Source organism: Tsukamurella soli, from assembly GCF_039541155.1.
GTDB lineage: Bacteria > Actinomycetota > Actinomycetes > Mycobacteriales > Mycobacteriaceae > Tsukamurella > Tsukamurella soli.
In genome coordinates this window covers 1-50,267 of the sequence record NZ_BAABFR010000034.1, presented here as the reverse complement: position 1 = coordinate 50,267, position 50,267 = coordinate 1, and the positions used below count along the sequence as shown (strand labels likewise).

The following is a 50,267-nucleotide window of genomic DNA, read 5'->3' as shown; positions in this document are numbered from 1 at the left end:
CGTCGACGGTGGCGCCTGCGGCCCGGGACGCCGGTCCGCGGGCGCTTGGGGACCCGACTGCCCGGGCGCCGGCTGATACCCGCCGGGCTGAGAGCCGCCCGGCTGAAACCCGCCTGTGCCCGCTCGCAGACCGGTCGGGCCCGGCTCGGGCGGGGTTCCCGCGGAGGCGGGGGCAGCTGCGAGGTGGAGAGGTACGCCTGTGCGGGGGTCGCCCAGGTAGACGGTGACCGGCCCCGTCACCAACACGGTCGGCTGCCGGGTACCGGCGACGAAGACCCCGTTGGTGCTGCGGTCGGTCAGCAACCAACCGGCGGGGGTGCATTCGAGCACCGCGTGCCGCCGGGAGACCAGCGGGTGGTTCACAGTGAGGTCGTTGTCCTGCGTGCGCCCGATGGTGACGGTCTTACCCGGCACCGCCGTCATCGTCTGCGCACCCGCCGACAGCGTCAGCGGCACTCCGGGAGTAGTCATCGCCGTAACTATAGGAAGCGGGACTTGACCCGCGCTTGTTCGGCGCTTAAGTCGAGCCCCGCGTCCCGTGGCTACAGATACTGGCCGGTGCTGGTCTCGGTGTCGATGGCGCGCGACGCGGACGAGTTCTTGCCCGTCACCAGCGTGCGGATGTACACGATCCGCTCGCCCTTCTTGCCGGAGATCCGTGCCCAGTCGTCCGGGTTGGTGGTGTTGGGCAGGTCCTCGTTCTCGGCGAACTCGTCGACGATCGACTCGAACAGGTGCGTGATCCGCAGACCCGACTGTCCGGTCTCGAGGTACGCCTTGATGGCGGCCTTCTTCGACCGGTCGACGACGTTCTGAATCATCGCGCCCGAGTTGAAGTCCTTGAAGTACATGACCTCCTTGTCGCCGTTGGCGTAGGTCACCTCCAGGAACCGGTTGTCCTCCGACTCCGCGTACATGCGGTCGACGACCCGCTCGATCATCGCCTTGACGCAGGCGTCGCGGTCGCCGCCGAACTCGGCCAGGTCATCGGGGTGGATCGGCAGGCCGGTCGTCAGGTATTTGCTGAAGATGTCCTGCGCCGACTCCGCGTCGGGCCGCTCGATCTTGATCTTCACATCGAGGCGGCCGGGTCGCAGGATCGCGGGGTCGATCATGTCCTCGCGGTTGGAAGCACCGATCACGATGACGTTCTCGAGGCCCTCGACACCGTCGATCTCCGACAGCAGCTGCGGCACCACGGTGGTCTCGACGTCGGAGCTCACGCCCGAACCGCGGGTGCGGAAGATCGAGTCCATCTCGTCGAAGAACACGATCACCGGGGTGCCCTCGGACGCCTTCTCGCGCGCCCGCTGGAAGATCAGGCGGATGTGCCGCTCGGTCTCGCCGACGAACTTGTTGAGCAGCTCGGGTCCCTTGATGTTGAGGAAGTACGACTTGGCCTCACGGGCGTCGTCGCCGCGGGCCTCGGCGATCTTCTTCGCGAGGGAGTTGGCGACGGCCTTGGCGATGAGCGTCTTGCCGCAACCGGGAGGGCCGTACAGCAGCACGCCCTTGGGCGGCCGCAGCGCGTAGTCGCGGAACAGGTCCTTGTGCAGGAACGGTAGCTCGACGGCGTCACGGATCTGCTCGATCTGCCGGCCCAGTCCGCCGATGTCCTCGTATCCGACGTCGGGGACCTCCTCGAGCACGAGGTCCTCCACCTCCGCCTTGGGAACCCGCTCGAATGCGTAGCCGGCCTTGGTGTCGACCAGCAGCGAGTCGCCGACGCGCAGCCTGCGGCGCGGGCTGTCCCCGTCGATGCCTTCGCGCTCGATCTCGATCAGCGGCGCGGCGAGCCGCACCACGCGTTCCTCGTCGGCGTGGCCCACGACCAGGGCCCGCTCGCCGTCGTCGAGCACCTCGCGCAGCGCGCAGATCTCGCCGACCGTCTCGAACTGTCCGGCCTCGACCACCGTCAGCGCCTCGTTGAGCCGCACGGTCTGGCCGACCACGAGCGACGAGACGTCGAGGTTGGGCGAGCAGATCAGCCGCATCTTGCGGCCGGAGGTGAACACGTCGACCGTCGAGTCCTCGTGGGTGGCCAGCAGCACGCCGTAGCCCGACGGTGGCTGCCCCAGCCGGTCGACCTCCTCGCGCAGTGCCACCAGCTGCGACCGCGCGTCGCGAAGCGTGTCCAGCAGCTTGGCATTACGGCTCGCGAGCGCCTCCACCCGATCGCGCAGCTGGGCCTCGGCCTGCGTCGTGGCCCGCGGTAGGGACCCCGCGCTCGCCGCTACGCCGGGCCGAGCGGCCTGGTTCGGTCCCTGTGGGACCTGCGTATCCGCCTCGTGCGCCGGGCGATTCGCGTCATGTTCAGCCATTGCAGGGCTCCCTTCGAGAGCGGCATCCCTCCTGGGAGGGGTATTACCACGCTACCGGTTTCGCCTACCCCTTGCTCGGTCTGCGCTGCGGGCGTGGCGCGACCGTGCCCTCGGCGAGGCGCCGGGCGGTCACGAGAAATGCCGTGTGACCTTGCATTCTGTGCGACGGCCGCACGGCCAGCCCCACGACGTGCCATTCGCGTAGCAGTGATTCCCACGACCGCGGCTCGGTCCAGCAGGTGGCCTCACGCAGCGCCTCGACGACGCGGGAGAGCTGCGTCACGGTCGCGACGTACACCGTCAGTACCCCGCCCGGCACAAGCGCCCGGCCGACGGCATCGAGCACGTCCCACGGCGCGAGCATGTCCAGGACGACGCGGTCGACCGGGTCCCCGGCGTAGTCCGCCAGGTCGCCCAGCTGCAACTGCCAGTTGCCCGGTCGGCCGCCGAAGAACTCCTCGACGTTGCGCACGGCGTGCTCGGCGTGATCCTCGCGCACCTCCCACGACGTGACCGATCCGGTCGGCCCCACGGCGCGCAGCAGCGAGCAGGTCAGGGCGCCGGACCCGGCTCCCGCCTCGAGCACCCGCGCGCCCGGGAAGATGTCACCCTCGGCGACGATCTGGGCCGCGTCCTTGGGGTAGATCACCTGCGCGCCGCGCGGCATCGACAGCACGTAGTCGGTCAGCAGCGGCCGCAACGCCAGGTACGCCGTCCCGTTCACCGACTTGACCACGCTGCCCTCGGGCGCGCCGATCAGGTCGTCGTGCCGGATCCCGCCCTTGTGGGTGTGGAACTCGCGCCCCGCCTCGAGGTGCACGGTGAACTTCCGCCCCTTGGCGTCGGTCAACTGCACCCGATCTCCCACCGCGAACGGTCCGCTGTCTGCCATGAGGAACAAGGGTGCCAGCACCCCGCGCGCAGCCCGGAGGCGGGCGGTCGGTAGGACTGACGGTTATGGATGCGTTCTACCACCCCGCCGGGACCGTCGAGGTCGAGGGCGCGGCGTACGAGGCGTTCGAGCCCACGCGCTTCACGGCGAGTGTGTGGGCCGACACGATGCAGCACGGCGCCCCGCCCGCGGCGCTCATGGTGCGCGCGCTGGAGCGAAGTGCCGCGCCAGGCATGCTGCTCTCGCGCATCACCACCGAGCTGCTGGGTGTCGTCCCGATCACGCAGTCCCGGGTCCGCGCGTGGGTGTCCCGGCCCGGGCGGGCCGTCTCCATGGTCAGCGCGGAGGTCGAGTGCGCCGATCGCTCGGGTGCGTTCCGGCCCGTGGCCCGCGCGCACGCCTGGGCCCTGGCGTCGTCGGACACGGCGGGGTTCAGCCGGGACCTGACACCGGCGATCCCCGTCGACGGTGACGCGGCGGCGCCGGCGTTCTTCGAGGCCGTCCGGGGCGCCGGCTTCCTCGGGGCGTGCGAGTGGCGGTTCGTGCCGCCCGCCGTAGATGCCGACGGTGCCGAGACCGCGCAACGCTGCTGGGTGCGAGCGACGGTGCCGCTGGTCGCCGGCGAGGAGCCGTCGGACCTGGTCCGGGTGTTCTCGGTGATCGACGCCGCCAACGGGGTCTCGGCGCGGATGGATCCGGTGCAGGTCACGTGGATGAACATGGACATGACCGTGCACCTGCACCGCGCCCCGCGGCTGGTCGACGGTTGGGTGGGGATCGCCGCCGACCAGCAGATCGGCGCCACGGGTCTGGGCACCACCGCGTCCGAGATCTACGACGCCGACGGGCACTTCGCCCGCGGCGCGCAGACGCTGCTCGTCTCCGCGCGCTGACCGGTCAGAACCGGCAGCTACGGATGTCGGTCATCAGGATGGCCTTCGCGCCGATATCGGCGAGGCGGTCCATCACCGCGTTCGCTCCCTTGCGCGGCACCAGCGCGCGCACCGCGACCCACGCTTGGTCGGCCATCGGCGCCACCGTCGGCGATTCGAGCCCCGGCGTGACCTGCACTGCCGCATCGAGCACGTGCCGCGGGCAGTCGTAGTCGAGCATGACGTACTGGCGCCCGAACACGACGCCCTGCAGCCGGGCCGTGAGCTGGTCGCGGGCCTTGTCGGGAGCGGAGCCGGCTGCCTCGATCAGCACGCCCTCGGAGTCCACCAGCGGCTCGCCGAACGCCACCAGGTTGTTCTGCCGCAGCGATCGGCCGGACTCGACGACGTCGGCGATCAGGTCTGCGACGCCCAGTTGGATCGAGATCTCGACCGCGCCGTCGAGCCGGATCACGTGGGCGGTGTAGCCGCGCGCGGCGAGGTCGGCGCCGACCAGGTTGGGGTAGGACGTCGCAATGCGCTTGCCGTCGAGATCGGCGACCGTCCAGTCCCTCCCCGCGGGGCCCGCGTAGCGGAACGTCGACCGTCCGAAGCCCAGGGCGAGGCGCTCACCGAACTGTGCGCCCGAGTCGAGCGCCAGGTCACGCCCGGTGATCCCCAGGTCGAGTTCGCCCGAAGCGACGTACAGCGCGATGTCCTTGGGCCGCAGGAAGAAGAACTCGACCTCGTTGGCGTTGTCGAGGACGGTGAGGTCCTTGGCGTCGGAGCGGCGACGGTAGCCCGCCTCGGCGAGGATCGTGCCGGCGGCCTCCGAGAGGGCGCCCTTGTTGGGTACTGCGACACGCAGCATGGTGGTCTCTTTCACTGGCGGGTGACGGGGATCTGCGGTGCGGCCGGGTGTGGGGGCGGCGGAGGAGAAGGCGCCTACCGGTCCGGGCCGCTACAGATGCGCGTACACGTCGTCGAGCGTCAGACCGCGCTTGACCATCATCACCTGCAGCCAGTACAGCAGCTGCGACATCTCCTCGGCGAGCTCGCCGTCCGACTGGTACTCCGCGGCGATCCAGACCTCCCCGGCCTCCTCGATGATCTTCTTTCCGAGGAAATGGGTGCCACGGTCGAGTGCCTCCACGGTCCCGCTTCCCGCGGGCCGGGTTGCGGCCTTCTCGGCCAGCTCGGCGAACAGCGTCTCCATGGTCTTCACGGTCAGCTATGGTCCCACAGCCCGCCGCAGGGACGTCCGAGGCCCTTCCTAAACTGGACGCGTGGATACGGAACCGGACGCGACCCCCGATCGCGCCGTTCCGCCCGCACCCGAGCCCGGCACCGCCGCCGACCGCGTCGCCCCGCGCAAGGGTGCTGCGCAGTACCGGTACGTGCGCGGCGTCGTCCGCGCCCGCCTGCGCCTGGTGCGCGCGCTGCGCGACCCCGATCGTTTCCTGCAGGAGAGCCTCGACGAGCTGCACGAGCGGCACCCGCTGCTCGCGTGGACGTGGAGCCTGCTGCACCTCGACTTCACGGGCCTGTTCGTGGGTGGGATCTTCCTGGAGCTGTCGTTCACGGTGTCGCTGCTCCCCCGCGACTGGTTCTACCAGGGCTTCATAGCCGGCATCAACGCCGTGATCGGGTACGGGGTCGGTGCGTTCGTGAAGTGGCTCATCACCGATGTGCTGGTCCGCGGTCACCCCGTCCTCTCCCGGCCGAGCCTGGCGCGGTGGCTGACGCACCTGCGGCTGCTGATCCTCGCGGTGAACCTCGCCGGCGTCACGGTGATGGTGCTGGTGTCCCGGCGCTGGCAGGCGGACATTCGCGCACTCATGGGGATGCCGGCGGAGGGCGGTTACTGGTTCCTGCTGATCCCGGTGATCGCGTTCGCCACCTCGGCGCTGCTGATCTCGCTGTTCCGTGTGCTTCGCGACCTGGCCCGGTACCTGGCCCGCGAGGCCGATCGGTACCTGCGGGTCCCGCCCGGCGCGGCGCGGGTGCTCGGCGGGGCGGTGGTCGTCCTGCTCCTGCTGTTCGTGGTCGACGGGTTGGGGATGCGGGGGTTCGAGTTCACCGCCGACTACCTCGCGTCGACGCAGAACAACGCGACGCGCGCCGGGGTCCACCAGCCGATGGAGCCGGAGCGATCCGGGTCGCCGGGGTCGTATGCGGCGTGGTCCGGGCTGGGCAGCGAGGGCCGCGACTTCGTCGCGGGCGGGCTGCGCGCGGCGCAGCTGAAGCGGTTCACCACCGCGCCGGTGATGGAACCGGTCCGCGTGTACGTGGGCCTCGAGAACGCGCCGACGGTGGCGCAGCGCCGCCAGATCATGCTGCGCGAGCTGCAGCGCACCGGTGCGCTCGACCGCAAGTACCTCGTGGTCATCCCCACCACCGGCAGCGGCTGGGTCAACCCGACGGCGGCGCGCGCGCTGGAGCTGATGTACAACGGCGACGTCGCGCTGGTGGCCGCGCAGTATTCGTACCTGCCCAGCTGGATCTCGTTCGTGACCGACGGCGAGCTCTCGCTCGAGGCTGGCAAGCGGCTCATCGACACCGTCCGCACCGCCGTCGACGCCCGGCCGCCCGCGAAGCGCCCCAAGCTGCTGGTGATGGGCGAGTCGCTGGGTACTCGGGCCGGTGAGGGCGCGTTCAGCTCGCTCGCGGACATCCGGTCCAAGGTCGACGGTGTCGTCTGGATCGGGCCGCCCGCGGCGAACCCGATCCACTCGGCGGTGACGCAGCGCCGCGATCCCGGTACTCCCGAGGCGCTTCCGACGTACGCCGACGGCCTGGTCGTCCGGTTCACCGACGGTGTCAAGCCGCTCACGGGCCCCGGCTCGGGGGCCGGGAGACTGTGGCTGCACCCGCACATCGTGTACGTGCAGCACGCGTCCGACCCCGTCGTCTGGTGGTCGCCGAGCCTGCTGCTGCGGGAACCGGACTGGCTGCGGGAACCGGCCGGTCGCGACCGCAGCCGGGCCATGTCGTGGTACCCGTTCGTGACGTTCTGGCAGGTCTCGGCGGACCTCGCCAACGCTGCCGGGGTGCCCGACGGCCACGGTCACAACTACGGCACCGCGGTCGTCGACGCCTTCGCCGCGGTGATGCCGCCGCCCGGATGGACCGCTGCCGACACCGAGCGGGTCCGCGTCGCGGTCATGGCGAGTATGGCGCTGGACGGCCCGGAGAAGTAGTATCCCGGCCCGCGGCACACGGGCCTTGACGGACCTCGCCCCCGAACGTCTGCGTGCCGAGCACCGCGAGCAGTGCGAGCTTCTCCGCGTCCTCGGTGTGCGGCGGCGCGGTCAGCACCAACAGCGCCTGCGACTGGTCCTCGATGAACAGCACCTGGCAGTCGACCTCGATCGCACCGAGCTCCGGGTGCAGCAACACCTTGTGGTCGGCGAACCGCGTCGCGACCTCGTGCCGGGCCCACAGCCGAGCGAATTCGCCGCCATGTCGATCCAACTCGGCGGCGATCTCACCTGCGAGCGAGCGCGGCCCCTGCGCGCCGTATGCGGCGCGCAGGGACGCGACCAAGGCGCGACTCTGCCGGTCGTGGTCGTTCGCCGGGTACCGCCGCCGCTCGGTCGCGGGATGGGCGAACCAGCGGTAGATCTCGCTGCGGTCCAGTCCCGTCAGGTCCGAGACGTCGCCGAACAGGGCACGCGCAGGGAGGTTCTGCACGAGCGTCTCGCCGACCGCGGACAGGATCAGAGCGGGCGTGTCCGACAGCCGGTCGAGCACTCGTAACAGTGCCGGTGCGACGTGGGCACGGGCCACCGCCCGGTCGGGCGCGCTGTGACCGGCGAGGCGGAAGAGGTAGTCGCGCTCGTCGGCGGTGAGCCGCAGCGCCCGCGCGATCGCGGCCAGCATCTGCGTCGACGGCTCGGGCCCGCGCTGCTGCTCGAGGCGGGCGTAGTAGTCGGTGGACATCCCGGCCAGCTGCGCCACCTCCTCCCTGCGCAACCCAGGCGTTCGGCGGCGCGGGCCAGCGGGCAGGCCGACGTCGGCTGGGGTCAGCGCCGCCCGGTGGCGGCGGAGGAAGTCGGCGAGCACGGGGCGGTCCACGCCCACCATCATCGATCGCCGGCGCCCCGCGAGCCAGGGATCGCCGATCCCCGGAAGCCCGCTCTCTGGATGAGGTCGGCGGCTCCGGCCAGGCTGGGTACATGCAGATCACCGGAAACACCGTGTTCATCCCCGGCGCGACCAGCGGCATCGGCCGTGCTCTCGCCGAACGCCTCCACACCCGCGGGAACACCGTCATCGTCGGCGGGCGGCGGCAGGAGCTCCTCGACGACATCGTCGCCGCCAACCCCGGCATGGCCGCGGTGCGGATCGACACAGCCGACGCCGACTCCATAGCCGAGGCATCCGCCGAGGTCCTGCGCCGCTTCCCGGAGGTGAACGTTCTGATCACGATGGCGGGCGTGATGGCCGTAGAGGACTGGCGCAGCGGGGACTTCCTCGAGTCCGCGCAGCGGCACGTGACCACCAACCTGCTCGGGCCCATCCGGCTGATCGCGGCGTTCGTCGGGCGTCTGCAGACCCGGCCCGACGCCACGATCATGACGGTGTCGTCCGGGCTCGCGTTCGCGCCACTGAGGATCACGCCCACCTACAACGCCACGAAGGCCGCCATCCACATGCTGTCGGAGACACTGCGCCTGCAGCTCGCCGACACGTCGGTGCAGGTGCTCGAACTCGAGCCGCCGTCGGTGCGCACCGCGCTCATGCCGGGCCAGGAGGAGAGCGACTTCGCGATGCCGCTGGACGATTTCGCCGACGAGGTCATGCAGATCATCGAGACCCGGCCCGAGGCGACCGAGATTCAGGTGGAGAACGTGAAGTTCCTGCGTTACGGGGAGGCCCGCGGGGACTACCCGCAGGTGGTCGCCGCGTTGAACAGAATGGATCCGCACGGCGACTGACGCGCCGGCGGGGATTCGGGTATACGTCGGTTTGCGGGCTGGAGCTGCCGGTCCCAAGGCGCGAGGGGTGGTGAGCCACATGACCGAGGACGGCTACCGGGTCGAGGAACACCACGGCCGGTGGCGCTGGGTGGGAGACAACCACGGCCCGCTGCACGGGCGCTCAGGCACGACCAAGTTCACCGAGGGCGAGGCACTCGACGCCGCACGGAGCGAGCTCGACGACGTCCGCGACATCGGCTCGCGGCGTCGGTTCGCAGGAACCACCGGCGAGTTCGTCGCCGTCTACCAGGACGGCGACGACGAGCGTCGCGTCCGCTACACCGACTACGAGGCACTCGCACACGCGTTGCTCGAGCGGCGCGAGCGGGCGCGGCACCTGACACCGCAGCAGCCCGAGTCGAAGCTGGCCGAGGTGGTGCGCATCGCACCCGACGACGGGTCAGAGCACCGCGTGGATATCGACCACCTCCTGCGTGACGTCGACCGCCACAGTGAATCGGACTGATGCGGCGCGCCGGTCAGCTCAGGATGAACACCGCGGTGTCGTGCGGCGCCAGTTCGGCCCCGACCCACGTGACGCCGGTCTGGGCGGCGCTCCCCCATGCGCCGGCCACCGTCGGCGCCGGACCGGTCCAGCCGAGCGCCGACGGTGTCGCGCCCAGCCGGACGGGCCGGGGGCTGTCATCGACGAATGCGACGGCCAGTCGCCCGTCCGACAGTCGACGTACCCACGCCTGCCCCACGCGCCGTGCGGGCGCGGACGGGTCCTGATCGATCGCGATCAACAGCGGGTCCCCGAGCAGCTTGCTTATACCCGTGGACATGCGGGTGATGTCGTTCGTGGCGATCAGCGGCGATCCGAACATCGACCACATCGCGACCTGGGTCCGCGCCTCTGCAGGGCTCACCCCGATGAAACCCACCACCAGCATGTCCATGTCGGACGCGACGCCGGGGGTGGTGGGGGCGGGCGCCTGCTCGAGGGCCTCGCCGATCCCCTGGTCCCCCAGGCGCCCCAGCCGCGTGCGCCAGGCCGGGATCACGTCGTTGGTGGTGCGCACCTGATTGGCGAGGGGTGACCAGTCGACGGTCGGTCCCGGGACCGCGCCTGCCACGTCGCTGTTCGGGTTGATGGCGTACACGATCGACCGGCCGGTGGCGCGCAGCGCGTCCCGCATCCGCGCGAAGGCGTTCACCTGCCGCTGCGGGTCCGAATCGGTGGCGCACCAGTCGTACTTGAGGAAGTCCACGCCCCACGACGCGAACGTCCGGGCGTCCTGCGTCTCGTGTCCCAGGCTGCCCGTCGACCCGCGGTAGGTACCGGCGAACTGCGCACATGTCCGCGCGTTCGGCGACTCGTAGATCCCGAACCGCAGGCCCCGAGCGTGCAGGAACCGACCCAGCGCGGCCATCCCGTGCGGGAACCGCTGCGGGTCTGCGCGCAGGCTGCCGTCCGGGGCCCGCCGCGGATCGAACCAACAGTCGTCGACGGTGACCGTGCGGTAGCCGCGCGCCGCCAAGCCGCTACTCACCAGGGCGTCGGCCTCCGCCTCGACGTCGTGCTCGTTGACATTGCAGCCGAACAGGTTCCAGCTGTTCCACCCCATCAGGGGAACGGCGGTGTCGGCGGCCTTCGCGCCCGGCGGATAACGCACGGGCGCGTGGCTGACCGATGCCGTCGCAGTCGCCGCCACCAGGGCCACGACGGCCACCGCCGCGGGGGCCGATCGTCGGATGTTCACGTCGACAGTGGTACCGGCCGGGTCTGGCAGGCCCCTGTCAGGCGCGCAGGTGTTCGGCAGTGAGTCCGGCGAGTGTGGTGCGATGCACGGCGCGAGTGCCAGGCGCGACCGGGGCGGGCCCGGCGGTGACCACGCGGCAGCCCGCCGCCAGCGCAGCGGCCGCGCCGGTGGCCGAGTCCTCGAACGCGACGCATCGCTCCGGCGGCACGCCCGCCAGCCCCGCGCCGCGCAGGTATGGATCCGGCGCCGGCTTCGGCGCAGCGACCTCGTCGCCGCAGACGGTGGCGGCGAACCGCTCCCGCCCCAGCGTGCCGAGGGCGTGTTCGGTGACACTGCGGATGGTGTTGGTGACGAGGACGAGCGGGATTCCCAGCCCCGCACACAGCGCGAGAGCCTCCCGAGCGCCGTCCATCCACGGGATGCCCGTCTCGAACAGCTCGATCACCCGATCGGAGACCCACTGCTCGTCCCGTACGTGGTCGCGTTCGTGCGTGGGAGTGCCGGCATGGTCGTAGATCTTGTCCAGGGCGGCGCGGGTCGCGTTACCGAGGGTCGTCAGCCGCAACTCCGGGGTCATCTCGCTGCCGAGGGATGCGGTGAACTCCTCGACGGCGATGTCCCAGAGCTTCTCCGAGTCCAGCAGCGTGCCGTCCATGTCCCAGAGCACGGCGGCGGGCAGATCATTGCTCACAGGTTCAAATCCTTGTCCTCAGACCAGATCTCGACAGTAGTGATGGGCCACTTCAGCGCCGCGCAGAAGATCTCGCGCTCCACCAGGATGGATAGTTCGCACGACACCGACCTTGCGCTTCAAGAAGTGCTGCATGGGCTCGTCGTGTACCCCGCGAAGGATGCGTGCGAGCGTGTCACGCCCCCGGGCGAATTCGTGTGCTCGCCATGGCATACTTCCGTCCACGATGCGTTGCAGAAGTTCGGCGAATTTCACGGCGTACGAATAGATCTCGACGTTCGGTGTCGTGATGTGCGCGATGTGGTCGCCCGTCTCGATCACCGCCGACACAGGGAGCACCATGCGGACGCCCTGTAGGAGCAGCCGCTCGTACTCGCGCGAGATCCGTTCCCTGCTCCGGCTCTTGCCGGGGATCCCCAGCAGATTGCACACGACAGATGTATCGACGAACACCGCGCGGACTCGTCCGGTCACCGGCTACCGGTCGATCCCGAAGAGGTCGTCGAGGCCGTGACGGTCGATCTCCTCACTGATCGGCCCGGTCAGTCGCCCCGACGCGACGTTGCGCCCGATCGGCCCTGAGATCATCGCGTCCAGGTAGCCCTCAAGTTCAGGAAGTCGGGCGATGTGGCTGTATCCGGTCGCGGGCGCGCGATAGCAGACCAGGATGTCGTCGTTCAGTGCACCGGTCGCGTCGTCGAGCAACGCCGAGCTGTGCGTGGTCAAGAGAATCGATTTCGTCTGCTGCGTGGCGGCGTCGCGCACCAGGTCCAGAACGTAGCCCGCCTGCGAGGGGTGCAGGCCGTTCTCGACCTCCTCGACGACTAGCAGCGGCCTTGCCGAGACGACGCCGGGGTGCGGTGGTGCCGGGAGGTCGAGGTGGTCGCGCGTCGCCCCCACGGCGCATCCCACGGCGAGCACTCGCAGCAGGCCGTCGCTCACCTCGCGGGCCGGGGTCGAACCGGTGTCCGCGCCGACGGCGCTGCGTTCCCGCAGGGTGAACATCACGTCGTCCAGAGTGGTCCGCTCGAAGTCGATCCCCGGCACGCGCCCGCCCTGGAGTCGATCGGCGAGCGCGACGAGGCCGTTGAACTCTCCAGGGTGCTGCTCGCTCAGCGACGCCATCGTCGCCGACAGGTTGTCGGCATCGCGACGCAGACGAACCTGGTGGGCGGGAACGAACTGCCGCATCCGAGCGGGGATCGGATCGAGGTGGAACACGCCGACCAGCGCGGCACGGACCGCGGAGATGCCGGTGGCGGCCGTCAGGCTCTCCCGGGCGACCCGTGGCTCGCCGGCGACGTCGATCGTCAGATCCCAGCGGTACCCGGCACCGTCGAGCTCGACGGTGCAGCCCAACTCGATCCGCGAAGTCCCATGCGGCGCACTTCCCTCCGCGCCCCCTCGCGTCTCGCGGAGCACGAAAGACAGCGACGCACCGGACGCCAGGCCGGCGAGCACCTCGATCGCGTCGAGCGCGTTGGACTTCCCCGCGCCGTTGAGTCCCGTCAAGATCGTCAGCGGTCCGAGGGGCAGCACCTCGTCCCGGAACGACTTGAAGGCCGTCAGGCGTACCTCGGTGATCCGGGGTGCGGCGTCGTCGACACCGCGCCGGATCTCCTCCGTCAGGCGTACCTCGGTGATCCGGGGTGCGGCGTCGTCGACACCGCGCCGGATCTCCTCGGTCAGGTCGCTGGCCACCGCCACATCCAAACCTTACGTGTTGAAGTACTTGGCTTCCGGGTGGGTGAGGACGAAGGCGTCGGTCGACTGCTCGGGGTGCAGCTGCAGTTCCTCGGACAATGTCACGCCGATCCGCTCGGGCTGCAGCAGGTCCACCATCTTGGCCCGGTCCTCGAGCGAGGGGCAGGCGCCGTACCCGAAGCTGTAGCGCGCGCCGAGGTACTTCAGGTCGAAGTAGTCGGTCACCGCGTTGGGGTCCGAGTCGGCCACGACGCGCCCGCCGGGCAGCGTCAGCTCCTCCCGGACCCGACGGTGCCAGTACTCGGCCAGGGCCTCCGTCAGCTGCACGCCCAGTCCGTGCACCTCGAGGTAGTCGCGGTAGGCGTTCTCGGCGAACAGTTCGTTCGCGAGGTCGGCGATCGGCTGCCCCATCGTGACCAGCTGGAACGGCAGGACGTCCACCTCGCCTCGCGCCTGAGCGGTCTCGCGATCCCGGATGAAGTCCGCGATGCACAGGAACCGGCCGCGCTCCTGGCGCGGGAAGTCGAACGAATACCTGGTCGGTGAATCGGGCCCAGGTGCGTCGTCCTTAGGAATCTCGAGCACGTCCACGGTATGCCCGTGGCTGACAGCCGGGAAGTACCCGTACACCACGGCGGCCGCGTCCAGGATCTTCTCGGCCTTGAGCCGGTCCAGCCAGTACCGCAGGCGTGGGCGCCCCTCGGTCTCGACCAGCTCCTCGTACGATGCACCCTCTCCCTTGCGGGCGCCGCGCAGCCCCCACTGCCCGAAGAACAGCGCGCGCTCGTCCAGCAGTTGCGCGAATTCGGCGACCGCGATGCCACGGACGATCCGGGTGCCCCAGAACGGCGGGGACGCCACGTCGAAGTCCGCGGCGACATCGGACCGCTCCGGGATCACGACGGGGGTGGCCTCGGCCTTGCGCTTCGCGGCGATCCGCTTGCTGCGGGCGTGCCGCTCCTTGCGCTCGCGGGCCTTCTCCGCGGCCGCGATCGCCTCGGGGCTGTCCGGCGCGGGGCCCTCGCCGCGCTTGGTGGCCATGATGACGTCCATCAGCCGCAGCCCCTCGAACGCGTCACGCGCGTAACTGACGTCGCCGCTGTAGATCTCGGATAGGTCGTCCTCGACGTAGCCACGGGTGAGCGCCGCCCCGCCCAGCAGCACGGGGTACTTCTCGCCCAGGCCGCGGGCGTTGAGCTCCTCGAGGTTCTCCTTCATCACCACGGTGGACTTCACCAGCAGCCCGCTCATGCCGATCACATCGGCGCGCTTGTCCTCGGCGGCGTCCACGATGGCGGCGATCGGCTGCTTGATGCCGATGTTGATCACCTCGTAACCGTTGTTGCTCAGGATGATGTCCACGAGGTTCTTGCCGATGTCGTGCACGTCGCCCTTGACGGTGGCGAGCACGATGCGGCCCTTACCCGAATCATCGTCGGCCTTCTCCATGTGCGGCTCGAGATACGCCACCGCGGTCTTCATCACCTCGGCCGACTGCAGCACGAACGGCAGCTGCATCTGCCCGGACCCGAACAGCTCGCCGACGGTCTTCATCCCGGACAGCAGGGTGTCGTTGATGATCGCCAGTGGCGGCACCGTCGTCATCGCCTCCTCGAGGTCGGCCTCCAGCCCGTCCCGCTCACCATCGACGATGCGCCGCTCGAGGCGGGCGAACAGCGGCAGCTTCGCCAGCTCCTGCGCGCGGGTCTCCCGCGCAGACGCCGCGGAGACACCCTCGAACAGCGACATCAGCTTCTGCAGCGGGTCGTAGTCGGGATCGTCGCCCATGCCGCCCGCGGTGCCGCGCCGGTCGTACACCAGATCCAGTGCCACGCTGCGTTGCTCGTCCGGGATCCGGGCCATCGGCAGGATCTTCGACGCGTGCAGGATGGCGGTGTCCAGGCCGGCGTCCACCAGCTCGTTGAGGAACACCGAGTTGAGCACCTGGCGCGCAGCCGGGTTGAGCCCGAACGACACGTTGGACAGGCCGACGGTGAAGTGCATGCCGGGGTAGGCCGCGTGCAGCCGCCTGACCGCCTCGATGGTCTCGAGGGCGTCGCGCCGCACCTCCTCCTGGCCGGTGGAGATCGGGAAGACCAGCGGGTCGATGATGATGTCGTCGAGCTTCAAGCCCCAGTTGTCGGTGAGGTCGGCGATCAGCCGGTCGGCGATGCGGATCTTCCAATCCGCGGTGCGTGCCTGGCCCTCCTCATCGATGGTCAGGCCCACGACCGCGGCGCCGTGCTCGGCGACGAGTTCCATGATCTTGGTGAACCGGGACTCGGGGCCGTCTCCGTCCTCATAGTTGACGGAGTTGACGGCGCACCGCCCGCCGAGGTGCTCGAGCCCGGCCGCGATCACGGCGGGCTCGGTCGAGTCGATCATGATCGGCAGGGTCGAGGCGGTCGCGAGCCGCGCCGCCAGCTCGGTCATGTCGGCGGCGCCGTCGCGTCCCACGTAGTCGACGTTGAGGTCGAGCATGTGGGCGCCGTCGCGGGTCTGGTCCTTCGCGATGTCGAGGCACTGCTGCCAGTCGCCGGAGAGCATCGCGTCACGAAACTTCTTGGAGCCGTTGGAGTTGGTGCGCTCGCCGATCATCAGGATCGAGGAGTCCTGTGCGAACGGCACCGACGTGTACAGGGAGCTGATCGAGCTCTCCCGCCGGGGCGTGCGGGGCGACGGTGTCGCCTCCCGGACCGCCTCGGACACCTGCCGGATGTGCTCGGGCGTGGTGCCACAGCAGCCGCCCACCATCGTCAGCCCGTAGTCGCCGACGAAGCCCACCAGGGCCTCCGCCAGCTCGGGCGCGGTGAGCGGGTATTCGGCGCCGTTGGCGCCCAGCACCGGCAGGCCCGCGTTCGGCATCACCGACACCGGGATGCCGGCGTTCTGCGACAGGTACCGCAGGTGCTCGCTCATCTCGGCGGGCCCGGTGGCGCAGTTGAGACCGATCATGTCGATGCCGAGCGGCTCCAGCGCGGTCAGCGCCGCCCCGATCTCGGAGCCGAGCAGCATCGTCCCCGTCGTCTCGACGGTGACGTGCGTGATGATCGGGATGCGCCGGCCCGACTTCTCCATGGCCCGGTGGCACGCCAGCACCGCCGCCTTGACCTGCAGCAGGTCCTGGCAGGTCTCGATGAGGAACGCGTCGGCGCCACCGTCGAGCATGCCCAGCGCGGCCTCCGTGTAGGCGTCCCGGATCACCGCCAGGGTGGTATGGCCGAGCGTGGGCAGCTTGGTGCCCGGGCCGATCGAGCCGAGCACGAAACGGGGCGTGCCGTCGGCCGACGGCCCGACCTCGTCGCCGACGCGCCGCGCGATCGCGGTGCCCTTCTCGGCGAGCTCGCGGATCCGATCGGCGATGTCGTAGTCGCCGAGGTTGGAGAGATTGCAGCCGAAGGTGTTGGTCTCGACGGCGTCCGCGCCCGCCTCGAAGTAGGCGCGGTGGATGGCCTCGAGCACGTCGGGCCGGGTGTCGTTGAGGATCTCGTTGCAGCCCTCGAGGCCCCGGAAGTCGTCCAACGTCAGGTCCGCTGCCTGCAACATCGTTCCCATCGCCCCGTCCCCGATGAGAACGCGGCGCCGGGCCGCCTCCAGGAACGTCGACTGCAGCGGCTGCTGATGGGAACGGGTCATAGGCCCAGGGTAGTTGGTCAGCACAAATCGATATGCCACAGATCCGGCGGGGACGGGGTGTGCCCTGCCACCGTACCCTGGGTGGGTGACGTCCTACCCACGGTTGACCCGGCCGATCCTGATCGCGGCGTTCGAGGGGTGGAACGACGCAGGCGATGCGGCGAGTTCCGCGGTCGAGCACCTCGAACTCATCTGGGACGCGGAGATGATCGCCGAGATCGATTCCGACGACTTCTACGACTTCCAGGTGAACCGGCCCACGATCAAGCAGGTCGACGGCGTCACGCGAGCCATCGAGTGGCCGTCCACGACCCTCTCGTACTGTCGTCCGCCGGGCAGCGACCGCGACGTGGTGCTGCTGCGTGGGATCGAGCCGAACTTCCGCTGGCGGGCATTCTGCGACCAGCTGATCGACATCTTCCGCGAGCTGGGCATCGACACGGCCGTGATCCTGGGTGCGCTGCTCGCCGACACGCCGCACACCCGCCCGGTACCGGTCACGGGTACCGGCTACGACGAGGACTCGGCGAAGCGGTTCGCGCTCGAGCAGAACCGGTACGAGGGCCCGACGGGGATCACCGGCGTGTTGCAGGACGCCTGCGTGCGGTCCGGGGTGCCCGCGATCTCCTTCTGGGCCGCAGTGCCGCACTACGTGTCCCAGCCGCCCAACCCGAAGGCGACGGTGGCCCTGCTGCGCCGCGTCGAGCAGGTCTTGGAACTCAGCGTCCCGCTGGGCGAGCTGCCCACTCGCGCGCAGGAGTGGGAGGAGGCCGTCTCCGAGATGACGGCCGACGACGACGAGGTGGCCGACTACGTCCGCGGACTCGAGGAGCGCGGCGACGCCGAGACGGAGATGCGCAACGCCGCGACCGAGATCGACGGTGACGCCATCGCGGCGGAGTTCGAAAAGTACCTCCGCCGCCGTGGCGGTCCGGGCGCGGGGCCGTAGTCGACAGTTCTCGTCGCGGGTGGGTGGGGTGGCCACCCGCTTCGCTAGGCTTCGCCCCGCTCGCCTGGCGGCTCGGGGGCTGCAGAATCGCTCGGCGTGGCCACCCCACCCACCCGCTTCGCGCAATCTTTCCGACCTGTGCGCCCGCCCGCCGCATGCGCTCCGGAGCCGGTCAGCCGATGCGCTCGATGCTGACGACGGGGGTCGTGATGCGCCAGGTGCGCACGTCAGGGTCGTCGGCGGCGCGTACCCAGAACTGGGCGGACTCCCCCACGCGGCACGACTTGATGCCCAGCAGGGGGATATCCTCGGAGTCCCGTCGCAGCGCGCTGATGCCCCACTTGTCGTCCTCGTGGAGGCTCCCGATGCCGGGCGCACGCATGAGGGTCATCTCGCTGAGATCGAGCACATACGTCGAGGTGCGGGTCTGGACAGTCCACACACCCTCGGTCGACTCGGGTGACAGCTCACGAACGGTCTTCACGGCGATGAATATAGCGACGCCGCATGCACGCTCGCGCCCTCCGGGCCCGATTCGCCCCTCAAGCGGGCGATCCGACGGTCACCGGGCACGGCTCGACGCCCAGCAGCGCATCGATCGCGAGCGCCACCGTCGCCGGCGCGGAGGTGTCGGGCCCACCCTCCGTGACCGCCCGCCGGGCCCACGCGTCGATCGCCGCGAGCGCCTTCGGGGTGTCCAGATCGTCGGCCAGGTGCTCGCGCACGCGGGTGAGCACGGCGTCACCGTCGGGGCCCGACGGTGACGCGACCGCCCGCCGCCACAGGTCCAGGCGCTCCTGCGCCGCGTCGAGCAGTTCGCTGGTCCACGAACGGTCGGTGCGGTAGTGCCCCGCGAACAGCGCGAGGCGGATCGCGCTGGGGTCGACACCATCGCGGCGCAGCACGCTGACCTTCACCAGGTTGCCGCGGCTCTTGGACATCTTCTCGCCGTCGAGACCGATCATGGCGGCATGCACATAGTGCCGTGCGAACCGACGCTCGCCCGTGGCGGCCTCGGCGTGGGCGGCGGAATACTCGTGGTGCGGGAAGATCAGGTCGCTGCCGCCGCCCTGGATGTCGAAGCCGGCGCCGAGCCGGTTGAAAGCGATCGCCGCGCACTCGACGTGCCACCCGGGGCGGCCGGGCCCGTGCGGCGACTCCCACGACGGCTCGCCCGGACGCGCGGCGCGCCACAGCAGCGCGTCGATCGGGTCGTGCTTGCCCGGGCGGCCGGGGTCGCCGCCCCGCTCGGCGAAGAGGCGCTCCATGGTGGCCCGGTCGTAGCCCGACTCGTAGCCGAACTGCGGCGTCGCGGACGCGCGGTGGTACACATCCGGGAATTCGGCATCGTCCACGACATACGCGGCGCCGCTGTCGAGCAGGCGCGTGATCATGTCGGTGACCTCACCCACGGACTCCATGGCTCCGATGTAGTCGCGCGGCGGCAGCACGCGCAGCGCGGCCATGTCCTGCCGGAACAACTCGATCTCGCCGCTGCCCAGATCCCGCCAATCGACGCCGTCGCGCGCGGCGCGCTCGAACAGCGGGTCGTCGACGTCGGTGATGTTCTGCACGTAGTGCACGTCGTGACCGTTGTCGCGCAGCACCCGGTTGACCAGGTCGAACGTCAGGTATGTGGCGGCGTGGCCGAGATGCGTGGCGTCGTACGGCGTGATCCCGCAGACGTACATCGTGGCCACCTCGCCGGGCGCGACGGGCCGCGTCGCGGCGTCGGACGTGTCGTACAGCCGCAGCGGGACACCGTTGCCTGGGATGGTGGGGATGTCTACGGCGGGCCACGATCGCATGCCGTCAACCTTATTCGCCGCCTCCGACAAGCCGATTCCGGGCTGTCCGGGCGCTGGGGTCGCCGGCCCGGGTCACGGGCGCGCCCCGAGCGGCTTCGGGAGACTCAGAACGGCGGCCAGGGGATCGGCCGCCGCGACGACGGCTGCGGCATCACGGGGTGGGCCACGAACGCGCGCGCCCGCCTCACCAGCGCGTCGACCTCGGCGCGGGTGATCAGCTCGCGCAGCGCGACGAGGTCGCGCGGCCGATCGGCGAGGGCGGCGACGGGGGCCACCAGCGCATCGGGTGCCCGTCGCCCGGCCCAGCCCCACAGCACGGTTCGCAACTTCGGCTCAGCGTGCAGGCATATCCCGTGATCCACGCCGTAGACGCGGCCGTTCGCCCCGTCGATCACATGCCCGCCCTTGCGGTCGGCGTTGTTGATGAGCACATCCAGAACGGCCATCCGCCACAGCCGCTCGTCATCGGCGTGGGCCAGCACCACCTCGCGGTAGCCGTCGGGCGCCGAGCGGTCGTCCACCAGGCCGGTCACGACGGGCAGATAACCGTCGGGGACACTGCCGTCGTCGAAGATGTCGACCAGATCGGGCGTGTCGACCGTCTCGTCGCCGTCCGTCTCGTCGCCGTCCGTCTCGTCGCCGTCCGTCTCGTCGCCGTCGGTCTCCTCGCGCGAATCGATCCAGCGCTGCACCATGCCGGGCCCGACTGGGCCGTCCCGCAGGACGGTGGGCGGCACGACACCGAAGCCCAGGGCCTCGGACACGAGATAGGACGCGACCTCGCGGCCGGCCAGGGTGCCGTCGGGGAAGTCCCACAGCGGCGCCTCCCCGCGGACCGGCTTGTACACACACCGCTCGCCGGTGTCGCCGAGCTCACACAGCAACGTCGCGTTGGAGGCGCTCGCGATGCGACCGAGCACCCGCAGGTCCGCCTCCCGCAGGAGATCGTCGGCGGGGCCGGCCTCGACGTCCTCGCGATCGCTCACTGCTCGGGCTGCGCAGTACCGAACGCCACGCCCCGGCGATACCCGTTGAGCCGCACGCACATGTGACCGTCGGCGTCGAGGGGGTTGCCGCAGATCGGGCACGGCGGCCGACCCGCGCCGATCACCCGCTCGGACCGGGTCGCGAACTCCCGCGCGGCCAGCGGGCTGAGGAACACGCGCACGGCGTCCGGCCCGTCGTCGGCGTCGTCGGCCAGCACCACGGACTCGTCGAGTTCGGTCTCTGTGATCGCGAGTAGCTCCACCACCACCGAACCGGCCTCGGCGTCCCACCCCAGACCCATCGTCCCCACGCGGAACTCGGCGTCCACGGGCATCACCAACGGGCTGAGGTCCGTGACGGATGTGACGGCGGGCGGGACCTCGGTACCGAACCGGCGGGCCACCTCGTCGAGCAGCGCGCCGATGCGCTCCGCGAGCACCTGCACCTGCTGTTTCTCCAGTAGGACCGACACGACCCGGCTCTGGTGCACCGCCTGTAGATAGAACGCCCTGTCGCCGGGTTGCCCGACGGTGCCGGCGACGAACCTGTCCGGCGTCCGGAAGACGTGTACGGATCGGCTCATCGTCACCTCCTCACACAGTGGTATCAACCCTCCGGTCACCATTAAACCCGCTATCCGGGGTCGGCTGCGGCACGGGGCGGCGCGGCCGCATGCCGCCGGCGAGCGGGTCCCGCCCCCTGCGAGAGACCTGAGCGCTGTGCGGCCGGCCGGCAGCTCAGGCCCCGGTCTCGCCGCCGACGGTGGCCTCCTTCGGCGGCTTGTGGGGCAGCGACACCGCACCGGTGGCGTTGACGCACAAGACCATCGGCCGCGCCTCGCCGTACGAGACCACAGACATGGACGCGGGGTTGACCACGATCCGCTGGAACTGGTCGAGATGCGAGCCGACGGCGTCGGCGATCACCGACTTGATCACATCCCCGTGCGAGCACGCCACCCACAGGGCGTGCGGGCCGTACCGCTCGGTGACCGCGCGGTCGTGCTCACGCACGGCGGCGACGGCGCGCGCCTGCACGGCGGCAAGCGCCTCGCCGTCGGGGAACACCACGGCGGACGGCTGCTGCTGCACCACCTTCCACAGCGGCTCGGACAGCAGGTCGGAGATCTTGCGGCCGGTCCACTGCCCGTAGTCGACCTCGGCGAGCCGGTCGTCGACAGTGGCCTCCAGGCCGTGCGCCGCGAGCAGCGGTCCGAGGGTCTGGGCACAGCGCACCAGGGGCGATCGCACGGCTGCCGCGATCTCCGCGCCGTCGAGCCGGGCCACCAGACCGGCCGCCTGGTCGCGGCCCACCTCGTCCAACTCCACACCGGCGGACCGCCCGGCCAGCACACCCGACGTGTTGGACGTGGAACGGCCGTGCCGGATCAGGATCACTGTCATGACCGCCGAGTCTAATTCGCGGGTACGTCAGATCCGTGCGACGTCCGGAGGGAACGGCGCAGGGTATGGCCGGTCGCCGTCGGCCGACCGGCCCACATCGGCCCAGCGGCGGCCCTCGGCGAGCAGCCGCTCACCCAGCGCGAGCGACGAGTCGACTGCGGTCACACCGAGTGGCAGGTGCTCGGGAACGTCTGCGCGGCCGGCCACCTGCACGAGGATCTCGGCGGCACGCGCGGGGTCGCCAGGGAAACCCGCGCCGCCGGCGCGACCGACGGTGGCGGCGCCGACGGTGCCGGAATACTCCGGCGGCACCTCGCGCACCTGCATCGACGCGCCCGCCCAGTCGGTCCGGAAGCCGCTCGGCTCGACGACCAACACACGCACGCCGAATTGCGCGGTCTCCGCGCGTAGCACCCGGCTGAACCCGTCGATCGCGAACTTCGCCGCCTGGTACGACGCCAGCCCCGGCGACCCGCCTACGCGGCCGCCCACCGAGGAGAACTGCACGACCAGCCCGCCGCCCTGCGCCCGCAGGTACGGGATCGCGGCCTTCGACACGTTGTAGACGCCCCAGAAGTCGGTCTCGAACTCGGCGCGCACGTCGGCGTCGTCGCCGGTCTCGATCGGCGCGACGGTCGCGTATCCCGCGTTGTTCACGATCACGTCGAGCCGCCCGAACCGCGCAGCGGCCTCTGCGAGAGCTTCCGCGGTGCGGACCGGGTCGGTCACGTCCAGCGCCAGCGGCAGGACACGGTCCCCGAACTCGGCCACCAGCGGGTCGAGCTGCTCGGGCCGCCGCGCCGTCGCCGCGACCCGATGTCCGGCACCCAGGGCGGCCACGGCGAGCGCCCGGCCGAAGCCGCGGGAGGAACCGGTGATGAACCATGTCTGCGTCATAGGATTAGTACAACACTGTTGTACTAATTATGCAACGGCGGTGTGTTAGATTTCTGGTGTGGGTGCCACGGAGTTCCAGCGCGCACGGTCGCCCGAGGCGAAGGCCGTCCGTGAAGCCGCGATCCTCGACGCCGCGCGGACACTCGCCGAGCAGCACGGAACGCGGGACGTCACGCTCACCGACATCGCGGCCCACGTCGGCATGCACAAGTCGGCGATGCTCCGCTACTTCGAGACGCGGGAGGAGATCTTCCTGCGGCTCACGGCCGCACGCTGGCAGGAGTGGGTGCCTGCGCTGTGCGGCCGGATCGCGGGGCTCGCCGCGCCGGCCACCGTCGACGGTGTCGCGGCGGCCTTCGCCTCGACCCTTGCCGAGCGCGGCCTGTTCTGCGACCTGCTGGCACAGGCGCCGATGAACCTCGAGCGCAACGTCTCGGTCGAGCGGGTCCGCGAGTTCAAGCTGGTCACCCGGTCCGCGCTCGATCGCATCGCCGCGGCACTGACCGCGGCGCTCCCCGCGCTGACCGCCATCGATGCGGCGGACGTCGTCGGCACCGCCACGTCACTCGCGGGCACGTTCCACCAGATCTCCACCCCACCGCCCGCGATCGCCGCGTTGTACCGCAGCGACCCCCGCCTCGGCCACGCCCTCATCGACCTCGACCCCCGCCTGCAACGGATCCTCGCCGCTACCCTCTCCGGGCTCGTCGCGCGTTCCAGATAGGCCGATCCGCCTCTCCCACACCGCCGCGGCGAACGCGGCTAAGGCGGAGTCTGTCGCCGCACGGCTCGCTGTGAGCAGCGGGAGCCGGACCGCCGGTGAGGCGATGCGCCCCTGCGCGGCGAGCACCGCCTTGATGACCACCGGATTCGGCTCGGCGAACAGGGCCACTGCGAGCGGTACCAGGGCGTGCCCCAGGGTGCGTGCCTCGTCGACCCGGCCGGCAGCCCAGGCTGCGACCAACGCTGCGTACTCCCGCGGGGCGACGTTCGCCGACGCGAGGATGGCACCGTCGGCACCCAGCGCGAGTGTCGCGCTCACAGTGACATCGTCGCCCGCGAGAAACGCGACGCCGTCCGCCCGGTCCGCGAGCAAGCGCATCGTCGTATCCCCGAGGACGCCCGGCGCGTGCTTGAATCCGACCACGCCGTCGGTGGCGGCCAGCTCGGTGACGGCGTCGAATCCGAGGATGCGGCCTGTGCGAGCAGGGACGTCGTAGACGATGACGGGCAGTGGGCTCGCGGCCGCCACGGCCCGGAAGTGCGCGATGACGCCGGCGGCGGAGGGACGCGTGTAGTACGGCACGACCACGAGTACCGCGCCGGCGCGCCGGTCCACCTCTCCGACAGCGGCGACGGTGGCGGCCGTCGCGTTGCTGCCGGCGCCGACGGTCAACATCGCACCGTGATCCGCGCACGCCTGCGCGCACACGTCGAGCACGGCGCGCTTCTCCGCCGCGGCGAGCGTGGCCGGCTCGCCCGTCGTGCCGAGGGCTACGAGGCCGACGGCGCCTGCAGAGAGGACGTCGTCGGCCAGCCGCTCGAGGCCGGCGGTGTCGAGGCGGTCGTCGGCCGTGAACGGGGTGATCAGGGGAACGTGCAGTCCGGAGAGATCCATACCCAGAGCCTGGTCGCGATACAGCATCAGATCCAGGTCGAATATCCGACGCATCCATTAAGCTGAACTGATGCTCGACGTGCGACGGCTGATGCTGCTCCGCGAACTCGCGCACCGCGGAACCATCGCGGCCGTCGCCGACGCGCTCTCGTACACACCGTCTGCCGTCTCCCAGCAGCTCGCGACACTGGAGCGCGAGGCGAGCGTCCCGCTGCTCGAGCGGACAGGCCGCAGCGTGCGGCTGACATCGGCCGCGCACCGGCTTGTGGAGCACGCCGAGGCGGTGTTCGAGCAGCTCGAGCAGGCGGCGGCCGACCTGCGCGCAGACACCGGCGCGATCGCCGGTCAGCTGCGGATCGGCGCCTACCCCACCGCGATGCGAGCCCTGGTCACACCGGCGCTCGTCGCGCTGAGCCGGGAACACCCCGGGCTCCGCGTCAGCGTCACCGAGATCGATCCGGCCACCGCCCCCGGCGCGCTGCGGGCAGGCCGGCTCGACCTCGCGCTGCTGCACGAGTACGACGGCCTCCCGGCCGGGCGCGATCGGTCGCTCCAGACCGAGCCGCTGTTCGACGAGGCGGTGCTACTAGCGGCCCCCGCCCATAGCGATGCACCGATCACGACCGCCGCAGCGGCCGACGCCGACTGGGTGTCCGGGACATCGGGCACGCTCTGCCACGAGGTGACGATCCGGACCTGCGAGACAGCCGGATTCGCACCGCGAATCCGACACCACACGGACGACTACGCCGCCGTGCTCGCGCTCGTGGCGGCCGGGCAGGGTGTCGCCCTGGTGCCCGAGACCGCGGCGTTCGCCCCGCCGGTCGGAGTGCGATTCACCCCGATCACCGTCCGGCGCCGAACCCTGCTCGCCTACCGGCGGGGCACGGCGAGGCTACCCGCGACCGCGGCGGGCACCGCCGCCCTGCACAGCGCAGCGGCCGGGATCGTCCGGGACCCGGTCACGTCGCGCTGACCACCCCGCCGGCGAGCAGGCCGAGTACGACGACGCCGACCACGATCCGGTAGCCCACGAACCAGTACAGCGAGTGCTTGGACACGAAGCCCAGCAGCCACGCGATCGACGCGTACCCCACCACGAACGCGATCACCGTCGCCACGAGCAGCTGCACCCCGGCCGCCTGCAGCCCCCCGCCGTCGGACGTGAACGCGTCGGGCAGGCTGAACAGCCCCGACGCCGTGACCGCCGGGATCGCGAGCAGGAACGACAGCCGCACGGCGGCCGGCCGCTCCAGCCCGAGGAACAGGCCCGCCGACGACGTGGCGCCCGATCGCGAGACGCCGGGGATCAGCGCGAGGCTCTGGGCGAGCCCCATCGCGACGCCGTCCCGCACGGTCAGCTGCGCGAGCGGGCGGCGCTTGCTCCCGAGGTGCTCGGCGGCGGCGATCACCAGCGCGAACACGATGAGCATCGTGGCGACCAGCCACAGGTTCCGCGCACCGCTGCGGATCTGGTCCTTGAACACGAAGCCGAGCACGCCGATCGGGACGGTGCCGATGATCACGTACCAGCCGATGCGATAGTCGGGCCCACGCTCGGCGGGACGCGCGAGACCCCGGAACCACGCCAGAACGATCCGCACGATGTCGCGCAGGAAGTAGATCAGCACCGCGGCCTCGGTCCCGAGCTGCGTGACGGCGGTGAACGAGGCCCCTGCGTCGTGCCCGAACCAGATCGCGGACACGATCCGCAGGTGCCCGGACGAGCTCACCGGCAGGAATTCGGTCAGCCCCTGCACCGACCCGAGGACGATGGCCTGCAGCCAGGTCATATCCATCAGGCGCGCCACCGCCCAGCGGTGGTCCGATCCCGGGCCGATACGGGCGACACCGTCACAAAACGTGCATAAGTCACCCGGGCACGGTACCGGGTCCGCGGCGGCCGGTAGTTTCGTGACCATCATGCCTGTCTCACCCCGCACGCGGCTCCGCCGCCGGCGCTCGACCGCCTCCCTCCCGATCCGGGCGCTGGTCGCCGCCGCCGTCGCCACCGTGGCCGTCGCCGGCTGCTCGTCGAGCACCCCCGAAAGCCGGAAGCCGACGATCGTGCCGGCCAGCCCCGCGACCGCCCCCGTCACCGCCACGCCCGTCGGGCAGGTGGTGGCGGCGCCGCCGGGTGTGGCGCTCGCGTTCGACACACAGTCGCGCACCCTCGCAGCCGTCACGCAGAACGAGGTCCTGCTGTACTCGGTCGACGGTGGCCTGCGGCAGAAGGCCGCCGTGCCGCTGGACACGCACGCCCCGGGCCGTGCGGTCGTGGCGACGGGCGGCGGATTCCTCGTGGCGGCGAAGGGCGCGATCATCCGGATCACCGCCGACGGTGCCGCGCGCGTCACGGACGTCGACGGCGACGCGCTCACCGCCGTTCCCTACCAGGGCAAGAACGGCGTGGACACCCTCGTGGGCCTCGCGGACGGCCGGATCGAGGAACTGGGCGGGAAGACCCCCCGGACGATCTCAGGGCTCGTGGAGGCGAGCCGACTCCTGGTGCATGGCGAGGACGTCCTCGCCGTCGACCGCCGGCAGGCGACTCTCACGGTGGTCGACACCACGGCTGGGAAGCTCGGCGACGCGCTACGAGTCGGGCGGGGCATCACCAACGCGGAGATCGACCCCTATGGGCGGGTCGTGGCGGTGGACACCGGCCACAACCAGATCATCGGGTTCACGGCGTCACCGTTCATGGAGCGGTTCCTCTACCCGGTGCCCGGCGCGCCGTACGCCGTAGACTACGACGACGCCGCCAAGCTGGCGTGGGTCACCACGACCGGAACGAACCAGGTGGTGGGCTACGCGTTGTCGTCGGGTGAACCCGTCGAGAAGCAGCGTAAGGCCACCGTCGCCGAGCCGGACGCAGTCGCCGTGGATCCCCGGGACGGCACGGTCTTCGTGCTGTCGGCCGCGGGTGGTGGCGTGCAGGCGATCCCGACCCGCTAGGAGGCAGCCCGTGAGCGACACGAAGTCCGACGGTGACGGCGCGTCCCGTCCGGGTGGGCGCCGCGGCGCCGAGCCCGAGTACGATTTCCTGCCGCTGCGGCTACCACGCGAGGTGTCGCGGGTGACCGCCACTATGCGCCTGCAGATCGAGGCCGAGTTCGGCGGGTGGGAACTCTCGCGGGTCCGCCTCTACACCGACGGTTCGCGCCGGATCCTGCTGCGCCGCCGCCGTACCAAGACCACCAGCATGCTGCCCGAGCCGAGCACCACGAGGGGTGTGTAGCCGATATGTACCAGCTCCTGCTGCGGATCCTGTTCCGAGTCCCCCCGGAACGGATCCACCACTGGGTGTTCGGGCTGATCCGCGGGGTGACCGCGGTCGGACCCCTCCGGGACGTGGTCCGCCGGGTGTGTGCCTACCGCGATCCGGTGCTGCGGCAGACGGTGTTCGGTGTCGACTTCCCGGCGCCGGTGGGGCTGGCGGCGGGCTTCGACAAGAACGCTCGCGCCGTGAACGCGTGGGGTGCGATGGGATTCGGCTTCGCCGAGGTCGGCACCGTCACCGCGTATCCGCAGCCGGGCAACCCGGCTCCGCGGATGTTCCGCCTGCCCGCCGACCACGCGCTGATCAATCGGATGGGCTTCAACAACTACGGGTCCGGAGCCGCGGCCAACGAGCTGCGCAAGCGGGCACCCGGCAGCGCGGCGGTGCCGATCGGCGCGAACATCGGCAAGACCAAGGTCACCGCCCTCGAGGACGCCCCCGAGGACTACCGGGCGAGCGCCATGCTGCTCGGTCCGCTGGCCGACTTCGTCGTGGTCAACGTGTCGTCCCCCAACACGCCCGGGCTGCGTGACCTGCAGGCCGTCGACAGCCTGCGCCCCGTGCTGGCGGCGGTACTCGACACCGTCACCGTCCCCGTGCTGGTGAAGATCGCCCCGGACCTGTCCGACGAGGATGTCGACGCCGTGGCCGACCTCGCGGTCGAGCTGGGCCTGACCGGCATCGTCGCCACCAACACCACCGTCAGCCGCGACGGTCTGGTCACCGATCCTGCGCTGGTCGCAGGGTTCGGTGCGGGCGGCGTGTCCGGCCCGCCGGTCGCCGAGCGCTCGCTCCAGGTGCTGCGCCGGCTGCGCGCGCGCGTCGGCGGCCGGCTGACGTTGATCTCCGTGGGCGGCGTCGAGGACGCAGCCGGGATCTACGAGCGGATCCGCGCCGGCGCCTCGCTGGTCCAGGTGTACACGCAGTTCATCTACGGCGGTCCGTTGTGGGTGGCGGCCGCGCACCGCGAGCTCGCGGCGCTCCTGCGCGCGGACGGCTTCAGCTCGGTGGCCGACGCCGTCGGCGTCGACGTCGCCGCGCGGTGACGGCGCTCGATCTCGCCGGCGTCGCGACGCGCTCGCGCTACCTGGTGGTGCACCGACCCGGCGCGGCCTCACGACCTCGACCGGAGGTGCGCGCGGCGTAGCACCGACGGCCGGAGAACCTACTTCTGCTCGTAGATCCCCAGCAGGGTCCCCCGCCCGATCGCCGCCCCGAACAGATTGAAGCCGAGGTAGGCGGGCGTCGCCGTCTCGGGCAGATCCAGCTTCTCGACCCCGAGCGCGTGCACCACGAAGTAGTACCGGTGTGGGCCGTGGCCGGCGGGCGGGGCCGAGCCGACGTACCGCCGGAGGCTGGCGTCGTTGCCGAGGGTCAGGGCGCCGTCGGGTAGCGAGCCCGGCCGGCCGTCACCGGCGCCGGCGGCGAGCGACGTGACCGACGCCGGGATGTTCGCCACCGCCCAGTGCCAGAACCCGGACGCAGTGGGCGCATCGGGGTCGTAGCAGGTCACGGCGAACGACTTGGTCCCCGCAGGGAAGCCGGACCAGGACAGCTGCGGCGATTCGTCCTGCCCGCCCGCGCCCATGATGCCGCTGCGCTGCGCGGACGGGATCTCGCCACCGTCGGTGAACGACTCGGACGTCACGGTGAAGGTGGGCAGCGCGGGCAGCCCTGCATACGGGTCGAAGCTCTGATCGGGCATGGGTGTTCCCTTCCGTTCGAGGTGTCTAACTGTGCATCAGGAAGTGCTCGAAGACGTTCGTCCCGAACACTAGCGCGTCCACTGGTACCCGTTCGTCGACGCCATGGAACAGCGAGGCGAAGTCGAGATCCTCGGGCAGCTTGAGCGGCGCGAAACCGAAGCAGCGAATCCCCAACTTGGCGAACGCCTTCGCGTCCGTTCCGCCCGAGAGCATGTAGGGCACCGTCCGTGCCCCCGGGTCGTGCGCCAGGATCGCGGAGTTCATGGCGTCCACCAGGTCGCCGTCGAAGGTGGTCTCGTACGAGTCGAGCTTGGTGATCCACTCGCGCGTCACGTCCGGACCGATCAACTCGTCGACGGTCTTCTCGAACGCCGCCTGGCGCCCCGGCAGCACCCGGCAGTCCACCACCGCCTCCGCGGTCTGCGGGATCACGTTGGCCTTGTACCCGGCCTTGAGCATGGTGGGGTTGGCGGTGTCGCGCAGCGTGGCGCCCACGATGCGGGCCAGTCCCCCGATCTTACCGAGCACGGTCTCGAGGTCCGGCTGATCGGGCGAGATGTCGAGTGTGGACTCCTCGTCGAGCGCCCGCAGGAACTCGGTCACCGACTCGGTGAGCACCAGGGGGAACCGGTGCCGGCCGAGCCGGGCGACCGCCTCGGAGATCAGCGTGACGGCGTTGTCCTCATGCAGGAACGAGCCGTGCCCGGCTCTTCCCTTGGCGGTCAGCCGCATCCAGCCGAGGCCCTTCTCGGCGGTCTCCACCAGGTACAGCCGCTTCTTGTCACCAGCGGGCGTGTCGACGGTGAGCGAGAACCCGCCCACCTCGCCGATCGCCTCGGTCACCCCGTCGAAGAGCTCGGGGCGGTTGGCCACGAGCCACTGCGAGCCCCAGGTCCCGCCCGCCTCCTCATCGGCGAGGAAGGCCCACACGATGTCCCGTGGAGGAACGGTGCCGGACGAGCGCAGCTGCCGGGCCAGCGCCAGCATGATGCCGCACATGTCCTTCATGTCGACGGCGCCGCGGCCCCACACGTAGCCGTTCTCGACCGCCCCCGAGAACGGGTGCACGCTCCAGTCGGCCGCCTCTGCGGGCACCACGTCGAGGTGCCCGTGCACCAGCAGCTTCCCGCGCGTCCGGTCCGCACCGGGCAGTGTGGCGAAGACGTTGCCGCGGCCGGGCTGGCCCGACTCGACGTAGACGGTCTCGTAGCCCACCTCCTCGAGGCGGGCCTGCACCCAGCGGGCGCACTCCTCCTCGCCCTTCGTGGTGGCCGACTCACCGGTGTTCGAGGTGTCGAACCGGATCAGCGTGCTGACGGTGTCGACCACCTCCAGGACGGCCACGGTGGGCGCTGAGGGTTCGGGCGCAGCGGAGGAATCGGCGGAGGTCACCTGTACAGGACTATCACGCGGGCACCCGCGGATGCAGGCCACACCCGCCCCGCCGCCACCGTCCCCGGAGTGCCGATCGTGCCCCTGACGTGCCGATTTGGGACGACGGGCGCGAATGGATTAGGGTTATCCACGCTTCCCGGCGCGGGTGGCGGAATGGCAGACGCGCTAGCTTGAGGTGCTAGTGTCCTATTAACGGACGTGGGGGTTCAAGTCCCCCTCCGCGCACAGATCGACGAAAACCCCGGGTCATTCCGGGGTTTTCGCGTATCTCGAGTCTTCCGAGGCGCATTCAGCGTAGGTGATACCGGCGGGCGGACAGGCGGTACGGCGCGAGTACGACGAGTTCGGCGGCCTCGATGTCGACCACCGGCCCGGGGTGCGCGGCGTCGGCATGCCTCCGAACCGCGGCGGTCGGTTCCAGCCGTGCGTCGGCGTGGACGACGACGCTCCACGCGGTGTGGGTGTCGTCGTCGCAGCCGTCGACTTCGAAGACCGTGTCGGGGTGCCTGGCGAGGTTGCGGAACTTGGTGCCCAATCGGGTGCGGATGAGGATCTCCCCGGCGTAGATCGCGTAGGTCACCGGGAACACCTCGATGGTGCCGTCCGGTGCGGTCGTCACGATGCGGCCCAGGGATGCATGGCGGAGCTTGTCCCACGCCTGATCGCCGGGCAGTGTGTACGTGCTCATCGGGTCTCCTCGGCGATCTCTCGGGTGGGGAACTCCCGGGCCGTCAGGGCCGTCGGGACCAGGACGACGATCTCGTCCGCGTCGCCGTCGACCAGCGGGTGCAGGCCCAGGCCGTCGGCCGCGGTCACCGCGCGGCTGTCCGTGACGATCCGCGCCGTCGCCCGGACGACGACGCTCCACGCCGCCTGTCCCGGCGCGTGATGGTCGACCTCGAACACGACGTCCGGGAACACCGCCAGCGTCGCAAGCTTCATGCCGGGGTGGGTGCGGATGAGGATGGTGTGGCCCCGGCAGACGTAGTTGATCGGGTACACATCGATCACGCCACCGCTGATCAGGGTGACGAGTCGGCCGATGTTCTCGCGGCTCAGTCGTTCCCACGCCTGGTCGACGGACAAGGCGGCGGTGTCTGTGGTGGGCATGTGGGTTCTCCTTGTCGCTGAATCCGCTGTCACCGCAGCGGGTCTCATTCGGTGGTGACCGAGTTCATCCGGGTCCAGTCCTTGTCCCAGGCGCGGTTACGGACGTTGTCGGCGACGGCGCCGACGGTATCGGCGAGGAATCCGTAGACAGCAGCCACGACGCCCGTCATAGCGATGACCGCGAATACCGTCGCGACGACGGCCTCCCCGTGATCGTGGGGGCGGTCGTAGTCGGTGTAGATGCTCTGGGCGGCCACGATCACGAGCGGGACGATGGTCACGGACGCGACGACGAGCCCGGTCTGCAGGGCCGATTCGACGCGGTCGATCGGCCGGACGAGTCTGCTGGTGCCCAGGTGTGCAACCCGCCACCAGTGCAGTTCGCGGGCCAGTTGGGTGGTGATCATCGGAGTGCTCCCGTTGCGGCGGTCATCAGTATCTGGGTCGGGATGATGCTCAACAGCACGGCTACGGTGACCGCTCCCATACGCAGACGCCGGGCACCGGCCGCGCTCTCTGCGAGGCGGATACCCGGCTCGACAGCGGAGACCACTCCGAGGGCGAGGACGAGTCCGAGGACCGGAAGGGTCGGCCGGTGCACGGTGAGCCACGCGGCGTATACGGTCGCCGTGGTGAGAACGAGGTGGGTCAGTCCGGCCCGGTAACTCGCTCTCCGTGACGTGCGCATCCGGCGGCCGTCGGGGTCGTCGGCCTCCGGGCGGCGCCGAAGCAGAGGCGAGCCGACCGTGTCGGTGATGAACATCGCGCCGTGGATGGCGGCAAGCATGTACAACCCCGCTCCCAGCGCGAGGGCGACATTGGTAGGAAGCACGGTCATCACCGGTCCTGTCTGAGGGGCGGGGGGCGAGGTGCCCTGCCGTTCTGCGATGGCGTATGTGACGACTGTGCCCTTCGGAGCGGCGCCCGACCTAGGGCCGGACCGCCTCCGCGCAGAGGACTTTCGTCACCTCGAACGGCCCGGATCCGGTGTTGATGTCGCTCGAGATCAAGGACTTTCGGCAGGCGCGCGGGGCGTGTGGCCCGCCTAGCGTCGAAGTCACAGGTGGGAACGGCCCGCCTCGCGACGACGCGGACCGCCGGCGAACTGGAGACTCCCATGACCAATCAAGCGATCACCCCGTACATCCTGGTCGGCGTGGACGGCTCGCCTGCCGCTCTGCGGGCGGTGAACTGGGCCGCGGACGAGGCACACAGGCGCGGCTTGCCGTTGGTGCTCGCGAACGTCGTCGATCCGGGAGATCTCGCGCACCGAGCTGCTGTCGGTACGTCCGACAGCACCTTCGCCACCCCCGAGACGTTCGGGCGGGAGGCGCTCGCCGCCGCCGAGCAGCGGGTGGCGAAACGGCACCCGTCCGTCTCCACGCGCGCCGTGGAGAAGACCGGCTCGCCTGCCCCGGCGCTGATCGAATTGAGCTGCGACGCGTATTTGACGGTCGTCGGTGCGACGGGGCTGGGTGGTTTCAGCTCGATCCTGTTGGGGACGGTGGCACTCGCGCTCGTGACGAACGGGCACAGCCCGGTCGCGGTGATCCGCGGTGCGGGCGAGATCGGTGCGATACCGCGCACCGGACCGGTGGTGCTCGGCGTCGACGGTAGCGAGTTCAGCGAGCCGGCGATCGCGTGGGCATTCGACGAGGCATCCCGCCGCAGCGCGGTTCTCACCGCGATACACGCGTGGACCGCGTACCCGAACGCCTACGCCCAGTCGTACGCGCTCGCGAGCGGGATCGACTACGACGCAGAGGAGGTCGAGCATCGTGCGCTGCTCACCGAACGTCTCGCCGGTTGGGGGGAGAAGTATCCCGATGTGCGGGTGCGACCGATGATGGTGTCCGGCAGCGCCTCGGACGTCCTGCTCGATCACACCGCCGACGCGCAACTGGTCGTGGTCGGCAGCCGAGGCCGCGGTGAGGTCGCCGGGGCGGTGTTCGGATCCGTCAGCCGCATGCTGATCCATCACGCCCCGTGTCCCGTCCTGATCGCGCGCAACCACCCGACGCATCGAGCCGTGTGATGATCGCCCCCGACAGCACTCGACAGCGCCCGGCCGCGGACGCCGACCGCCAGGACCCTGCGGCACCCGACCTCGCCGAGCGTGCGGCGCCGGTCCGTGAACTGATGGCGGACGCGCACCTGCGCCACCACCGGTGGATCACCGAACACGGAGTAGACCTACCCGAAGTACAACATCGGACCACGGAGGGGAGGACCTCACCGTGGTCGGCCAGAACGACATCCGGGGGCTTGAACTCATGTCCGCCACTGAGGCCGCAGGGGACCGACCGCGACGAGGCGCCGCGCGCCGCCTGGTGGTTCTCGGTCAGGAGCGGACCGCTCCGGTGCGGGTGACCTCGTGTTCGTCGACAACGGTCGTGACCGAGCGCGGAGGGCGGCCTTCGCTGCGGCGATCCGCGCGGGTTCGTGACCTTCCTCGGCGTCGTCGGCGACTGCGTCGGATGTCGGGTCGTCGGTCCCGAGTCTTCGGGACCTATGTGCTTCTGTTTCAGGTCGGAATTGTTGTGTCCAAACGTAATACGATCCGGTGTAGCCTCGTGTCAGCCGCCGATCCGATGGCGGGCGGTAGCGAGTCGATCGAAATCCCGAGAGCCTGGTGATGATCATGCGTAGGTGGCGAACGACCCGGCCGGCGCCTATCGCGTCGCGACCGTTGGAACTGGTCGAGGAGTCCAGGCCGCATCCACGCCGAGGCGAGCTGTTGATCGAGGTCGACGCGTGCGGCGTGTGCCGGACCGATCTGCACGTGGTCGAAGGCGACCTGCCTGTGCACCGCGAGCACGTCACCCCCGGTCACGAGATCGTGGGTCGCGTCGTCGAGATCGGACCGGACACCGACAGCCCGGTCCAGCCGGCCGATCTCGTCGGTGTCCCTTGGCTCCGGCACACCTGCGGCACATGCAAGTACTGCCTCAGCGATGCCGAAAACCTCTGTAAGCAATCCGAATACACGGGATGGGATCATGACGGTGGGTATGCGGAACACGTCATCGCCGCAGCCGACTACGTGCTCGCGCTGCCGACCGGCTACTCCCCCGAACACCTGGCGCCACTGCTGTGCGCGGGCATCATCGGGTACCGCGCCCTGAAGCGTGCCGCGTTACCGGCAGGCGGACGGCTGGGAATCTACGGCTTCGGAGGCAGCGCTCATCTCGTCGCACAGGTCGCATTGCTACAGGGGGCGACCGTGCACGTGATGACCCGCGATCAACAGGCCCGTGATCTCGCGCTCGACCTGGGCGCCGCATCGGTGCACGACACCTACCAGAAGCCGCCCGAGCCGCTGGATTCGGCGATCGTCTTCGCGCCGGTCGGCGACATCGTGCCGACCGCGCTCGAAGCGCTCGACTCGGGCGGAACGCTGGCGCTCGCCGGCATACATATGACCGACACTCCGCCGTTGAACTATCAACGACATCTCTTCCACGAGAAGCAGATCCACAGCGTCGAAGCCAATACGCGCGGCGATGCGAGGGAGTTCCTCCGGTTCGCAGCGGAGCACCGGCTGCGGGTGGAGACCACCAGCTACGCGCTCGCGGATGCCGATCAAGCGCTCGCGGATCTCGAGAGCGGCAGCTTCGCCGGAGCGGCCGTGCTGATTCCGTGATGTGGTACGCCGGGCCGGCCGGATAGCGACACAGCGGGAGCTGTGGCGGTACGCCACGCGCCATCGGACGGAAGTCCCCGTCGATCGGGGACTTTCGGCAGGTGTGGAGCGCGGCAGGGCGTCCTACCGTGAAGTAGGTCAGGCCGGTGGGCCACCCTCGTATGCACTGGAGAACCTCATGACCAACCAAGCGATCACCCCGTACATCCTGGCCGGAGTCGACGGCTCACCAGCTGCTCTGCATGCGGTCGGCTGGGCCGCCGACGAGGCGCGGAAGCGCGGCCTGCCCCTGCTGCTCGCCAACGTCATCGAGACGAGTGGTACGGAGTACGGACCCGCTTTCGGTGTCTCGAACTCCGTGTATGCCAGCATGGAGAAGTGGGGGCGGGAGGTGCTCGCCGCAGCCGAGGAGCGGGTCACGACGAACTATCCATCGGTGCGGATGTCGACCATCCAGAAGACCGGCGCCCCGGCCGCGGAGCTGATCACGCTGAGCCGGGACGCGCACCTGACAGTGGTCGGTGCGAACGGCCTCGGCGGGTTCAGTTCGGTGCTGCTGGGAACGGTGGCGTCGGCAATGGTGACCGACGGGCACAGCCCCGTCGCGGTGATCCGCCGCGCCGGGAAGGCCGAGAACATCCCCACCACCGGACCAGTGGTGCTCGGTGTCGACGGCAACGAGGACGGCGAGACCGCGATCGCCTGGGCCTTCGACGAGGCGTGCCGGCGCGGAGCGACTTTGACCGCCGTCCACGTGTGGACCGCATATCCGACGGGAGCGGCACACGTGTACGCAGTGGCAGCCGGGGTCGACACCCGTGCCGAGGAGGAGGAGCATCGCGAGCTTCTCGCGGAGCGCCTCGCCGGCTGGCAGGAGAAGTACCCCGATGTCGCGGTGCGACGGGTCATCGCGGCCGGTAAGGCGACCGACGTACTCCTCGAGCACACTGCTGACGCGCAACTGGTCGTCGTCGGTAGCCGTGGCCACGGCGAGATGACGGGGATACTGTTCGGGTCGGTCAGCCGCGCGTTGATCCACCACGCGCCGTGCCCGGTGCTGGTCGCCCGGGAACGTGGGAGGAATTGATCGGCGCGCTCGCGCCCGGAGAATCATGAACCAGATCAGCGCGGCCCTCTGCGACGTACGAACCGTGTGCGCTACAAAGAGATCCGAGCAATGCAGCAGCTCCCGCTGACCGGTGTGGACGCACTGCGCCGGTGGCGTATCTGGGGTTCGGGTGACTTCGTGCACTGGTGGGATCTCGATGTACGGCGCCCGGCAAGGGGATCGTAATCGTGCTCGACCTGGGCGATCGCATTCGACCCACATCACACCCGCCGACTCGGACGCCGTCCCCTCGCGCGACATTGACGAGCCGGACACCGCAGCCGACTCACATCGGGGCGTAGAAGAGACGAAGTTCCCCGTCTATCAGGGACTTTCGGCCCGTGTGACGTCGGTGGCGTGGTCATACCGTGGAAGTCGCAGGCAGCACAGTCCCACTTTCGAGACCGGAGCACTCCCATGACCGATCAAGCGACCATTCCGTACATTCTCGTCTGTGTCGACGGCTCCGTGGCCGCGTTGGAGGCGGCCGACTGGGCCGCCGATGAGGCACAGAGTCGGAGTCTGCCGCTCATGCTGGCCACGGTCGCGGACCTGAGGGGCTTCGCTTACGGACCGTTCATGGAGGCCTCGGACAGCGCGTTCGCCGCCATCGAGAAGTCCAGTCGGGATCTGCTCGCCGAAGCGGAGCGGCGGGTTGGGGAGCGCCACCCGTCGGTCTCGACCGCGGTGTCGGAGAAGGCGGGATCACCGTCTGCGGAGTTGATCGCGCTGAGCCGAGACGCATACCTGACCGTGGTCGGTGCCACCGGCCTCGGCACCATCGGCTCCGTCCTACTGGGCACGGTGGCATCGGCGCTGGTGACCAACGGCCACAGCCCGGTCGCGGTGATTCGGGGCGGGGATGCGACGACCACCGTGCCGCGCACCGGCCCGGTCGTGGTCGGCGTCGATGACGGCAGGGGCAGCGAGACCGCGATCGGGTGGGCGTTCGACGAGGCGTCCCGACGTCGCGTGGCACTCACTGTGGTCCACGCCGGCGTCGGTCGCCCGAGCGACGCTGCGCGTCCTCGTTCGCGGGCCGGAGCAACCGAGGACGCCGAGCAGGACGCGCTGCTCTCGGCCCGTCTCACGGGGTGGCGGGACAAGTACCCCGACGTGCGGGTGCACGAGATCGTCGCCGTCGACGATGCGACGGACAGCCTGCTCCACCACGCCGCCGGCGCACAACTGGTCGTCGTCGGGAGCCGAGGCCACGGCGACCTCACCGGACTGCTGTTCGGATCGGTCAGCCGTACCCTGATCCACCGGGCACCGTGCCCGGTGCTGGTCGCCCGCAACAGCACCACTCACTGAACGGCGCGCGTGTATCCATACGGCGATCGTCGGGGTCCGAGGAGTGATGTGCGGCGGACCGGATCGTGCGACACTTCAACCCATGACCGCCGGACCCGGCGATGACCTGCCGTCCATCGATGTGACGCGTGACCTCGAGCACCTCGGGCTGGACGAGCTCCTGCGGGAGATCCGCGAACGGATCGCGGCGATCGTCGCAGGCGCACGGAACCGCGTCGATGCCCTCCTCGATGCGGTCATCGCGGTGAGTTCTGGCCTCGACCTCGACGTGACACTCCGCCGGATCGTGCGGGCCGCCGCCGATCTACTCGACGCCCGCTACGGAGCGCTGGGGGTCCTCGGCCCCGACGGCATGCTCACCGAGTTCGTCTACGACGGTATCGATGACGCCACCCGTGAGTTGATCGGGCCGCTGCCCACCGGCCACGGGGTACTCGGGGTGGTGATCGACGAGGCGAGGCCGCTGCGGCTGACGGACATCTCGGCGCACCCGGCGTCCGCCGGATTCCCGCCCCACCATCCACCCATGAAGACGTTCCTCGGTGTCCCGGTGCAGGTCCGCGGCGAGGTGTTCGGCCGGCTGTACCTCACCGAGAAGAGCGGCGGTCACGAATTCACCGAGGATGACGAAGTCGTAGTGCGCGCTCTCGCCAGCGCGGCGGGTATCGCCATTGACAACGCCCGTCTGTATACCCAGGCGCGTCTGCGGCAGCGCTGGCTCGAGGCCACCGGCGAGGTCCGTACCAGCCTGCTCACCAGCGACGACCCCCGCGAAGCGCTGCACCTGGTGGCCGCACACGCCGCCGAACTGGTCGACGCGGACCTGGCACTGATCGCGGTCCCCGACCAGTTCGACGACGATCCGGTGGAACTGTCCATCACTGCCGGAGTGGGAACACAGGTCGAGCGACTCCTCGACCAGCCGATCCCTCTGACAGGCTCCACCGCCGGCAAGGTGTTCGAAGCCGGTGTCGCCGCCAACGTCGGCAGGCTGTGGCAAGACCTGGGAACGGACACCGGCCCGGCGCTGGTGCTACCCCTGCGCGGTCGCAACGCGACGCTCGGGGTGCTGGTGCTTGCGCGTGACATCGGCCGTCCCGCATTCGATGACGACCAGACCGATCCGGCGGCATCGTTCGCCGACCAGGCGGCGCTGGCGCTCGAGCAGGCGGAGGCGCGCGCTGGGCGCAACGAGCTCGAACTGGTCGCCGATCGAGACCGGATCGCCAGAGACCTGCACGACCACGTCATTCAGCGGCTGTTCGCCGTCGGCCTGGCGATGCAGGGCACCCACCGCCGCGCGGTGCGGATGCCCGAGGTCGCCGCCCGCATCGACAACCACATCGACCAGCTGCAGGACGTGATCCAGGAGATCCGCACCGCGATCTTCGACCTGCACCGGCTCGGCCCCGAAGACGCGTCGCTGCGCAGCATCGTCCGCGAAGCGGTAGCCGAGCTGACCGCAGACACGTCGCTGCGCGCCACGGTTCGAACGTCGGGACCGCTCGATGTGGTGCCGGAGGACATCGCCGAACACGCAGAGGCCGTTGTACGGGAGGCGGTCAGCAACGCGGTCCGGCACGCGCACGCCAGAGTGCTGACGGTCACGGTGTCGGTGGTCGACGATCTGGTCGTGGAGGTGGTCGACGACGGGGTCGGGATCCCCGACATCGCCGCCCGCAGCGGTCTCGTCGGCCTTGCCGACCGCGCCCGCGCCGTCGGTGGGACCTTCGACGTCAGCAGCCCTGCAGTGGGCGGCACACGCCTGGTGTGGTCCGCCCCGATGCCGTCCGCCTCCGCCGACTGAGGACTTCCGGCCCTACGGCTCCACGAGTCGACGAAATAGCCTGAACCACATGGCGAACAATGTGATCGAGGCTCGCGGGCTGCGCAAACACTTCGGGCACGTCGCCGCTCTCGACGGCGTGGATCTGGACGTCGCGGCCGGCGATGTCCATGCGTTGATCGGCCCCAACGGTGCGGGGATGTCCACTGCCATCCGAGTGTTCCTGGGCCTGCTGCGCCGATCGGGCGGATCCGTGTCCGTCCTCGGTGGGGACCCGTGGCGCGATGGGCCGAGGATCCATCGCCGGATCGGCTACGTCCCCGGTGACGTCACGCTATGGCCGTCGCTCACGGGTGGCGAGACGATCGATCTGATCGGCCGGCTCCGGGGACGGGTGGACGACGTCCGCCGGACCGAGCTGATCGAGCGGTTCGAGCTCGACCCACACCGCAAGTGCCGGACCTACAGCAAGGGCAACCGTCAAAAGGTCGCGCTGATCTCCGCACTGGTCACCCCGGTCGACCTCCTCATCTTCGACGAACCGACCTCAGGGCTCGATCCACTGATGGAGGAACAGTTCGCGAAGTGCATCGCCGAAGCACGCAACGACGGCACCGCGGTGCTGCTGTCGAGTCACAACCTGTCCGAGGTCGAACATCTCGCGGACACCGTGACCGTCGTCAAGAACGGAGTCACCGTCGACAACGGCAGCCTGGCCGACATGCGCCGACACGCCCGGACCCGAATCGACGCCGTCGTCACTCAGCCCTTGCGACTCGATGCGATCCCCGGCGTACGAGACTTCTTCATGACCGCGGATCGCATGACGTTCACCGTCGACATCCCTTCACTCCCGGCGGCACTGGCTGCAGTTGCGACCGCCGAGCCGACCTCGGTGACCTGCCGGCCGCCGACGCTCGAAGAGATGTTCCTCGCGCGCTACGACACTCGTGAGTCGGTGCGGCCATGACCGGTCTGATCGCCACCCTGCGCGGCGCGACCGGATCGTCGTCCCGTCGATGGTCACGCTGTTCGGACCGATTCACGCAGCCACGTTCGGTGCACCGGCCATGGTCGAGATGACGGTCTTCACCCCGGCCTGCATCGGGCTGTGTCGCGGCGTTGATCGAGGCCGTCTGCGTCGGCATGGGTAGCGGCCGGCCGTCGCAGTCGGGCTGTTCGCCGCGGGGATGGACGGTCCCGGCTCGCTGGCGTTCGGCGCGTCGTGGGCGGCGAACGGGATCGTGAACGCGGTGGTCGCAGCACTCTGTGCGCAGCCTGCGTCCGACCGCCTCGATGGCGACGTCGGCCCCAATCCGCCGGTGAGGTGTCCGACGACCGAGTCTACGTCCTCGCGACCGACGTGGACGACGGTGTCCGCACCGGCGCCGTGAGCCGCTGCCAGCCTCGACTGGTCACGGTCGACCGCGACGATATGGCCGGGACTGTACAAGCGGGCGGTCATGATCGCGGCGAGCCCTATCGGTCCCACGCCGACGACGACCACGGTCGACCCGGGCCGCACGCGCCCGTTGAGGACACCGACCTCGAGGATGTGCAGGTCGGTGCCGCAGATCGTCACTGCACCCACCTGCACGATCGCATCGGTGGACTGCTCGATCACCGGATCGGTCACGTGCTCCCACCTCGTCTCGCCGGGAGCGTGATACACCATGGCGCGCACGATTTCTCCTTCGTTTCTGGAATGGTCGTAGATCCTGTGTGGTCGGCGCTACGGTGGGGGCGGCGCATCGGGGCATCGTGGGCATCCGCTGCCGGCGGCCGGAAGTCGTCGCTGACGCCGGCGAACCCGGACGCCGAATCCCGCTATCCCGCTTGGCGTTCGGTGTCCACACGCCCGTCTGGCACCCCGGCCGCAGCGGCCGTCTCGCGGTTGAACACGTTCCCCATGTCGGAGATCGTGGACATCAGGGGCGCAGGCGATACCACGGTCGTGTTCTTGTCGACGCCGAGTTCGACGAGGGTCTGCAGATTGCGCGACTGCTCTACCAGCGTCACCTCCACACCCCACTGCACAGTCGTGGCGTCCAGGATCCGACGGATGTCCGCGTTGATCACGTCGGTATCCGCCAGCGCCTGGTCGAGAGTGTGCTTGCCGACCACCTTCCGGAGCGTGGTCTGCGCGATCTGATCGATCGCCGCGTGCACGTTTCGATCGCGACCACCGAGCGTTCCGCATCCACGATGCGGAAGTACGCGACCGCCGATATGTCCACGCTCACGTTGTCGCGGGTGATCCGCGCTGGTATCGGGTCACCACGCGGATCGCGGATGCCACCACTAGCACGACGATGACTGTGGCGACGACCAATGTTGTTGTAGCCGTGTTCATTGCATCTGCCTTGTCTCGAGGGGCCGCGCTCAGGGCGACGCTGGAGCACGTCATCGATGCTTCGCCCGCGATGCGACCGTCGGTAGGGCATAAGGACCTGTGGTCGGGGGCCGTCGTCCCCTGGGTACGGAGACACCCGCACGGAAACCTGGAGACAGCGACCGGAGTGACACGCACCAGACGGTGCAGAAGGGGTACGACGATGCTGCGCGAACGCCCGATTACCGAGATGACCGAATCCGAAGTGTGGGAGACCGTCAGAGCGCACACCCGAGGACGGCTGGTAGTCGTCGTCGACGGGGAGGCGGAGATCTTCCCGGTGGATTACCAGGCCACCGGCGACCAGGTCACCTTCCTCACCTCACCGGGTACCAAACTCCGGGCGCTGCAGGCGAACCCCGCCGTCGTGTTCGAGATCGACGGAGCCGACGACCTCGCTCAGTCCGCCTGGAGTGTGGTCGTCCGGGGAACGGCTACCCATGTCCGCGACGACGGCGCCCTGGCCGCCGCCACCGTGAACGGTCTCGCGACCAGTCTCGACTTCCCCAAGTACGAGGTCGTCGTCATCACGCCGACCACGGCGTCGGGGCGCCGCTTCCGGCTCGACTCCGCGCACCGCGATCGCATCGACGATCACCCGTGATTTGTATCCTCGTCCCATGTCGCTCACGCTGCGTGGTCTCCTCGCCCCGATCGCCGCCGCCGTGCTCGCCGCCGCGGTGCTCGCCGGCTGCGGCGGGACCGCCTCCGCGGGAGCGCGACCGTCGGTGGGCCGGCTGGGAGCGCTGCTGACGTCGGGGCCGGGCACGCACGTCGACTCGCGGCTCGCCGCGGCCGCGACGGTCACGGACGTCTCGTACACGTCGTACACGCCGTCGGGTGCGCCGATCGCCGTCTCCGGCGCCGTGTACGTACCCAAGGGGGCCCCACCTGCGGGCGGCTGGCCGCTCGTGGCGTACGGGCACGGTACGACGGGTGTCACACACGGCTGCGCGCCGACGCTGTCGCCGGACATGTTCGGCAACCTGCCGGCCGTCGCGGGCCTCGTCGCGCAGCACTGGGCCGTGGTCATGAGCGACTACCAGGGCCTCGGCGGCCCGGGCGTGCACCCGTATCTCGACTCGACCGCCCAGGGCCTCGACGTCCTCGGCTCGGTCCGCGCTGCGCGGTCGCTCGGCCTGCCGCTGGCGCCGCAGACGGCGCTCTACGGCGTCTCCCAGGGCGGCCGCGCCACGGAGGCCGCCACCGAACTCGCCCCGGCGCGGACTCCGGAGATCCGCCTCATCGGGAACGCGATGACCTCCCCCGCACTGCGGCTCGACGTCATGTCCGCGATCGACCACGGCGCCCTCACGACGCCGCAGTATGCGATCTCGCCGCTGCTGGTGCGGGGCGTGCAGGCCGTCGACCCCACCCTGCGCACGGACCAGGTGCTCGCCGGGCCGCTGCTGCGCAACGACCGCGCGTTGCTCGCCTGCACCGCGACCACCACCGACACGCAGACCGCCGCCCTGCTCGCGGGCGTCACTCCGGCAGACGTGCACCCGACGGGCGCGGCGCGCGCGGCGATGGCCGCCTACTTCGACCGGAACCAGCTACCACGGCAGGCGAACCGGGCCGTGCCGCTGTTCGTCGAGCGGGGGACGGGAGACACGCTCGTCACGCCGGCGTGGACAGCGAGCGCGGTCCGAAGCCTCTGCGTCGCGGGTGTGACGGTGACCGAGCGCGTCCGTCCCGGCGGCCACGTCGAGGACGGTGACGTCGCCACCGCAGCCGCGTGGCTGGCGGACCGGTTCGCGGGTCGCCCGGCGAGCGATTCCTGCGGAGGCATCGCGTAGGCGTGCATATCGCCGGGGCGATCGGTGGACGTCGCGGGCGCGATCAGTCGACCGCCTCCTCCGCGGCCACGTCGGCGAGCGCCTCGGTGACCACGTGCGGGATGTCGCCGTCCACATTCACCATCACCCCGAACTCGTCCCGCTCGAGCGGCTCGAGGATAGCGAGCTGCGACGCGAGCATGTCCGCCTTCATGAAGTGGCCCTGGCGCGCCTGCATCCGCTGCAGGAGAAGCTCCGGGGTTCCGGTGAGCAGCACGAAGTAGACGTTCGCGCCGGCCGAACGGATCCGATCGCGGTACACCCGCTTGAGCGCCGAACAGGCGAGCACGATGGGTCGCCCGGCCTCCGCCTCGTCCGCGAACAGGTGCGCGATCGTGTCGAGCCACGGCCACCGGTCGTCGTCGGTCAGCGGATGGCCGGCGGCCATCTTGTCACGGTTCGCCTGGGGATGGAGGTCATCGCCGTCGGTGAAGGTCCGGCCGAGCCTCACGGCCAACTCGGACCCGACCGTCGTCTTGCCCGAACCGGACACTCCCATGACACAGATCTGGATAGTGGACACCCGATGAGTACAGCACGACCGTCCGCACGCCATGCCGCCCCAGCGGCGAAAGGCCGCTGCTAGTGGGAGCCCGCACCGCCGTGGCCGCCGCCGAAGCCCCCGTGACCAGCACCGGCGGACCCGCCGCCCGCTGCCCCACTACCCGTTGCCCCCGTGCTCGCGGTCCCGCCGCCCGACATCGAGGACCCGGTGGAACCGCTCGCGCCCGAGGACGACGCGGCCGCTCCTCCCGTGGAGTCGCCGCGACCGGACCAGCCGTGGTGCACGCCGGTGCCGGTGTCGTTCGTGTCGGCCTGCGAGGTGGAGGCTCCGTCGCTGCCCGTCTCCGTCGAGACCGCGGCAGAGGCCGACGTCGACGCGCCGGACCGGTGCCGCCCATGGCCGACGGGTGCTGCCGATGCCGTGTCCGCGTCGGTGACCGATGTCGTCTGCGTGGACACGCGCGTCGCGGCCGTAGCGGATTGCGTCGCCTTCGGGACCGCGACGTCGGCCGCCGACAGCGCCGGAACGGAGACACTGGAGGCAGTCGGCAGCGTGGCGCTGGGGAGCGTCACCGTCGGCGACGTCGCAGTCGGCAGGCTCACGGCCGGCAGCGAGAGCTGTGCGGGCACGATGCCCGCCAACGGTTGGGTGAGCGTGTTCACCGAGGGGATCGTGACGCCGAGAACTGTGGTCGGCTGTCCCGCCTCACCGAACGGTACGGCCGCGTTGAGTGCTTCGTTGATGGTGTCCACCACCACACCGGTCGGTGCGGGCAGCCCCACCTGGACCGCGATCGACTGGACGGCGTAGACCCACGGGTTCTCCTCCTGGCCGTCGAGCATCGGCTGCAGGACCACCAGCGTGGTGTTCGGTCCGATCGTGGTCGTCGTGGTGGTCCCGGTGGCCTCGAGCGCCGTCAGGTCGCTGGCCGTGTACAGATAGGAGTGGACGTACAGGCCCGGCACCAGGTAGAACGCCGCCACGGCCGGGTTGCTCGACAGGTTGGCGCCGAAGGTGTCGTCGTTGATGTCGTAGATCGTGGTCTGGACCGGCATGCCGGCGACGTCTACCGGCGTGCTCGGCACGCCCGGGGTGAACGCCGGCGCCCAGTCGACGAGCCCGGTGTTCGGCGTGTCGGGGTCACCGTAGGTCACGACGGTGACGTTCGTGAGGGGGTCCCCGTCCGCGGCGAGGTCGAGCACCGCGTCCTCGGCGATGGGCGCCCCCAACGAGTACCCGACCACCTCGGTCGGCTGTCCCGAAACGGACTCGATGGCGGCCTCGGTGGCAGAGGTCCCGGCGTCGAGCGACTGATCGTAGGTGTACGCCCCGTTGCCGAAGACGAACCCCGGGTAGCCGGCGCCGACCGTGGCCGGGTAGTCGATCGTCACGATGCCCGCGCCCGCCGGGAACAGCGACCCGAACCGTGTGATGCCCTCGGTGGAGTCGGTATCGCCCGCACCCCCGACCACGACCACGGTGGGCGCCCCGCCCGTGGGCAGGCTGTCGACCGTGTACGTCGATGTCGGCGGGGCCTGCGGCCCGATGTAGAAGATGGGGAACGGCACAGTGAGTGTGGTCGCGGCCTGCGCGGCGCCCGCGTTCGCGGAGCACAAGGCGACGGCGGTGACGGTGACGCCCACCGCCGCGCACAGTCTCCGGAGGCAGGAGGAAGACCGGACCCGCTGCGCTGCTTGATAATTAATGTCGATCCCCCATGGCTAGTGGAGCCCGTTGAATCGAGGTCGAGCTCGCGAGACGTGTTCAGCAGGGACCAGCGTATCGGTCGGGCCCACCACGCGCGGTAGCAGTAGGCCCCAACCCGACGTGCGACAATCGGTTCGAGCGGGCGCACCGCCCACCGTCGGCCCGATATTGGAAGGACCCATGCCCGCACCGATCGACCCCGACGAGCTCGCCGTCTTCCACCGGGTGCTCGCCGCCGCTGCGGATCTCGACGAGAAGGACCCCCAGTCGATCGAGGTCCAGCGCGCCGTGGGACACATGTTCAAGAAGGCCAAGCGCACGCGCCGACGTGCGGCGCGTGCCGCCGTGCGCGCCGCCGATGAAGCCGTCATGGAACGCACGGCCACCGGGTCGGCCGATCGGATCGACGACGAGACCGCGGGCATCCTGTTGAGCACCCCCACGGTCGGTGAGTCGGCAGGCGAGCTGACCCGCCCCCGGAACTGCTACATCTGCAAGCAGCTGTACACGCGCGTCGACGCGTTCTACCACCAGCTGTGCCCCGAGTGCGCGGCGATGAGCCACGCCAAACGCGACGCCCGCTGCGACCTGCGCGGCCGCCGCGCGCTGCTCACCGGCGGGCGGGCGAAGATCGGCATGTACATCGCGCTGCGCCTGCTGCGCGACGGTGCCGACCTCACGATCACGACGCGATTCCCCGTCGACGCGGCCCGCCGGTTCGCCGCGCTCGCCGACAGCGCCGACTGGCTGGACCGGCTGCACATCGTGGGCATCGACCTGCGTGACCCGGCGCAGGTGGTGGCGCTGGCCGACACCGTCGCCGAGCGGGGGCACCTCGACATCATCGTCAACAACGCGGCGCAGACGGTGCGTCGCTCCCCCGGCGCCTACTCGGCGCTCGCCGCCGCCGAGTCGGCCGACGTCCCGCCCGAGCTGGCGGCCCGCATCGTCACCTTCGGCCGTGCGAGTGCCGCCCATCCGGCGGCGCTGTCCGAGGCCCTCTCGGACCACGGCGACGACGCGACCCATGCCGCCGCGCTCACCGCGCTGGCCCTCCGCGGTGGCTCCGCGTCGGCGGCACGCATCGCCGACGGTTCCGCGATCGATGCGGGCGGCCTCCTGCCCGACCTGGTGCGCACCAATTCGTGGGTGCAGACCGTGGAGCGCATCGAGCCGCTCGAGCTGCTCGAGGTGCAGCTGTGCAACTCGGTCGCCCCCTTCATCCTGCTGTCCAAGCTGCGGCCCGCGCTCGAGGCGTCGCCCGCGCGACGCAAGTACGTCGTCAACGTGTCGGCGATGGAGGGCCAGTTCTCGCGTGCGTATAAGGGGCCCGGCCACCCGCACACCAACATGGCCAAGGCCGCGCTGAACATGCTCACGCGCACCTCCAGCGAAGAGATGTTCGGCACCGGGATCCTGATGACGGCGGTGGACACCGGGTGGATCACCGACGAGCGTCCGCACTACACCAAGATGCGCCTCGCCGAGGAGGGCTTCCGCGCACCGCTCGACCTGGTCGATGGCGCCGCGCGCGTGTACGACCCGATCGTGCAGGGCGAGAACGGGATCGACCTGTACGGCTGCTTCCTCAAGGACTATCGGCCGTCCCCCTGGTGAACCTGTGCACCCTTCCGTCGATCCACCACCTCAACCTGTGCACCCTTCCGTCGACGAAGCACCGAACCGCTGATCCGCTGTCGCAACATGTGCACCCTCCCGTCGGTCGTTCGCCGACGATTCGGTGCACATGTCGGGTCGCGGGATCGACGGTTCGGTGCCCAGGGTCAGCGGAAGGTGTAGTCGGTCAGCGGGAACCGGTCCTGCGTCCGCACGGCGTCGCGCACCGACGTGGGACGGAACAGCGGCGCCTCGCCGCGGCCGTTGATCCAGTACGAGTTCGACGATGCGCAGTTCCCCAGCCGGAACACCGAGTCCCCCAACAGGTCCTCCATGCGCGCCAGGAACCGGGCGTTGGCTTCCGCGGTCACCTCGAACCCGCCGCCACCGGTGCGGGCCACCTCGCCGAACAGGCGCCGGATGTGCCGCTGCTGGTACTCCACCGTGTTGAACCACGACAGCCCCACCCATGCGTACGGGCTGGCCAGCGTCAAGAAGTTGGGGAAACCGGGCACCGAGACGCCCTCATAGGCCTGGAATCGCGTGTCGCGCCACCACTTCCCGAGATTGCGGCCGTCGCGGCCGATCACCTCGATGGCGGGTAGGTTCGTCTTCCACACGTCGAATCCGGTGGCCAGGACCAGGGTGTCGATCTCGCGCCGGCCACCGTCCCGGGTCACCACGGCGTCCGCCTCGATGCGCTCGATGCCGGACGTCTCGAGGTGGACGTTCGGGCGGCCCAGCGCGCGGTAGTAGCCGTTCGACACCGTCGGGCGCTTGCAGCCGTAATCGTACGACGGGGTGAGCGCCGCCCGCAGCCGCCGGTCGCGGACGGACAGGAAGCGATGCACCCAGGCCGCCTGTGCCGCAGAGACGTTCAGACGGCGGAACGTCCGGTACCGCCACATGGCCACCACCATGAGGAACTCCATGAACGAATCGGTCGCGAGCCGCACCGCGCGCTGCGTCACCGGCACCCGCGCGAACAGTCGCCGCACCGCGGGCGGGAACCGCAGGTCCAGCTTCGGCATCACCCAGATCGGCGTGCGCTGGTATACCGTGAGCTCCGCGACCTCCGTGGCGAGTTCCGGGATCACCTGCACCGCGGTCGATCCCGTGCCGATCACTGCCGCCCGGCGCCCGGCGAAGGCCACGGAGTCATCCCACCGCGCCGTGTGCACGACGGTGCCGGCGAAGTCCTCGATGCCGGGTATGTCGGGGGTGGCCGGCTGGGAGAGGAAACCCGTGGCGCACACCAGGAACCGGGTGCGCAGCACCTCCCCACCGGAGAGCGTGACGTGCCAGACCCCCTCGTCCTCGTCCCACCGCGCGCCGTCGACGCTGACGCCGAACCGCATATGCCGCCGCACGTCGTACTTGTCCGCCACGCGGGTGGCGTACTCCTTGAGTTCCGGCCCGCGGGCGTACAGCCCGGACCAGTCCGGGTTGGGTTCGAACCAGTAGGAGAAGGTGGTGGACGGAACGTCCACCGTGAGACCGGGGTAGCGGTTCACATGCCAGGTGCCGCCGAGATCGTCCTCTCGCTCGAGTATCGCCAGCCGCTCGAAGCCGAGCCGCTTGAACTCGATCGCGGCGCCGATCCCGCCGAAGCCGGCACCCACCACGACCACGTCGAGGTCGGCGCCTCCGAATCGTTCTGTGTCCATGAGTGATCCACCTATCCTTCCCGGCCCGGGCGGGCCCGGACGCAGCTGCGTACGCGTAGGCTCGCCGACATGGAGCTGCGCGACGCACACGTGTTGGTGACGGGGGCCTCCGGCGGCATCGGGGAGGCGTTGACAGCCGCGTTCGCCGCCCGCGGGGCCAGGCTGACGGTGACGGGACGTCGCCCCGACGCGCTGGCCGGCCTCGCTGCGCGGTTCGGCGCCGCCGTCGTCGCGGCCGACCTGTCGGAACCCGATGCGCCGCACCGGCTCCTCGACGCGGCAGGCCCGGTGGACGTACTGGTCGCCAATGCCGGGTTGCCCGCGTCGGGTCTGGTCGCGGAGTACTCGATCGCCGAGATCGACCGCGCGCTGGACGTGAACCTGCGCGCACCCATCGTGCTCGCACGGCTGGTCGCGGACGGCATGGCCGAGCGCGGTCGGGGGCACATCGTGTTCATGTCCTCACTGTCGGGAAAGGCCGCGTCCGGCCGGATGGCCCTGTACAACGCCACCAAGTTCGGGATTCGCGGGTTCGCGCTCGGGCTCCGGGAGGACCTGCGGCCCATGGGAATCGGTGTCTCCGCCGTGTACCCCGGACCGGTCCGCGACGGCGGGATGTTCGCCGGTGCCGGCGTCCACGTGCCGCGGGCCACCACCCGCACCCCCGGCGCCGTGGCCGCCGCGACCGTGCGCGCCGTCGAGCGCGACCGCGCCGAGGTCACCGTCGCGCCCG

The 50,267-nt window shown here is 70.3% G+C and carries 48 protein-coding genes, 1 tRNA gene and 2 pseudogenes; 21 read left to right on the top strand and 30 right to left on the bottom strand.

Annotation, left to right across the window (positions count from 1 at the left end):
• From ABD908_RS12575 to ABD908_RS12565, 3 genes are all read right to left on the bottom strand, one after another.
• Nucleotides 1-471, bottom strand: a 471-nt coding sequence (locus tag ABD908_RS12575; RefSeq protein ID WP_344995992.1) for an FHA domain-containing protein, incomplete at its 3' end; no start/stop codon positions are given.
• A gap of 71 nt (nucleotides 472-542) precedes the next feature.
• The gene (gene arc / locus ABD908_RS12570; protein WP_344995989.1) at nucleotides 543-2,321 is read right to left on the bottom strand and encodes a proteasome ATPase; all 1,779 of its coding nucleotides are present in this window, start codon (nucleotides 2,319-2,321) and stop codon (nucleotides 543-545) included.
• A 64-nt stretch (nucleotides 2,322-2,385) separates the two neighbouring features.
• Complete coding sequence (locus tag ABD908_RS12565; protein WP_344995986.1) at nucleotides 2,386-3,213, bottom strand: tRNA (adenine-N1)-methyltransferase; 828 nt, start codon at nucleotides 3,211-3,213, stop codon at nucleotides 2,386-2,388.
• A gap of 65 nt (nucleotides 3,214-3,278) precedes the next feature.
• Here ABD908_RS12565 and ABD908_RS12560 point away from each other — a divergent pair, with 65 nt between their 5' ends.
• Entirely contained in the window at nucleotides 3,279-4,106 is an 828-nt protein-coding gene (locus ABD908_RS12560) for a thioesterase family protein (protein ID WP_344995983.1), read from the top strand.
• A 4-nt stretch (nucleotides 4,107-4,110) separates the two neighbouring features.
• Here ABD908_RS12560 and hisG read toward each other — a convergent pair whose 3' ends face one another.
• A complete protein-coding gene (gene hisG, locus ABD908_RS12555) occupies nucleotides 4,111-4,956 on the bottom strand; it encodes an ATP phosphoribosyltransferase (protein ID WP_344995980.1) in 846 nt (281 codons plus the stop codon).
• 90 nt (nucleotides 4,957-5,046) lie between these two features.
• Nucleotides 5,047-5,310 carry a phosphoribosyl-ATP diphosphatase gene (locus ABD908_RS12550; protein WP_344995977.1) on the bottom strand — a complete coding sequence of 88 codons (264 nt, stop codon included), beginning with the start codon at nucleotides 5,308-5,310 and terminating at the stop codon, nucleotides 5,047-5,049.
• 202 nt (nucleotides 5,311-5,512) lie between these two features.
• Here ABD908_RS12550 and ABD908_RS12545 point away from each other — a divergent pair, with 202 nt between their 5' ends.
• Nucleotides 5,513-7,285, top strand: a complete 1,773-nt coding sequence (locus ABD908_RS12545) for an alpha/beta hydrolase (RefSeq protein ID WP_385924332.1) — start codon at nucleotides 5,513-5,515, stop codon at nucleotides 7,283-7,285.
• Here the strand turns inward: ABD908_RS12545 and ABD908_RS12540 are convergent.
• A complete protein-coding gene (locus ABD908_RS12540) occupies nucleotides 7,248-8,162 on the bottom strand; it encodes a helix-turn-helix domain-containing protein (protein WP_344995971.1) in 915 nt (304 codons plus the stop codon). The genes ABD908_RS12545 and ABD908_RS12540 overlap by 38 nt on opposite strands.
• A 101-nt stretch (nucleotides 8,163-8,263) precedes the next feature.
• On the opposite strand from ABD908_RS12540, the gene ABD908_RS12535 reads away from it, so the two are divergent.
• Together ABD908_RS12535 and ABD908_RS12530 are read left to right on the top strand one after the other, a co-directional pair.
• Complete coding sequence (locus tag ABD908_RS12535) at nucleotides 8,264-9,025, top strand: SDR family oxidoreductase (protein ID WP_344995968.1); 762 nt, start codon at nucleotides 8,264-8,266, stop codon at nucleotides 9,023-9,025.
• Nucleotides 9,026-9,104: 79 nt separating this feature from the next.
• A complete protein-coding gene (locus ABD908_RS12530; protein WP_344995965.1) occupies nucleotides 9,105-9,533 on the top strand; it encodes a hypothetical protein in 429 nt (142 codons plus the stop codon).
• Between the two features lie 13 nt (nucleotides 9,534-9,546).
• Here ABD908_RS12530 and ABD908_RS12525 read toward each other — a convergent pair whose 3' ends face one another.
• From ABD908_RS12525 to metH, 5 genes are read right to left on the bottom strand one after another with little or no spacing between them, the layout of a single operon-like run.
• Nucleotides 9,547-10,770 (bottom strand): glycoside hydrolase family 27 protein, encoded by a 1,224-nt coding sequence (locus ABD908_RS12525; RefSeq protein WP_344995963.1) that lies wholly within the window; start codon nucleotides 10,768-10,770, stop codon nucleotides 9,547-9,549.
• A 37-nt stretch (nucleotides 10,771-10,807) separates the two neighbouring features.
• Complete coding sequence (locus tag ABD908_RS12520; RefSeq protein WP_344995961.1) at nucleotides 10,808-11,461, bottom strand: HAD family hydrolase; 654 nt, start codon at nucleotides 11,459-11,461, stop codon at nucleotides 10,808-10,810.
• Between the two features lie 18 nt (nucleotides 11,462-11,479).
• A complete protein-coding gene (locus tag ABD908_RS12515) occupies nucleotides 11,480-11,935 on the bottom strand; it encodes a hypothetical protein (RefSeq protein ID WP_344995958.1) in 456 nt (151 codons plus the stop codon).
• A gap of 3 nt (nucleotides 11,936-11,938) precedes the next feature.
• Nucleotides 11,939-13,168, bottom strand: coding sequence for an AAA family ATPase (locus tag ABD908_RS12510; RefSeq protein ID WP_344995955.1), 1,230 nt, complete (start codon nucleotides 13,166-13,168; stop codon nucleotides 11,939-11,941).
• Between the two features lie 9 nt (nucleotides 13,169-13,177).
• The gene (metH, locus tag ABD908_RS12505; protein WP_344995952.1) at nucleotides 13,178-16,801 is read right to left on the bottom strand and encodes a methionine synthase; all 3,624 of its coding nucleotides are present in this window, start codon (nucleotides 16,799-16,801) and stop codon (nucleotides 13,178-13,180) included.
• An 85-nt stretch (nucleotides 16,802-16,886) separates the two neighbouring features.
• On the opposite strand from metH, the gene ABD908_RS12500 reads away from it, so the two are divergent.
• Nucleotides 16,887-17,750 (top strand): PAC2 family protein, encoded by an 864-nt coding sequence (locus ABD908_RS12500; RefSeq protein WP_344995949.1) that lies wholly within the window; start codon nucleotides 16,887-16,889, stop codon nucleotides 17,748-17,750.
• A gap of 172 nt (nucleotides 17,751-17,922) precedes the next feature.
• Here the strand turns inward: ABD908_RS12500 and ABD908_RS12495 are convergent, their stop codons facing one another.
• The 6 genes from ABD908_RS12495 to ABD908_RS12470 all read right to left on the bottom strand — a co-directional run bounded on the left by ABD908_RS12495 (nucleotide 17,923) and on the right by ABD908_RS12470 (nucleotide 22,845).
• Nucleotides 17,923-18,234, bottom strand: a complete 312-nt coding sequence (locus ABD908_RS12495) for a hypothetical protein (RefSeq protein WP_344995946.1) — start codon at nucleotides 18,232-18,234, stop codon at nucleotides 17,923-17,925.
• A gap of 58 nt (nucleotides 18,235-18,292) precedes the next feature.
• On the bottom strand, nucleotides 18,293-19,558 hold the full coding sequence (mshC, locus tag ABD908_RS12490; protein ID WP_344995943.1) for a cysteine--1-D-myo-inosityl 2-amino-2-deoxy-alpha-D-glucopyranoside ligase: 1,266 nt from the start codon (nucleotides 19,556-19,558) through the stop codon (nucleotides 18,293-18,295).
• 104 nt (nucleotides 19,559-19,662) lie between these two features.
• Complete coding sequence (locus tag ABD908_RS12485) at nucleotides 19,663-20,544, bottom strand: SCO1664 family protein (RefSeq protein ID WP_344995940.1); 882 nt, start codon at nucleotides 20,542-20,544, stop codon at nucleotides 19,663-19,665.
• Nucleotides 20,541-21,128, bottom strand: coding sequence for a DUF3090 domain-containing protein (locus ABD908_RS12480; protein ID WP_344995937.1), 588 nt, complete (start codon nucleotides 21,126-21,128; stop codon nucleotides 20,541-20,543). The genes ABD908_RS12485 and ABD908_RS12480 overlap by 4 nt, the downstream gene beginning before the upstream one ends.
• A gap of 154 nt (nucleotides 21,129-21,282) precedes the next feature.
• Nucleotides 21,283-21,948: an MSMEG_4193 family putative phosphomutase gene (locus ABD908_RS12475; protein ID WP_344995934.1), complete on the bottom strand. Its 666-nt coding sequence runs from the start codon at nucleotides 21,946-21,948 to the stop codon at nucleotides 21,283-21,285.
• 27 nt (nucleotides 21,949-21,975) lie between these two features.
• Nucleotides 21,976-22,845 carry an SDR family NAD(P)-dependent oxidoreductase gene (locus ABD908_RS12470; RefSeq protein WP_344995931.1) on the bottom strand — a complete coding sequence of 290 codons (870 nt, stop codon included), beginning with the start codon at nucleotides 22,843-22,845 and terminating at the stop codon, nucleotides 21,976-21,978.
• 58 nt (nucleotides 22,846-22,903) lie between these two features.
• On the opposite strand from ABD908_RS12470, the pseudogene ABD908_RS12465 reads away from it, so the two are divergent.
• Nucleotides 22,904-23,488: pseudogene (locus ABD908_RS12465) on the top strand (TetR/AcrR family transcriptional regulator); the annotation flags it as partial.
• Here the strand turns inward: ABD908_RS12465 and dapA are convergent.
• A complete protein-coding gene (gene dapA / locus ABD908_RS12460) occupies nucleotides 23,408-24,517 on the bottom strand; it encodes a 4-hydroxy-tetrahydrodipicolinate synthase (RefSeq protein ID WP_344995928.1) in 1,110 nt (369 codons plus the stop codon). The pseudogene ABD908_RS12465 and the gene dapA sit on opposite strands and share 81 nt — an antisense overlap.
• 16 nt (nucleotides 24,518-24,533) lie before the next feature.
• Between dapA and ABD908_RS12455 the strand changes: the two genes are divergently transcribed.
• A complete protein-coding gene (locus ABD908_RS12455) occupies nucleotides 24,534-25,439 on the top strand; it encodes a LysR substrate-binding domain-containing protein (protein ID WP_344995925.1) in 906 nt (301 codons plus the stop codon).
• Here the strand turns inward: ABD908_RS12455 and ABD908_RS12450 are convergent.
• Entirely contained in the window at nucleotides 25,426-26,256 is an 831-nt protein-coding gene (locus ABD908_RS12450) for an undecaprenyl-diphosphate phosphatase (RefSeq protein WP_344996001.1), read from the bottom strand. The genes ABD908_RS12455 and ABD908_RS12450 overlap by 14 nt on opposite strands.
• Nucleotides 26,257-26,386: 130 nt before the next feature.
• Between ABD908_RS12450 and ABD908_RS12445 the strand changes: the two genes are divergently transcribed.
• The 3 genes from ABD908_RS12445 to ABD908_RS12435 all read left to right on the top strand — a co-directional run bounded on the left by ABD908_RS12445 (nucleotide 26,387) and on the right by ABD908_RS12435 (nucleotide 28,792).
• On the top strand, nucleotides 26,387-27,421 hold the full coding sequence (locus tag ABD908_RS12445; protein ID WP_344995922.1) for a YncE family protein: 1,035 nt from the start codon (nucleotides 26,387-26,389) through the stop codon (nucleotides 27,419-27,421).
• A gap of 88 nt (nucleotides 27,422-27,509) precedes the next feature.
• Nucleotides 27,510-27,704 carry a DUF5703 family protein gene (locus ABD908_RS12440; protein ID WP_344995998.1) on the top strand — a complete coding sequence of 65 codons (195 nt, stop codon included), beginning with the start codon at nucleotides 27,510-27,512 and terminating at the stop codon, nucleotides 27,702-27,704.
• Between the two features lie 5 nt (nucleotides 27,705-27,709).
• The gene (locus ABD908_RS12435; protein WP_344995919.1) at nucleotides 27,710-28,792 is read left to right on the top strand and encodes a quinone-dependent dihydroorotate dehydrogenase; all 1,083 of its coding nucleotides are present in this window, start codon (nucleotides 27,710-27,712) and stop codon (nucleotides 28,790-28,792) included.
• A 119-nt stretch (nucleotides 28,793-28,911) separates the two neighbouring features.
• On the opposite strand, the gene ABD908_RS12430 is transcribed toward ABD908_RS12435, so the two are convergent.
• Nucleotides 28,912-29,451, bottom strand: coding sequence for a YbhB/YbcL family Raf kinase inhibitor-like protein (locus ABD908_RS12430; protein WP_344995916.1), 540 nt, complete (start codon nucleotides 29,449-29,451; stop codon nucleotides 28,912-28,914).
• Between the two features lie 25 nt (nucleotides 29,452-29,476).
• Complete coding sequence (locus ABD908_RS12425; protein ID WP_344995914.1) at nucleotides 29,477-30,844, bottom strand: M20/M25/M40 family metallo-hydrolase; 1,368 nt, start codon at nucleotides 30,842-30,844, stop codon at nucleotides 29,477-29,479.
• Between the two features lie 142 nt (nucleotides 30,845-30,986).
• On the opposite strand from ABD908_RS12425, the gene ABD908_RS12420 reads away from it, so the two are divergent.
• A tRNA-Leu gene (locus ABD908_RS12420) sits at nucleotides 30,987-31,072 on the top strand.
• A gap of 64 nt (nucleotides 31,073-31,136) precedes the next feature.
• Here ABD908_RS12420 and ABD908_RS12415 read toward each other — a convergent pair.
• Genes ABD908_RS12415 through ABD908_RS12400 form a run of 4 tightly spaced genes read right to left on the bottom strand, consistent with a single transcriptional unit; the run spans nucleotide 31,137 to nucleotide 32,795 of the window.
• Nucleotides 31,137-31,535: a pyridoxamine 5'-phosphate oxidase family protein gene (locus tag ABD908_RS12415; protein ID WP_344995911.1), complete on the bottom strand. Its 399-nt coding sequence runs from the start codon at nucleotides 31,533-31,535 to the stop codon at nucleotides 31,137-31,139.
• On the bottom strand, nucleotides 31,532-31,957 hold the full coding sequence (locus ABD908_RS12410) for a pyridoxamine 5'-phosphate oxidase family protein (RefSeq protein ID WP_344995908.1): 426 nt from the start codon (nucleotides 31,955-31,957) through the stop codon (nucleotides 31,532-31,534). The genes ABD908_RS12415 and ABD908_RS12410 overlap by 4 nt, the downstream gene beginning before the upstream one ends.
• 44 nt (nucleotides 31,958-32,001) lie before the next feature.
• The gene (locus ABD908_RS12405) at nucleotides 32,002-32,364 is read right to left on the bottom strand and encodes a hypothetical protein (RefSeq protein ID WP_344995905.1); all 363 of its coding nucleotides are present in this window, start codon (nucleotides 32,362-32,364) and stop codon (nucleotides 32,002-32,004) included.
• The gene (locus ABD908_RS12400; RefSeq protein WP_344995902.1) at nucleotides 32,361-32,795 is read right to left on the bottom strand and encodes a hypothetical protein; all 435 of its coding nucleotides are present in this window, start codon (nucleotides 32,793-32,795) and stop codon (nucleotides 32,361-32,363) included. The genes ABD908_RS12405 and ABD908_RS12400 overlap by 4 nt, the downstream gene beginning before the upstream one ends.
• A 279-nt stretch (nucleotides 32,796-33,074) precedes the next feature.
• On the opposite strand from ABD908_RS12400, the gene ABD908_RS12395 reads away from it, so the two are divergent.
• From ABD908_RS12395 to ABD908_RS12370, 6 genes are all read left to right on the top strand, one after another.
• Nucleotides 33,075-33,992, top strand: a complete 918-nt coding sequence (locus tag ABD908_RS12395) for a universal stress protein (RefSeq protein WP_344995899.1) — start codon at nucleotides 33,075-33,077, stop codon at nucleotides 33,990-33,992.
• Nucleotides 33,993-34,598: 606 nt separating this feature from the next.
• Nucleotides 34,599-35,600 (top strand): zinc-binding alcohol dehydrogenase family protein, encoded by a 1,002-nt coding sequence (locus ABD908_RS12390; RefSeq protein WP_344995896.1) that lies wholly within the window; start codon nucleotides 34,599-34,601, stop codon nucleotides 35,598-35,600.
• Nucleotides 35,601-35,778: 178 nt separating this feature from the next.
• Complete coding sequence (locus ABD908_RS12385) at nucleotides 35,779-36,687, top strand: universal stress protein (RefSeq protein ID WP_344995893.1); 909 nt, start codon at nucleotides 35,779-35,781, stop codon at nucleotides 36,685-36,687.
• Nucleotides 36,688-37,125: 438 nt separating this feature from the next.
• A complete protein-coding gene (locus ABD908_RS12380) occupies nucleotides 37,126-38,022 on the top strand; it encodes a universal stress protein (RefSeq protein WP_344995890.1) in 897 nt (298 codons plus the stop codon).
• Between the two features lie 82 nt (nucleotides 38,023-38,104).
• Nucleotides 38,105-39,829: a GAF domain-containing sensor histidine kinase gene (locus ABD908_RS12375; protein WP_344995887.1), complete on the top strand. Its 1,725-nt coding sequence runs from the start codon at nucleotides 38,105-38,107 to the stop codon at nucleotides 39,827-39,829.
• Between the two features lie 49 nt (nucleotides 39,830-39,878).
• Nucleotides 39,879-40,778 (top strand): ABC transporter ATP-binding protein, encoded by a 900-nt coding sequence (locus ABD908_RS12370; protein WP_344995884.1) that lies wholly within the window; start codon nucleotides 39,879-39,881, stop codon nucleotides 40,776-40,778.
• Nucleotides 40,779-40,850: 72 nt separating this feature from the next.
• On the opposite strand, the gene ABD908_RS12365 is transcribed toward ABD908_RS12370, so the two are convergent.
• A complete protein-coding gene (locus ABD908_RS12365; RefSeq protein WP_385920926.1) occupies nucleotides 40,851-41,492 on the bottom strand; it encodes an MDR/zinc-dependent alcohol dehydrogenase-like family protein in 642 nt (213 codons plus the stop codon).
• 182 nt (nucleotides 41,493-41,674) lie between these two features.
• Nucleotides 41,675-42,066, bottom strand: a pseudogene (locus ABD908_RS12360) (SPFH domain-containing protein); the annotation flags it as partial.
• 324 nt (nucleotides 42,067-42,390) lie between these two features.
• On the opposite strand from ABD908_RS12360, the gene ABD908_RS12355 reads away from it, so the two are divergent.
• Both ABD908_RS12355 and ABD908_RS12350 read left to right on the top strand, forming a co-directional pair.
• A complete protein-coding gene (locus ABD908_RS12355) occupies nucleotides 42,391-42,804 on the top strand; it encodes a pyridoxamine 5'-phosphate oxidase family protein (protein ID WP_344995882.1) in 414 nt (137 codons plus the stop codon).
• A 16-nt stretch (nucleotides 42,805-42,820) separates the two neighbouring features.
• Nucleotides 42,821-43,999: a lipase family protein gene (locus ABD908_RS12350; protein WP_344995879.1), complete on the top strand. Its 1,179-nt coding sequence runs from the start codon at nucleotides 42,821-42,823 to the stop codon at nucleotides 43,997-43,999.
• A 43-nt stretch (nucleotides 44,000-44,042) separates the two neighbouring features.
• Here the strand turns inward: ABD908_RS12350 and ABD908_RS12345 are convergent, their stop codons facing one another.
• Nucleotides 44,043-44,561 carry a gluconokinase gene (locus ABD908_RS12345; RefSeq protein WP_344995876.1) on the bottom strand — a complete coding sequence of 173 codons (519 nt, stop codon included), beginning with the start codon at nucleotides 44,559-44,561 and terminating at the stop codon, nucleotides 44,043-44,045.
• Nucleotides 44,562-44,620: 59 nt separating this feature from the next.
• A complete protein-coding gene (locus tag ABD908_RS12340; RefSeq protein ID WP_344995873.1) occupies nucleotides 44,621-46,186 on the bottom strand; it encodes an alpha/beta hydrolase family protein in 1,566 nt (521 codons plus the stop codon).
• A 244-nt stretch (nucleotides 46,187-46,430) separates the two neighbouring features.
• Here ABD908_RS12340 and ABD908_RS12335 point away from each other — a divergent pair, with 244 nt between their 5' ends.
• Nucleotides 46,431-47,867, top strand: a complete 1,437-nt coding sequence (locus ABD908_RS12335) for an SDR family oxidoreductase (protein WP_344995870.1) — start codon at nucleotides 46,431-46,433, stop codon at nucleotides 47,865-47,867.
• A gap of 167 nt (nucleotides 47,868-48,034) precedes the next feature.
• On the opposite strand, the gene ABD908_RS12330 is transcribed toward ABD908_RS12335, so the two are convergent.
• Nucleotides 48,035-49,534, bottom strand: a complete 1,500-nt coding sequence (locus ABD908_RS12330; protein WP_344995867.1) for a flavin-containing monooxygenase — start codon at nucleotides 49,532-49,534, stop codon at nucleotides 48,035-48,037.
• Between the two features lie 69 nt (nucleotides 49,535-49,603).
• Here ABD908_RS12330 and ABD908_RS12325 point away from each other — a divergent pair.
• The coding region (locus ABD908_RS12325) for an SDR family NAD(P)-dependent oxidoreductase (RefSeq protein WP_344995862.1) at nucleotides 49,604-50,267 on the top strand (664 nt) is incomplete at its 3' end.

Coding starts and splice junctions, on each gene's coding strand:
- ABD908_RS12530 (WP_344995965.1), top strand. CDS start 9,105: ATGACCGAGGACGGCTACCGGGTCGAGGAACACCACGGCCGGTGGCGC.
- ABD908_RS12430 (WP_344995916.1), bottom strand. CDS start 29,451: ATGCCCGATCAGAGCTTCGACCCGTATGCAGGGCTGCCCGCGCTGCCC.
- ABD908_RS12370 (WP_344995884.1), top strand. CDS start 39,879: ATGGCGAACAATGTGATCGAGGCTCGCGGGCTGCGCAAACACTTCGGG.
- ABD908_RS12415 (WP_344995911.1), bottom strand. CDS start 31,535: ATGAGCACGTACACACTGCCCGGCGATCAGGCGTGGGACAAGCTCCGC.
- ABD908_RS12450 (WP_344996001.1), bottom strand. CDS start 26,256: ATGACCTGGCTGCAGGCCATCGTCCTCGGGTCGGTGCAGGGGCTGACC.
- ABD908_RS12350 (WP_344995879.1), top strand. CDS start 42,821: ATGTCGCTCACGCTGCGTGGTCTCCTCGCCCCGATCGCCGCCGCCGTG.
- metH (WP_344995952.1), bottom strand. CDS start 16,801: ATGACCCGTTCCCATCAGCAGCCGCTGCAGTCGACGTTCCTGGAGGCG.
- ABD908_RS12380 (WP_344995890.1), top strand. CDS start 37,126: ATGACCGATCAAGCGACCATTCCGTACATTCTCGTCTGTGTCGACGGC.
- mshC (WP_344995943.1), bottom strand. CDS start 19,558: ATGCGATCGTGGCCCGCCGTAGACATCCCCACCATCCCAGGCAACGGT.
- ABD908_RS12475 (WP_344995934.1), bottom strand. CDS start 21,948: ATGACAGTGATCCTGATCCGGCACGGCCGTTCCACGTCCAACACGTCG.
- ABD908_RS12560 (WP_344995983.1), top strand. CDS start 3,279: ATGGATGCGTTCTACCACCCCGCCGGGACCGTCGAGGTCGAGGGCGCG.
- ABD908_RS12405 (WP_344995905.1), bottom strand. CDS start 32,364: ATGATCACCACCCAACTGGCCCGCGAACTGCACTGGTGGCGGGTTGCA.
- ABD908_RS12355 (WP_344995882.1), top strand. CDS start 42,391: ATGACCGAATCCGAAGTGTGGGAGACCGTCAGAGCGCACACCCGAGGA.
- ABD908_RS12410 (WP_344995908.1), bottom strand. CDS start 31,957: ATGCCCACCACAGACACCGCCGCCTTGTCCGTCGACCAGGCGTGGGAA.
- ABD908_RS12480 (WP_344995937.1), bottom strand. CDS start 21,128: ATGAGCCGATCCGTACACGTCTTCCGGACGCCGGACAGGTTCGTCGCC.
- ABD908_RS12330 (WP_344995867.1), bottom strand. CDS start 49,534: ATGGACACAGAACGATTCGGAGGCGCCGACCTCGACGTGGTCGTGGTG.
- arc (WP_344995989.1), bottom strand. CDS start 2,321: ATGGCTGAACATGACGCGAATCGCCCGGCGCACGAGGCGGATACGCAG.
- ABD908_RS12470 (WP_344995931.1), bottom strand. CDS start 22,845: ATGACGCAGACATGGTTCATCACCGGTTCCTCCCGCGGCTTCGGCCGG.
- hisG (WP_344995980.1), bottom strand. CDS start 4,956: ATGCTGCGTGTCGCAGTACCCAACAAGGGCGCCCTCTCGGAGGCCGCC.
- ABD908_RS12385 (WP_344995893.1), top strand. CDS start 35,779: ATGACCAACCAAGCGATCACCCCGTACATCCTGGCCGGAGTCGACGGC.
- ABD908_RS12455 (WP_344995925.1), top strand. CDS start 24,534: ATGCTCGACGTGCGACGGCTGATGCTGCTCCGCGAACTCGCGCACCGC.
- ABD908_RS12375 (WP_344995887.1), top strand. CDS start 38,105: ATGACCGCCGGACCCGGCGATGACCTGCCGTCCATCGATGTGACGCGT.
- ABD908_RS12400 (WP_344995902.1), bottom strand. CDS start 32,795: ATGACCGTGCTTCCTACCAATGTCGCCCTCGCGCTGGGAGCGGGGTTG.
- ABD908_RS12535 (WP_344995968.1), top strand. CDS start 8,264: ATGCAGATCACCGGAAACACCGTGTTCATCCCCGGCGCGACCAGCGGC.
- ABD908_RS12395 (WP_344995899.1), top strand. CDS start 33,075: ATGACCAATCAAGCGATCACCCCGTACATCCTGGTCGGCGTGGACGGC.
- ABD908_RS12435 (WP_344995919.1), top strand. CDS start 27,710: ATGTACCAGCTCCTGCTGCGGATCCTGTTCCGAGTCCCCCCGGAACGG.
- ABD908_RS12335 (WP_344995870.1), top strand. CDS start 46,431: ATGCCCGCACCGATCGACCCCGACGAGCTCGCCGTCTTCCACCGGGTG.
- ABD908_RS12565 (WP_344995986.1), bottom strand. CDS start 3,213: ATGGCAGACAGCGGACCGTTCGCGGTGGGAGATCGGGTGCAGTTGACC.
- ABD908_RS12445 (WP_344995922.1), top strand. CDS start 26,387: ATGCCTGTCTCACCCCGCACGCGGCTCCGCCGCCGGCGCTCGACCGCC.
- dapA (WP_344995928.1), bottom strand. CDS start 24,517: ATGCGTCGGATATTCGACCTGGATCTGATGCTGTATCGCGACCAGGCT.
- ABD908_RS12390 (WP_344995896.1), top strand. CDS start 34,599: ATGCGTAGGTGGCGAACGACCCGGCCGGCGCCTATCGCGTCGCGACCG.